The following is a 56,073-nucleotide window of genomic DNA, read 5'->3' as shown; positions in this document are numbered from 1 at the left end:
GACCACGCGGAGTGTTCTCCGAACGTGCCGGTCCCCGTCGCCACCCGCGGTTCGCGCGAACAGCGCACGGCAGGAGAAGGCTCCGGGGCGGTCGGGCGAGTGCCACGACACCGGCCACCGCGACCACGGCGGCGAGTACCGGAACCGTGTCACCCCAGCGGACGTAGGGCGGCAGGCCCGTGTGGCGGGGGACGGTGACGACGAACGCGCCCCGCTCGCCGGGGCCGTGCCACGCCAGCGGCCTGCCCAGCGCGTCGAACGCGGCGGAGGTGCCACTGGAGTTGACCAGTACGGCGGCACGGCCCGACTCGGCGGCCCGCACCGCTTCGGCGGCGGCCTGCTGCCGTTGGGCCCAGCTGCCGTGAAACGTCGTCAGGGAACCCTGCACCACGGTCACGTCCGCGCCCCGCGCGGCGAGCGCGCGCCGCAGATCCGGGAACGTGGACTCGTAGGAGATCAGCGGACCCAGCCGGACTCCGTCGACGGCCAGCAGCGTCAGCCCGGCACCGGACGCCCGGTCCACCTCGGGCGCGTCGGTGTGGCCCAGCAGCGGGCCCAGCAACGGGCGCAGCGGGACGTACTCGCCGAACGGGGCCAGCCGTTGCTTGCGGTAGGTCCCGGCGAGGCCGTCCGGCCGGTAGTGGTGGGTGGCCTTCGTGATCCGGCCGTCCTGCCCACGGGCGTCGACGTTGACCAGCAGGTGACCACCGGCCCACCCGGCCGCGCGGCGCAACTCGGCCGCCAGCCTCGGATGCCGGGCCGGGTCGAGTGGCACACTGCTCTGCCCCCACACCACCACGTCGGCACCGCTGCCCGCCAGTTGCCGGGTGAGACGCAGGTGCTCGGCGACACTGTCGGACACGATGCCGGGCTGCACCCCGGCGATGTGGACCACGCCGGCCGACGGTGGCTCCGGACGCGACGCCCCGTAGCCCAGCGACGCGACGGCCACCAGAAGCGCGCCGCCGACACCCAGCACCCGGGGACCCGGGCGCGCGCCCGAGGACACGGCGCAGGCGAGACCGACGTTGACCGCCACGAGCACCCCGCTGAGCAGCCAGACCCCACCGAGCGAGGCGACGCCGAGCGCGGGCCGCACCTGCCACTGGCTCAGTCCCAGCAGCGCCCACGTGCCTCCGAGGTGGTGCCACGAGCGCACCACCTCGAGCACGACCCACACGCACGGCAGCCACACCAGCGCGAGTGCGGCTCTCGGCGTGGTCAGCGGAGCCCGCAGCACCGCATGGGCGGCGATACCGAACGGCAGCCAGAACAAGCCGGCCACCGCCAGCGCGGGCACCGTGAACACGCCCAGGTGCGGCACCAGCCAGTGGTGCGCCACCAGGGTGAATCCGACCGCCGCCGCCCAGCCCCGCCATGCGGCGTCGCGGGCCGATTCGGCACGCGCGAGCAGCAGCAGCATCGGCACGAGCCCACACCACGCCAGCCAGCCCAACCCGGCGCCGGGCAGTGCCAGTGCCACGAGCGCGCCCGCGAGCAGGGCCGCGGCTCGCCCCGCCCAGCGATGCCCTCGCGTGCGGCGCACACCACCACGCTACCGCCGCGGGTGTGTCACCAGCGTTGTCGGCGGGCGCGGAAAGCCGCGTTCCACCCTTCTTCCGGCCGGTGTCACGGGCGCGCCGCCTCCGTACACTCCGGGCTTCACGACGACGCACGGGAGGCGACGTGGCTGCAACGGAACGGGGCGCGGCGGGCCGGATCTCGCGGCGCACACTGCTCGCGGGCACCGGAGTGGGGCTCGGACTGCTGTTCACCGCCGCGCCGTCCGCGCACGCGGCGACGCTGCGGGACGGTTCGTGGACCAATCCCGCACTCGGCTACTTCCCGAACGGCGGCCACTTCGGCGCGCCACGGGGCGACGCCTCCCACGCGGGACAGGACATCACCAACTCCGTCGGCACGGCCGTGTACGCGGCGGCGGCGGGCACGGTCATCCGCAGGCAGTGGGGTGGCGGCCTGCCGGGCCGCACCGGCAACGCGCTGGTGATCTCGCACGGCGGCGGGCGCTACACCTACTACGGTCACCTCGACGCCTACCGCGTGTCGCTGAACCAGGCCGTGTCGGCCGGTCAGCGCATCGGCGACATGGGCGCCACGGGCAACGTCACCGGCCCGCACCTGCACTTCGAGATCCACAGCGGCGGCCTCGGCTCGGTGGTGAACCCCGTGCCCTACACCGGCGCGCGCGGCGTCGATCTCGGCGGTGGCTGGTCCGCGCTCGACCCCGACGCGCGCGGGCAGCGGGTGCGGGCCGTGCAACACCTGCTCAACCAGCGCGGCCACGGGCTCCAGGCCGACGGGTGGCTGGGCCCCACGTCCACGGAGGCCGTCAAGGCGTTCCAGCGCGGCAGCGGCCTGGTCGCCGATGGTCAGGTGGGGCCGCTGACCTGGCCGGAGATCGTCTACTCGCTGTCACAGGGCGCGAACGGCCACCACGTCCGCGCGGTGCAGACGGTGCTGAACAAGCACAGCGCCGGGCTCGTCGTCGACGGCGATTTCGGTTCGGTCACCAACTCGGCCGTGCGCGGGTTCCAGAGCGGGAACCGGCTCGTCGTCGACGGGCTGGCCGGCGCGATCACCTGGCGTGCGCTCGTGGGCTGAGGTTCCGGGGCCCCCTTCGTCCAGCACGCGCTCCTGGCTCCGGAAGCCGTCGAGAAACACCGTCACTCGTCCTCCACCGCACGGACATCGTCCGTGGTGATGACCTTGCCGAGTTCGACCACCGGGAGTTCGGTCCGGGCGCTTCGGGTGGGAGCGGCACCGGCGCTCTCGCCGAGTCCGCGGCGCATCAGTTCGGCGACGATGTCGCTGAGTGAGCGCGAGGTGTCCCGCGCGAGCGACTGCGCCAGCCGATGCAGGTCGTCGGGAAGGTCGATGGTCGTGCGCACTTCCACATCGTAGCGGCGGCGTGATCCACGCTGAGCTGCGGTTTCATCGCGATGTCAGCCACGGTCTCTACGGTCTGCGGCACCACTACCTGGGGAGGAACACCGATGGAATCCGTGCGCACACCCGTGCTGGGCGCCGCCCTGGCTCTGCTGGCCACCACCGTGGCGGCCGTCCCGGCCTCGGCCGACACCGCGACGGCCGCCGACGTCCTGCAGGCCGGTGCCGAGCTGGGAGTCAGTGACGGCTATCCCGGCGTGATCGGCCTTGTCCGCGACGGCGACGACGCCGAGTACGTCCACGCCGGGCAGAACGACTGGTTCACCGGCGCACCGGCCGATCCGCAGTCGCCGTTCCGCATCGGCAGCAACACCAAGGCGTTCGTCGCGACCGTGCTGCTGCAACTGGAAGCCGAGGGACTGCTCTCGCTCGACGACACGGTGGCCGAGTGGCTGCCGGGTGTGGTCGACACCGAGAACTACGACGGTGCCGACATCACGCTGCGGCAGTTGCTCAACCACACCTCCGGCCTGCCGGACCACTTCCAGGATCTCGCCGTGCAGGCGAGGTACTCGGCCAACCTGGACCCGTGGGGATACTGGGACCGGCAGGGGCTCGTCGACGCGGCCCTGGCCTTCGCCGCACCCGGAGCGCCGGGGGAGACGTACAGCTACTCCAACACCAACTACGTGCTGGCCGGCATGGTGGTGGAGAGTGTCACCGGCAACGCGGTGTCCGACGAGGTCCGGCAGCGGATCATCGAACCGCTGGGGCTCACGCGCACCAGTTTCCCCACCGAACCCACGATGCCCGAGGACGCGATGAGCGGGCACTTCTGGATCGGTGGCCTGGTCATCCGCGACGTGACGGTGTCCAATGTCGAGTTCATGGGCGCCGCGGGCGCGATGGTGTCCACTCTGGACGACCTCGCCACCTTCCACCGGGCCCTGCTCACGGGCGGCCTGCTGCCCGAGGCGCAGTTGGCCCAGTTGAAGGACGTCTTCCCGATCAACGACGAGGGCCGGGGTTCCGGGCTGGGCGTGATCCGTATGCAGACGGAGTGCGGCCCGGCTTGGCAGCACACGGGTGGCGTCCTCGGCTACTACACCCTGTGGCTGGCCAGCGACGACGGTGAGCGGCAGGTCGTGGCCGCCGCCAACGAGATGCACCTGCTGAGCGGCACGCAGGGGCAGCAGGACGTGGCCACGGCCGCGCTGGACGCCTACTGCGCCCTGTGAGCGCTGTGACAGCGCGTCAGGGTGCCGCCGGGGCCGTGGTCGCGAGGTAGAGGGTGCTGGTGGCCTCGCGGTGCTGCAGCGGGTTGGGGAACGTGACGACCTCGGCCCGTACGCCCTCGAAGTGCCGGGTCAGCAGCGCGGTGAACTCCTCGTCCGGCGGGTCGTTCGACCAGAGGGCGAACACCCCGCCGGGGTGCAACCGGTCGCGAAGCCGGTCCAGCCCCGCCGGGGTGTAGAGGTCGGCGTGACCGGGGTGCAGCAGGTGCCGGGGCGAGTGGTCGATGTCGACGAGGATGGCGTGGACCCTCGGTCGTGCGGCGTCGAACGGCTCCCCGGTGCGCACCAGCTCGAAGAAGTCCCCGTGCCGGAGGCGGCACCGCGGGTCCGCCCGCAGTGCCGTCCCGGCGGGGATGAGGCCCCGCTCGTGCCACTCGATCACCTCGGGCAGGGCGTCGACGACGACCAGCGAGGCCACCCGGGCATTGCTGAGCACCGCCTTCGCCGTGTAGCCAAGGCCGAGCCCGCCGACGACCACGTCGATCTCGTCGTGGTCGATGCCGGCCAGCCCGCGCACCCCGAGCTCGGTCTCGGAGACGGTGAACAGGCTCGACATGAGGTACTCGTCGTCCAGTTTGATCTCGTAAACCTCGGCGTCGACGGCAGGGTCCCAGCGTCGACGCAGCACGAGTTCCCCCAGCGGGGTCGCTCGCCAGTCGAGCTCTTCGAAACGCATCGTGACCTGACTTCGTTGTCGGGGACCGGGGGCGGCCAGCGTACGCCCGCGGCGCGGGGACCTCGGTGACCGGTTCAGTGGCCGCCCGTGAGCGTGCCGGCCAGTGCGGTGTGGCGCTGGTGGCTGTCGGTGTTCATGCCGGTGATCGTCACCTCGGTACCGCGCGCCTCGTAACGCGTGGTGATCGCATCGAGGGCGGCGACCGTGGAGGCGTCCCAGATGTGGGCGTCGGAGAGGTCGATGACCACGGTGGCGGGATCGTGGGCGTAGTCGAACTGGAAGACGAGGTCGTTGCTGGAGGCGAAGAACAGCTGGCCCGTGACGCGGTAGATCTTGGTGGTGCCGTCGGGGTCGAGCACGCCGTCGACCGTGACGAGGTGGGCGACCCTGCGGGCGAACGCGACCATCGCCACGAGCACGCCCACGCCGACGCCGATGGCGAGGTTGTGGGTGGCGACCGTGACGCCTACGGTCGCGAGCATCACCACGGTCTCGCTGACCGGCATCCGGCGCAGGGTCGCGGGGTGGACGCTGTGCCAGTCGAACGTGGCGACCGCGACCATGACCATGACCGCGACCAGCGCCGCCATCGGGATCAGCGCCACGATGTTGCCGAGCGCGACCACCAGCACCAGCAGGAAGACACCGGCGAGGAAGGTCGAGGCACGGGTGCGGGCCCCGGACTTCACGTTGATCATCGTCTGGCCGATCATGGCGCAGCCACCCATGCCGCCGAAGAACCCGGTGACGATGTTGGCGACGCCCTGGCCCCACGACTCGCGGGTCTTGTCGGAGTGGGTGTCGGTGAGGTCGTCGACGAGCTTGGCCGTCATCAGCGACTCCATGAGGCCCACCAGTGCGAGAGCCAGCGCGTAGGGCGCGATGATGACGAGCGTCTCCAGGCTCAGCGGCACGGCCGGGATACCCAGCACGGGCAGGCTGTCGGGCATCCTGCCCTCGTCGCCGACGGTGGGCACCGCCATCCCGGCGGCCACCGTGAGGGTGGTCAGCGTGACGATGGCCACCAGTGGTGCGGGCACGGCCTTGGTCAGCCGGGGCAGCAGCACGAGCACGGCGAGCCCGCCCGCGAACAACGGGTACACCGCCCACGGAACGTCGGTCAGGTACGGCAGTTGGGCGAGGAAGATGAGAATCGCCAGCGCGTTGACGAAGCCGACCATCACGCTGCGGGGCAGGAACCGCATCAGCCTCGCCACGCCCAGCGCGCCGAGCAGGATCTGCAGCAGCCCGCCGAGGACCACGGCGGCGAACAGGTACTCCACGCCGTGTTCCCGCGCCAGCGGGGCGACCACGAGTGCGATGGCGCCGGTGGCTGCCGAGATCATCGCCGGGCGACCGCCGGTGAGGGCGATGGTGACCGCCATCGTGAACGAGGCGAACAGCCCCACCCTGGGGTCGACCCCCGCGATGATCGAGAACGACACGGCCTCGGGAATGAGGGCCAGTGCGACGACGAGCCCGGCCAGCGCCTCGGTGCGCAACACTCGAGGGGAAAGCCAGGCGGGGCGCCGCCTCCGTGCGGCCGACGACGTGGGCAGGGCGGGAGAAGGCGACATCAGCTTCTTTCACGAGAGGGTGGTGATTCGATCGACAAGCGGGAGCCGCAGCGCTGGGGCTCGTACCGCCGGGGGAACCATACCCCGACGTGAGAGTCCGGTCCCGCGACGGTGATCTGATCGACGAGGGTGCCGCCAACCTCCCGGGCGGTGTTCGCCCGGCTTCGGAGTGCTGAGAACATCGTCACCGCGCGGGACGATGTGGTTCGTCGCCCGACGCGCCGTCAGCGTCAGGCGCTCCCGCCCCAGCCAGCTCGATTCCTCAGGAGGACCAGTGACGACCACGCCGCACGGCACGAAACCCCCACGCTCGCGGTCGCGGGCGCTCGTGGACGTTCTTCGCGGTGCGTTGATCGGTACGGCGGAGACTGTGCCCGGCGTCAGTGGCGGCACCGTCGCGCTTGTGGTGGGGGTGTACGACACGGCGATCACCTCGGCCGGCCACCTGATCAGCGGCGTCCGCCGCACGGTCACCGACGGCCTGCGCGGTCGCGGCATGGAGCGGGCCGCCCTGGAGTTCCGGGCCGTGCACTGGCGCGTCATCGTGCCGATGCTGATCGGGATGGTCGCCGCACTCCTGCTGATGGCGCGGCTCATGGGCGGCTGGGTCGAGGACCATCCCGTGCAGACGAGCGCGCTGTTCTTCGGGCTGGTGCTGGCCTCGCTGTGGGTGCCGTTCTCGCTGAGTGTGCGGGGCTCGGCAGAGCAGGGCGCAGAGCACGGCGCAGAGCAGGGCGCGGACGGCAAGGGGCGCTGGGGGCTGCCCGAAATCGCCGCCGCGGTGGTGACCGCCGCGCTGGCCTTCATCGTGGTGAGCCTGCCGCCCGGCGACGTCGACGCCACCCCACCGGTGCTCCTCGTCGCCGCCGCCCTCGCGGTGTCGGGGCTGGTGCTCCCGGGCCTGTCCGGTTCGTTCCTCCTGCTGACCTTCGGGCTCTACCAGTCGACGCTGACGGCGGTCAACGATCGCGATCTCGGCTACCTCGGGCTGTTCGCGCTGGGCGCTCTCGTCGGGCTCGCCTCGATCGTCAAGCTGCTGCAGTGGCTGCTGACGCGCTGGCACCGCATGACGCTGGTCGTGCTCACGGGGCTGATGGCGGGCAGCCTTCGTGCGCTGTGGCCGTGGCAGGACGACGACCGCAACCTGCTGGCACCCGGTGAGCACGTCGGCACGGCGGCGGCACTGGCGGGGCTGGGCGTGGTCGTCGTGGTGGTGGCGCTGGTGAGCGAACACCGGATGCGCACCCGCGCCTCTTCGGCCGTCGAGTCCGGCACCGAACTGCGGGACGCGGGCCGCCGCTAGCGAACCGGTCGCGGTGGCGGGAACGAGACGAGCGCGATCACGCTGGGTCAGACGGGATCGCGCTCGTGCTCACGCCGGGTCAGGCGGAGGCGGCTGCGCAGCATGCCCGCGAGTTCCTCGGTGTGACGCAGCTGGGAGCGGAGTTCGTCGCAGCGGCGTTCGGCGATGCCGGTGAGTTCGGCCAGCCGCCCCGTCGCGTCGTCCGGTTCCGGTTCGTCCGGCGTGGGGTCGAGCACCGCGAGCAGGTCGCGCATGTTCTCCAGCGCCAGCCCGAGCGGCTTCATGCGCTTGACGAGGTTCAGGCGGTCGACGTCGAGCTGCGTGTAGAGGCGGAAGCCTCCCTGGGTCCGGCTCTGGGGCACGACGAGGCCGACTTCCTCGTAGTGCCGGATCGTGCGCAGCGAGAGCCCCGTGCGTTCCGCGACCTCGCCGATCTGCATCAGCTTGTCCACCCTGCGTCCCTTTCGCCGCCGAACACCACGGTAACGAACCGTCGTCGGCGGGCGGCGGGCGCCGACGAACGGCCCCCAGGCGCTCTTGACCGATTGAGTACCGCTGTGGCAGAAACCTTCTACCGACTCGGCGCCGGCCGGGTCCCTGGCGACATGGGGGTGCGGTGGTGCGGGACACGAGCCGGAGACGGCGCCGGGGCGCGATGGACACGGCGGCGCTGCGCGCGGACCTGCGGGGCGCGATCCCCGACGCGACCGCGGCGCTGGTGATCACCGGGGCGATCGTCGTGTGGTTGTACGCGCGGATCGACAACGGCGAGTCGGCGACGCTGGACGTGATGCCGTACCTCGCCGACGCCGACGCCTACCTGCTGTACTGGCTGTGCCAGGCGTTCGGCTGGTCGGCGTTGCTCTGGGCCTGGCTGACGACCATGTTCGGCCTGCTGCGCTCGGGCCGTCCACCGGGGTGGCTGCCGGTGTCCCCGGCGCGGCTCGAACGGCTGCACCGCACGACCAGTCTCACCACGGTCGCCCTCATGTTCCTGCATGCGGCGCTGTTCTTCGCGGAGATGGTCCGCACCAGTGACTCCGACACGCTGCTGGGCCGGGTGTGGCGCGCGTTCGTCGAGAGCTTCGTGCCGGGCGGCTACGACTCGGGCACGGGCAGGGTGGCGATCCTGTTGGGGCTGCTGGCGTTCTATCTCGCGATCCCGCTCGGGCTGGCCTACTACCTGCGCACCCGGCTCGGGGCCGGGCCGTGGCGGGCGTTGCACCGGTTCGTGCTCGTGGTCTACGTGCTCAGCGTGTGGCACACCCTGCTCTACGGAACCAACGTCTGGTTCGACGGCTGGCCCCGCACCACGCTGTGGCTGCTCCAGCTCCCGCCCGCCCTGCTGCTGCTGGCGCGGCTTCTGGTGCCCGCGCGCCCCGCTGAACGCGGCGGGGCACTGCGGGGCAGGCCGGTCGCTCTCGCGTTACGGATCGGCGGGATCGTCGCCACGGTGGGCGTCATCGCCACCGCGGTCACTGTGGTGATCACGGGGCGCGACGGCGGCCGGACCCCGGGTGCCGAGGGCGCCGGTCTCACGATGACCCAGGGCCTGATCTGGGCGGGCACCGTGGTGTTCCTGGCCGTGCTGGTGGCCGCCGTGACCTTCGCGCGCAGACGTGCCGTCCCGCGCGAAGGGGAGCCCGCGCGACGCTGACCCGCCCGTTGCCGGAACAGCAACGAAACTGGCCTCGCGCCGCGCGTCCGGCGCACCATGCGGACGTGAACACACCGAACCGGCCCGCGCAGCACGGGCATGATCAGCACGAACCCGACAAGGCAGCGACCGCGGACGAGTACTGGGAGGATTTCTACCGCGACCGGGTGTGGAGCGGGCGCGTCAATCCGCTGCTGGAGCGTGAGGTGCGCGACGGCGTGGCTCTGCCGCCCGGCACCGTCCTCGATCTCGGCTGCGGGGAGGGCGCCGACGCGCTCTGGCTGGCCCGGAACGGCTGGCGCGTGCGGGCCGTGGACGTCTCGGCGACGGCGTTGCGCCGGGGCGCCGAACACGCCGCCGAGCAGGGCGTGGCCGAGGCCATCGAGTGGGAACGCCACGACCTCGCCCGGTCCTTTCCCGAGGGCACCTTCGACCTGGTGTCGGCGCAGTTCCTGCACTCGCCGGTCGCCGCCGACGGGGAACGCGAGGCCATCCTGGCCAGGGCGGCCGAGGCGGTGGCGCCCGGCGGGGTGCTGCTGATCATCGGGCACGCCGGGTGGCCGACGTGGATGGAGGAGCCGCCCGCCGACATCGAGTTCCCGACCGCCGCCGACGTGCTCGCCGCCTTGGGTCTTCCGGCGCCGGGGTGGGACGTCGAGCGGGCCGGCCTCGTGTCGAGCGAGGTGACGGGGCCCGAGGGGCAGCCCGGCCGGCGTGAGGACTGCGTCGTCCGCGTCCGCCGCACGGGGTGAGCGACGGTTCAGGGGCCCGCGAGTGAGTGCGAGGACGCGGCGGCGTGCAGGTTGCCGTCCTCGCCCTCCAGGCAGGCGGCCTCGCGGTCGTCGGTGGCGAGGAACTCGCTCAGGCACCGCGCGAACTGCTCGTGGCCCGCGGCGTTGGGGTGGAACGACTCCTGCAGGGCATGCGACGCGCGGTCGACGTCCTTGAGGTTGTCCCACTCCACGGTGAAGCGGGTGAACCACTCGTCGCTCGCGTCCTCGCCACCGCTGCACGCCTCGTGCCCGGTGCCCGCACGGGAGAGGTCGAGGAACCGCGCGTCGGCCTCCCGTGCCACCGCGCGCAATGTCTCGGACAGTGACACGGTGCCGGTTTCGGCGACCCAGGCCAGGTCCTCGGCGCGGAACGGGCAGCCGTTGAGGTTGCGCCACTGCTCGGGGATGCCGGGGCCGATGGGGGAGGCGTAGGACTGCAGTACCAGCTCGTAGTCCTGGCGCTCGTAACCCGCGTCGGTGAGGACCTGCCGGACGTCGCCCACGGCGTCGCGGACCTTGGGCGCCATCGCGTCGAGCCGGCGCTGCCAGTCGGCCTTGATTTTCTCGCTGCACGGGGCCCGCTGGTCGAGGAACCAGGACGTGAAGCACTCCGAGATGAGCCGCGAGAAGTGGGGGTCGTCGTTGGCGCCCAGTGCAATGACGACGGCCGCGACCCGGTGCTCGTCAAGTAGTGCGCGGAGCTGACCGGCCTGCGAGGGCTCCGTCCACTGCTCGACGTCGCCGAGTGAGACGTGGCCCGACGGGGCGCCGGAGCAGGCGAGGTTGACCGAGTCCACGATCCCGGTGAGCGAGACTTGGTGTACCAGGGCGTTCGGGGAGCGGTGGCACCAGTTGCCGTCGCGGCCGTCCGTCTCGGCCGTGTAGTCGCCCGCTCCCTCGCCGGAGAGAGTGCTGTCACCCAGCGACACGACGGTGAGCGGGCCGGTGCCGGGCGGCCCGGGCGGGTCGACGGGGGCGTCGGGGTCACCACCGATGACCACCAGCACGGCCACCAGGACGGTGACCGCGAACAGCGCGAATCCGCCGAGCACCCACCGAGACCTGCGCACGGTCGATCATTCTACGCATTCCCGCCAGGGGCCGGTCTCAGCCCGGAACCAGCACACCGGAGTCGAGCCGCAGCCGCCGGTCGGCGACCTCCCGCACCGCGGGATCGTGGGTGACGGCCACGACGGCTGTGCCCTCGTCGGCCTGCCGCCGCAGCAGTGCCAGCACCGTGCCCGTGGCGGCGGCGTCGAGATGTGCGGTCGGTTCGTCGACGAGCAGCACCGACGGCCCGTCGACGACGGCACGCGCCAGCGCCACGCGCTGTTGCTGCCCGAAGGACAGCTCGGCGGGATAGCGGTCGGCGAGGTCGGCCAGGCCGAGATCGGCCAGCACCTCCGCAACACCGCGCGACTCGGGTGGCTCCGCCGACCCTGCCGTCGCGGGGCGCAGGCGCCGTGGCAGGGCGACGTTCTCGGCGCAGGTGAGCTCGGCCGCGAGCCCGAGCGCCTGCGGCAGCACCGCGCACACCCACCACGGCACCGCGTCGGCGGGTTCGCCGCCGAAGGTCACCGTGCCCTCGTCGGGGGCGTCGAACCCGGACAGCAATGCGAGCAACGTGGTCTTGCCCGACCCGGAGCGGCCGGTGATCGTCACCAGCTCTCCTGCCTCGACGGTGAGTTCGGCGCCGCTCAGTACCTCGGTGTGCTGCCCGGCCTGGGCGAAGCGGCGCCGCAGTCCGGTCGCGTGCAGGGCGGGGTGCTCGCCCCGCTGCCGTGGCGGGGTGGCGGCGTCGGTGCGGCCGAGTGTCACGGATGTTCCTCCTGGTCGGTGAGCCGCCCGGCGCGGAGCCGGACCACGCGGTCCCCGCGTTCGACGACCCGGTCGTCGTGCGAGGTCGTCACGACCGGGACACCCTGGTCCACGAGCCGGGTGATCGCGTCGAGCACGTGTCCCGCCGAGGTGTCGTCGAGCTGGGAGGTCGGTTCGTCGGCAAGCACGACCGGGCAGCCGCGCGCGAGCGCGCACGCGAACGCCAGCCGTTGCTGCTGCCCGCCCGACAGCGCGGGAATCCGCCATCGACCCGTCCCGGCGAGCCCCATCCGCGTCAGCAGGTCCTCGGAGTCGGCCCGCCGCCGCGCCGACTGGGCGGCGGCGTGCAGGTTGTCCGCCACCGACAGCGTCGGCAGCAGGTTGTCGGTCGGGGTCTGGAAGACGAGGCCGATCCCGTGGCGCCGGACAGCGCGGCGTTCGCGCGGGGACGGCCCGACCGCCGCGCCCGCGAAGGCGACACGTCCCCGCGTGGGCGGCTGGAACAGGGCCAGCACCCGCAGCAATGTCGACTTTCCCGAGCCGGACGGCCCGGCGAGCACGGTCAGCCCGGTCGCCGGGACGTCGAGGGTGACGTCGTCGAGTCCCGTGACCCGACCGTCGCGGGCTGTGGGAAGCGGGTAGTCGACACCCACCCGCCGCAGGCGGTAGATCGGCTCGTCACTCACGCAGCAGCTCCGCGACTCGGGCGGTGCGCACGGAACGCACCGCGATCCAGCAGGCCAGTCCCACCACCACGAGGCCACAGGCCGTGACCGTGAGCACCAGCGGCGCCAGGCCGGGCAGGCCCGACCCCGGAGGGAGCCAGCGGGCCGGGTCGAACCGCCGCACCGACAGCGCTGCCACGGTGACCCCGCAGGTGAGGCCGACGGCGAGCGCCAGCCCGGCCACCGTGCCCAGCTCGACCGCCTGGCCGCCCCACAGTGCGCGGCGGCGCAGACCCATGCGCCGTGCCAGTGCCGCCGTCAACGTGTTCTGCCGTCGCCGGGTCTCCATCGCCACCAGCATCGCCAGCGCCGCGGCCACTCCGAGGACGACTCCCAGCAGCGCCACGAACCCGAACGTCCACTCGACGACGTAGAAGGGCAGGGCATCGAAGGCGCCCGCCCTGCCCACCGCGTTCATGTGCACGATGGCCTCCTGCCGCAGCGCGGCGCCCACCTCCGCCACGGTGGCCGTCGACAGCACCGCCCAGCGTGGGACCGCGTCGAGCTGGTCCGCGTCCAGCGCGGTGCGGGGCACGAGGTAGCCCGGTTGCCCGCCGAGCACCGGAACCACGTCAAGGCGGCCGACGGCCCGGATCTCGCCGAACGGGGTGGTCTCCGTCGCCGGGGCGTCGCCGACCGCGATGACGGGCACCGCCCCGCCGGGACCCGCGCCGTCCAGCCGGGCGAGCAGGTCGGTCAGCGTGGCGTCCGGCAAATGCTCGGTGTAGGCGGCGCGGGTGAACGTGTCCGGATCGAACACCATCGCGGTGCCCTCACCCGCGCCGACGGTGCCGATCACCGTGCTGCGCTCGCGCAACGATCCGGGCAGTGCGATCTCACCCCGGCCCACGGCGTTCTCCACGTCCGTGCGCGATTCGGAGCCCACGAAGACTCCGGACTTCTCGGCCAGCGCGCTCTGCTGGCCCGACGAGATCGCCGAACCGACGGTGAGCGTGCCGACCGCGAGCACGGCGACGATCAGCACGCCGGTGACGGGCCCCCGGGCGTGCGCCAGGCGCCGCACCGCCCACTGCGCCGTCGGCCGCGACCACCAGCGCAGCCGGTGCGAGGCCCGCAGCGCCCACCAGGCCAGGCGGGCGGTCACCAGGCCGACGGTCAGCACCACCGCGACCGGGTAGATCAGGGCCAGCGGATCGGTCTCGGGCACGGGGCCGGTGGAACCGGTGCCGCCGCCGTGCGGCAGCCGGGACCAGCCCCACAGTGCCACCGCCGCGGTCAGCAGCTCCCACGGCACGAGCGGCAACACCCCGCGTCGTCGCCGGGGCGCGGTGAGGCCGAGGCCGAACTCGCGGTGCGTACGCACCGCCACCACCAGCACGAGCAGGGACATCGCCGCCAGCAGCACCAGCATCGCCGCTCCGGCGGCGAACCACTGTGCGCCGGTGGTGACCTGGCCCGGTGGTGCGAACAGCGGGGCGCTCACCCGGGCCAGCACCGCACCGGCGATGCCCCCGGCCAGCACGAACCCGCCCAGTTCGGCCGCGGCCAGGCTGCCGACGGCCACCGGACCGTGGCCGCGTGCGGAGTGCAGGCGCACCTGGGCGTGGCGGCGGTGGTACCACTGCAAACCCACGGTGGCGGCGCCGAGCAGGCCCACGCCGACGCTCAGCGCGGCCAGCGGCAGGATCGAGAACGTGACCGTCGACTGCGCCTGCCGGGCCAGCTCCAGCGAGCGCGCGAACGGCGTCGACAGCAGGGGGGCGGCGATGCCCTGGTCGCGCAGCTCGTCGCGGACACCGGCGAGCAGTGCCTCGGCCCGGTCCTGGGAATCCTCGGCCTGGGCCAGGGTGCGCGGCGCTGGGGCAGGGAAGGTGACCGTGAGCCGCTCCAGCGACTCCTGGTCCCGCGTGGCGTCGTCGAACGCCGCCCGGTCGGTGGCGAACACGACGGCGCCGCCCGGGGGATCCATCAGCCGGTCCTGCACCGCGAGGTCCTGGACGGAGCACCACCAGCGCGGCGCGGGGTTGTAGAGGTCGGTGTAGACGCCCGAGATCGCGGGCCATTCGGTGTTGACGGCGCGGTCGCCCGGCCCGATCCCGGCGAAACCCGCCAGGTCGCGTCCCACCCACAGCCCGGTGGTGTCGTCACCGCGCAGCTGGGTGAGCTGCTCGGTCCCGCCGTCGCGGTAGCCGAGGCGCACGATGAAGCCCTCGCCGGTCCCGAACTCGACGCCCTGCGTTTCGTGGCTGAACAGGCTCACCGTGGGGGTGCCGAAGCCGTGGACGGCGGCGTGCCGCTCCACGGTCTCGATGATCGCGGGAACCTTCTCCGGCGCCACTCCTGCCTGGGTGATGACCGGGCCGTACGAGTCCGGGCACACGGTGGCGGCCTGGTGGTCCAGCGTCGCGCCGCCCGCGGCGGAGCTGTGCAGCACCGCGCCGACCGCGAGGAAGCAGGAGAGCAACGTGGTAATGGCGGCGGCGACGAGCGTCAGGGGACTCGACAGGGCCGCTTTCGGCGCGGCCCGCCACGGCAGAGCCGGGGCGGGGCCGCGAGATGATCTTCGCCAGGCGGGCATGCCGCATGTTAGCCGTGGCGTCGACCACCCGAAAGGGTGGTTCAGCCGTTCTCCCGCCACCACTGCTGCCCGGCCGCGGGCAGCGTCGACACCGGGTCGTAGTACGGGTACCGGCGGCGCAGCGCCTCGGGATCGTCGTGCTCGATGCCGGTGCGGTAGTTCTTCGTCCAGTACGAGATGCCGCGCTCGCGGTCGTACTCGGCGAGCTGGTGTACCCACCGCTTGCCGACGTACGGCACGTCGCAGATGATGCGCGGCGTGGCGTAGCCGGGGAGGTAGCCCATGATGGCGTGCTGGAGTTCCTGCGCCTCGGCCACCGACAGCCGCCAGTGCTCCGCGTTGGGGATCATGTCGCACATGTAGAAGTAGTAGGGCAGGATGCTCGCCTCGCCCTGGAGCGCGAAGCACAGGTCCAAGAGCTGCGCCGGAGTGTCGTTGACCCCGCGCATGAGCACGCCCTGGTTGCGGACGTCGCGCACCCCGGCGTCCAGTGCGGCGCGGGTGGCCTCCGCCACCAGCGGCGTGACCGACTGCGCGTGGTTGACGTGGGTGTGGATGGCGAGGTTCACGCCACGGCGGCGCGCGGTGCCGCCCACGCGGGCCAGCCCCTCGACGACCTTGGGCTGCAGCCAGTGCTGCGGAAGCCCCGCGAGTGCCTTGGTGGCCAGCCGGATGTCGCGCACGGTCTCGATGTCGAGCAGTCGCATGAGGAACGCTTCGAGCTGGTGCCACGGCACGTTGGCCACGTCGCCGCCGGAGACGACCACGTCGCGCACGCCCGGGGTGCGCTTCAAGTAGTCGATCATGGCGTCCTGGCGGTCCACCGGCTTGAGGGCGAGCTTGTGCTTGTCGATCTGGGGGGTCGAGTTGCCGACCAGGTCCATGCGGGTGCAGTGCCCGCAGTACTGGGGGCACGTCGAGAGGAGCTCGGCCAGGACCTTGGTGGGGTAGCGGTGGGTGAGGCCCTCCACGACCCACATCTCCGCCTCGTGCAGCGAGTCGCGCTGCGAATGCGGGTGGCTCGGCCAGTCGGGGTCGCGGTCGCTGCGCACGGGCAGCATGTAGCGGCGGATCGGGTCGGCGTAGAACGCCTCGGTGACCTTGGCCGGATCGGTGCCCGCGTGCGGCGCCATCGTGTTGAGCATCTGCGGGGGCAGCAGCATCGACATCGTCGCGAGCTCCTGCTGGTCGGCCACGAGGTCGTCGTAGAACCGGTCCTCAAGCAGGTCTCCCATCAGCGCGCGGAGTTGCTTGACGTTGCGTACGCAGTGGACTCGCTGCCACTGCGCGTCCCGCCACTGCGCCTCGGTCACGTCGCGCCAGCCCGGAAAGCGCCGCCAGTCGGGTTCCGCCAACTCGACGCGCCGGTAGGTGTAGGGCTGTTCCGCGAGCTCGGCAGCGGGTTCAGCAGGTTCCTGGGTCACAGTCACTTCTGCTCCTCAATGTCGACTGCTCGTGAAAATATCCTTTCATATCGACGTTCAGACGCAAAACTTCTCGTCCGGGAGCGGGTGGCACACTCTGGAGCGTGAGTAGCAGTGACACGACGCTCCTGGTGGGCGGACGCATCCACACCCCCAGCTCGCCCGATGCCACCGCGCTGGCCGTGACCGACGGCACGGTGGTCTGGGTGGGACAGGACACACCCGGCCGTGCGCTGCACCCCGACGCCGAGGTGGTGGACCTCGCCGGCGCGTTCGTCGCCCCCGCCTTCGTCGACGCCCACGTCCACGCCACCAACACCGGCCTGCATCTCACCGGGCTCGACCTCACCGGCGTCCGCGACGCCGCCGAGTTGCTCGCCGCCGTGCGCACGGCGGCGCTGCCCGGCGAGATCCTGCTCGCGCACGGCTGGGACGAGTCGACCTGGACCGGCGCCCGGCTGCCCAGCCGCGCGGAACTCGACGAGGCCGCGGGGGAGGTGCCCGTCTATCTGAGCCGGGTCGACGTCCACTCCGCGCTCGTGTCCAGCGCGCTGCTCGAACTGGCGCCGGACGCCCTCCACGCCGACGGCTACTCGCCGGACGGGCCGCTGACGCGCGAGTCCCACCACCTCGCCCGCGCCGCGGCGCACGCCGCCCTCACCCCCGACCAGCGGGCCCGCGCCCAGCGTGCGTTCCTGCGCGCCGCCGCCCGCGCCGGGATCGTCAGCGTCCACGAGTGCGCCGGTCCCGACATCTGCGGTGAGGACGACCTGCGCACACTGCTGCGTACCGCCGCCGAACCGGGCCTGCCCGACGTGGTGCCGTACTGGGGCGCGCTCGCCGACGACCACACACTCGGTCTCGCGCGCGAACTCGGCCTGCGTGGGCTGGCCGGCGATCTGTTCGTCGACGGCGCACTGGGCTCGCGCACCGCCGCGCTGCACGAGCCCTACGCCGACCGCCCGCACTCCCGCGGCACCCGCTACCTGAGCGCCGAGGCCATCGCCGACCATGTTGTCGCCTGCACCGAGGCGGGGTTGCAGGCCGGGTTCCACGTCATCGGCGACGCCGCCGTGAGCGAACTCGTCGACGCGCTGGCGCTGGCCGAACAGCGTGTCGGGCAGCGTGCGCTCGCCCGCGTGTCCCACCGGCTCGAACACGTCGAGATGGTGACGGGGGAGCAGGCCGCGGCGCTGGCACGCTGGAACGTGACCGCGTCCATGCAACCCGCGTTCGACGCGCTGTGGGGCGGCCCGAGCGGGATGTACGCGAGCCGTCTCGGCGCCGAGCGCGCCGCCGGGCTCAACCCGTTCGCCGCGCTGGCCGCCGAGGGCGTGTCCCTGGCGTTCGGCTCCGACGCCCCGGTCACCCCGCTCGACCCGTGGGGCAGCGTGCGGGCGGCCGTGCAGCACCACACGGCCGGCTCGGGGATCTCCGCACGTGCGGCGTTCAACGCCCACACCCGGGGCGGGCACCGCGCGGCGGGCGGCCACGACGGCGTCACCGGCAGCCTCGTGCCTGGCGCGCCCGCCCACTATGCGGTGTGGGAGGCCGACGACCTCGTGGTGGCCGCCTCCGACAGCAGGGTGCAGCGATGGTCCACCGACCCGCGCTCCCGGGTGCCCGGACTGCCGCCGCTCGATCCCGGAGTCTCGCTGCCGCGCTGCCTGCGCACCGTGCGCGGCGGTGCGGTGCTCTACGACCACGCGGACGACCACACCGCGCCGGGTACGGGGGCGTCGCGCGGATGAGGGCCGGGCCTGCCCGCGCCGCAACGGGCTACACAAGCTGCGGACACGGCTACGCAAGCTGCGGACACGGCTACGGGAGCTGCGGACACGGCTACGGGAGCTGCGGACACGGCGGTCGGCTCCGGGGTTCGGGACCTAGGCTGGCGGCGTGACCGCCACGGCCTCACCGTCGTTCCCGCACCACGCTCCGGCGCGCGTCGCTCGTACCCGTGACCGGCTCGGCCGTGTCGCGGCCCGGGCGGCGCTGGCCGCCGCGTCCGGGCTCGTGTTGTTCGCGGGCTTCTCCCCGCGCCCGCTGTGGTGGCTGGTGCCGCTGGCGTTCGCCGGGCTCGGCCTCGTCCTGCACGGGCGCCGGGCGTGGGGTGCCGCCGGATACGGCCTCGTGTTCGGGCTCGCGTTCAACCTCACCCACCTGCTCTGGATCCAGGACTTCCTCGGGCAGGAGTTCGGTCCAGCGCCGTGGCTGGCGCTGTCGGCGGTGATGGCGCTGTTCGTGGCCTCGGCCTGCGCGCTGATGCCGGTCGTCGCCCGCCTTCCCGCGGCGCCGGTGTGGCTGGCGCTGGTGTTCCTGTTACAGGAGTGGGCGCGGCAGCGGTTCCCGTTCAACGGGTTCCCGTGGGGGCGGGTCGCGTTCAGCCAGCCCGAGGGCGCCTATCTCTCGCTGGCCTCGATCGGGGGCGCCCCACTGGTCGGGTTCGCCGTGCTGGTCACCGGTTTCGGCCTGGCGCACCTGCTGGTGCGGGCACGGGCCACGGGGTGGCGTCCGGCTCGCTCGTGGCGAACGCCCGTCGTCGCCGTCGTCCTGCCGCCGCTGGTGGGCCTGGCGGTCTGGCCGACGATCGGGACCGCGGCCGAGACCGGCAGCCGCACCGTCGCCGTCGTGCAGGGAAACGCCCCCGACGCCGGTATCGGTCTGCTCGGCGAGCGTGCCACCATCCGCGAGAACCACTTCCGGCAGAGCGCCGAACTGCTCGACGCCATCCGCGCCGGTGAGGTGCCCCGGCCCGATCTCGTCGTCTGGCCCGAGACCGCCACCGACGTGCGCGGCGAGGACCCCGAACTGGCCGCGCTCGTCGACGACTTCGGTGTCCCCGCGCTGATCGGTGCGCTGTACCGCCCGCCGGGCAGCGACCTCACCGAGAACGCCACGCTCGCGTGGCGACCCGGGCAGGGCGTCGTCGACCACTACGTCAAGCGCGAGCTGGTGCCGTTCGCCGAGTACGTCCCCATGCGCGAGGTCGCGCGCTGGTTCACCCCGTTCGTCGGCAACAGCCAGGACATGCGCTGGGGAACCGAGCCCACGACGCTCGACCTCGCGGGAACCCGGCTGGGCTCGGTGATCTGCTACGAGATCGCCTACGACTACGTGGCCCGCGACACCGTCAACCTCGGTGCCAACCTCCTGGTGACCCCCACGAACAACGCGTGGTTCGGGCGGGGCGAGATGAGCCACCAGCAGCTCGCCATGTCACGCGTGCGGGCCGTCGAACACGGCCGTGCCGTGGTGGTCGCCGCCACCAGTGGGGTCAGCGCCATCGTGGCGCCCGACGGCGGCGTGACTCGCTCCACCAGCCTCTACACCGACACGTCCCTGGTCTCCGAAGTCCCCCTGCGCGAGCAAGCTACGCTGTCGGATCGACTCGGTGCGTGGACCGAGTACGCGCTGGTCGGGGCCGCGCTCGCCGCGGTGGTCGCCGGGTTCGTGCTCCGGTCGCGCAGCCGGGGAACCGCAGGGCGGACCGACGCGACAGAAGGGGAGCAGCATGGCGGAGGGGACACAGCACACGGGTGAGACCGAACCGGTGCTGGTGGTGATCCCGACCTACAACGAGCGGGACAACCTTCCGCCGCTGGTGCAGCGGCTCCACACGGTGCTACCCCAGGTACACGTCCTGGTCGTCGACGACGGCAGCCCCGACGGCACCGGCGAGGTCGCCGACAAGCTCGCCGGGGACGACGACCGCGTTCACGTCCTGCACCGCACCGAGAAGGCCGGGCTCGGCGCCGCCTACATCGCCGGGTTCCGCTGGGCGCTCGCTCGCGACTACGGCACCGTCGTCGAGATGGACGCCGACGGGTCGCACGCGCCCGAGGACCTGCCGAGGCTGCTCGACGCGCTGCGCGACGCCGACCTCGTGATCGGCTCGCGCTACGTGCCCGGCGGCGCGCTCGTCAACTGGCCCCAGCACCGGCAGCTGTTGTCGAAGGGCGCGAACCTGTACTCGCGGCTGGCGCTCGGTGTCGCCGTCTCCGACATCACCGCCGGTTTCCGTGCCTACCGGCGTGCGGTGCTGCGGGCGCTGCCGCTGGAGTCCATCGCCTCGCAGGGCTACTGCTTCCAGATCGATCTCACCTGGCGCACCGACGAGGCTGGCTTCCGCATTCTGGAGGTGCCGATCACCTTCACCGAACGCGAAGTCGGCCAGTCGAAGATGAGCGGCACCATCATCGGTGAGGCCGTCGTGAAGGTGGCCCGCTGGGGCCTGGGCCGCCGCGCGCAGCAGTTGCGCGCGCTGCGCGAGCGCCTGCGCCGCTGAGGCGGACCCGGCCGGCTTCACGCACACCCGGTGGTGCCCGCGATGTCCTGGAGAGCGGTCAGGCAGCGGGCCACCGCCGGGCGGGTCTCGGAGCCTCGTCGCACGAGGGCCAGGGCGGGGCGGCGCAGGGGGTCGCCGTCGGCGGGAACGATCGTCACGCCGCGGGGAATGGGCGCTGCCGTGACCCGGGGCACCGCCGCGATCCCGAGCCCTGCCGCGACCATCGCGAGCGTGGCCGTGCGGTCGTTGACGCGGTGCCGGACGCGGGGGCGGAAGCCCGCGTCGGCGCAGGCTCGCTGCACCAGCGTGTCGCAGGCGTCGCCCGCGAGGGTGCCGACCCAGTCCTCGTGCGCGAGCGAGGCGAGCTCCACCGCAACGCCGCTCGCGTGCGGGTGATCGGCTGGCAGTGCCAGGTCGAGATGGTCGGTTCCCAGCGTGATGCTGCTGTGGCGAGGGTCCTCCGGTGCCGAGCCGTTTGCGTCGACCGTGACCACGATGTCCAGTTCGCCGTTCGACAGCGCGTCGAGCGCACCGGGGCCCGTGATCTCGCGGACGTCGGTGCTCAGGCCGGGGTGGCGGTCCCGGAGCCGTGCCACCGCGGGCAGCAGCAGCGACGAGATCGTGGAGGCGTACGCGCCGACGGTGAGCCTGCCGAGGTCACCCGCGGACGCCGCCTGCACGTCGCCCGCTGCCCGCTCGGCGAGCGCGAGCAGGGCGTAGGCGTGCTCGACGAGAACACGCCCGGCGTCGGTCAGCCGCAGCGTGCGGCCGTCGGCCTCGGTCAGTGCCGTGCCCGCGTCCCGGGTGAGTGTGGCGAGCTGCTGCGAGGCGGCGGACGGCGAGACGTGCAGCCGGGTCGCGGCGGCATGCACCGTGCCGAGCTCGTGCAGCGCGACGAGGATCTTCAGCCGTGACAGCTCAATCATGAAGCAGAACTTCCCGTTACCGGCCACATCTTCGGCCTTGTCCTGATGGGTTGACCCCGGGAGCGTAGAACGCGGCAACGACGTCGTCACGGCAACACGAACAGGTGGCAGCTCATGAAGGTTCTCGCGCTCAGCTCCAGTCCCCGCAGGGACGGCAACTCCCGGCTGCTCGCACAGGCGATGCTCGACGGCGCGGCGGGCCACGGCCACGAGACCGAACTCGTCGATCTCGCCGACGTGGTCACCGCACCGCTGCGGGACTGCCGGACCTGCCGCCTCGCGGACGGCTCCTGCTCGATCGACGACGGCTTCGCCGACCTGCTGTTGACGCGGGTGCTTGCGGCCGACGCCCTGGTGCTGGCCACCCCGCTCTACTGGTACGGCATGTCGGGGCAGTTGAAGATCTTTCTCGACCGGATCTTCTGCTATGCCAAGGCCGACTATCCGGGCCATGCCGACGTGAAGCGGGGTGTCATGCACAAGCGGCTGGCCGTCGCGCTCACCGCCGAGGAGACCTATCCCGGCGCGGCCCTCGGAGTGAACGCGCATGTGCAGGAGCTGGCGCGCTATCTGCGCCACGAGCTGGTCGGCATCGTGCGGGGTGTGGCGAACTCCCGTGGTGAGGTCGCGCGTGATCCGGCCGATCCGCTGCGGCAGGCGCGTGAACTCGGGGCTCGGCTGTTCGACCAGCCCGTCACCGACTACCGCATGGACACCGTCCGGGGTGGGCTCGTCTGGCCTGCCGAACTCGACGAGGCTCGGACCGGATGATCGGCGAGCGGCGACCTGAATCATGTAACGATAATCGTTGTCGTTAACGTGGTCGCCGGCAGTTCGTCCGAGCACGACCGGAACCCGAGGAGTGGTGCCCGTGGTGTCCCCGTCCGCGCCCGACGAGTCGACTGGGGCCACCGGGTCCGCGGGGGCCGCCCCGGTGCCGCCGGGCCGCCCGATTCTGCGGGACGTCCCGTTCCTGCGGTTGTGGTCGGGCACCACGGCGTCCGGGCTGGCCACCTGGGCGCTGCCGTTCATTCTCGGGCTCGCGGTGCTCGACCGAAGCCTGACGGCGGCGGGGCTCGGCATCGTGCTGGCCGCGCGCACGGCCGGATTCGTCGGTGCCGTCCCGCTCGGCGGCGTACTGGCGGATCGCTACTCCCGCCGCGCGGTCGTGCTGTGGGCGGGCCTGGCCGCCGCCGTGGCCACTCCGCTGATCGCGGTCGGGCTGGGTGGCTCGATGCCGCTGATGGCTCTCGCGTCCGCCGTGGTCGGAGCAGGGCAGGGTGCGTGCCGTCCCGCCTTTCAGGCGTTGACCGCCGAGGTGGTCGACGAGCCGAGACGCCAGCAGGCCAACGCCGCGATGACCCTCGCCGTGCGGGTCACGACGTTGCTCGGTCCCGGGCTGGCCGCGCTGCTCGCGACGGTGATCGACGTCGCCGGGCTGGTGCTCGCGACGGCGTTGCTGTGGCTGGTGGCCGCTCTGGTGCCGCCGCGCGGCGGCACGGTGGGCGGCGGCACACGCGACCGTGCCCGGTTCGTGGCCGAGTTCGCCGACGGGGTGCGCGAGGCCCGCAGGCATCCGTGGTTCTTGGCCGGGCTCGGCGCGCTGACCGCCGTCATCGCCACCGGATACTCCGCGACGGCGGTGGTGCTGCCGCTGGTCAGCCGGGACCGCTACGGCACCGAGGCCGTGCTGGCGGGCGCGCTCACCGCCTACACGGCGGGCGCGCTGGCCGGGGCGCTGCTGGTGGCACGCTGGCGGCCCAGGGCGCGGGGCTGGGCCGCGCTGGCGGGTCTGGGGTGTTACGGCGTCGCTCCGCTGAGCCTGCTGCTGCCCGTGCATCCCGCCGTGGTGTTCGCCGCCTACCTGGTCGCGGGTGTGGGCATCGAACTGTTCAACGTGCCGTGGTTCACCGCCATTCAGCGGGAGGTCGAGCCCGCGAAACTGGCACGGGTGTCCTCGCTGGACTTCCTGCTCTCCTATGGCCTCGCCCCGGTCGGGCTCGCGCTCATCGCCCCGGCCGTCGACGCCTTCGGTGTCACCGCCGTGCTGGGTGGGTGCGCGGTGGTCTGCTTCCTCGCCCCCGCCGCGGCGGCGCTGGTGCCCGGTTCCCGACGGTTCCACTAGACGAAAATGATTGTCATTTGTATTGTGGTGGCGCGGCGCGTCACCCGGACGGGTGGCCTCCGCTGACCGTGTGACGTCGACTGTGGAGGCTGCGCGTGACCGTGCCGGAAGCGGCGGCCCGGCCGTCCCCCCGTGTTTCCTCGCGTTCCGGGTTGTCGCCGGTCGTGCTGGGGCTGTCGGCGGTGCTGGTGGTGTCGGTCGTGGTCGGGGTGTCGCTGGGGCCCGCGGTCGTCCCGCTGCCGGACACCGTGCGCTACCTCTGGGCCGCGCTCACCGGTGGCGCGATCGGGCCGGAGGACATCACCGATTACTCGATCATCTGGCAGGTGCGCACGCCACGGGTGCTGCTGGCGGTGGTGGTCGGTGCCGGGTTGAGTGTGCTCGGAGTCGCCGTGCAGGCGATGGTGCGCAACGCGCTGGCCGACCCGTTCATCCTCGGCGTGTCCTCGGGTGCCTCGGTGGGGGCGAGCGCGGTCGTCTCGTTCGGACTGTTCGCGGGCCTCGGTGTCTACGCGCTGTCGGCTGCCGCGTTCCTCGGCGCACTGGCCGCGTCGGTGCTCGTCTACGCCGCCGCGCACAGCCGTGCCGGGATCACCCCGCTGCGGCTGGTGCTCACCGGAGTGGCCCTGGCCTACGGGTTCCAGGCGGCCATGAGCGTCATCGTGTTCTTCGCCCCCTTCGGCGAGGCGGCACGCTCGGTCCTGTTCTGGCTGCTGGGCAGTCTCGGAGGCGCGACGTGGGGCTCGCTGCCGATCGCGGCCGCGGCCGTGGCACTGGCCGTGGTGGTGCTGCTGCGCGGAAGCCGTTCGCTGGACGTGCTCGCGATGGGCGACGAGTCCGCCGCCAGCCTCGGTGTCGACGCCACCGCCCTGCGGCGGCGGCTGTTCCTGCTCACCGCCGTCGTCACCGGGGCGCTGGTCGCGGTCAGCGGCGCGGTCGGGTTCGTCGGCCTGGTGATGCCGCACCTGGTGCGCATCCTCGTCGGCGCCGACCACCGGCGGGTGCTCACCGTCGCCCCGCTGGCCGGTGCGATCTTTCTCGTGTGGGTCGATCTGGCCTCGCGCACGCTGTTCGCGCCCCGCGAGCTGCCGCTCGGAGTCATCACGGCGCTGCTGGGGGTTCCGGTGTTCGTGATCCTGCTGCGCCGCCGGGGCTACCTGTTCGGAGGCCGTTGACGATGCACGTGGCTTGGAACGGCGTCTCCGTGGAGATCGCCGGTGCGACCCTGGTCCGCGAACTGGACCTCACAGCGGCGGCGGGCGAGGTCGTGGGCCTGGTGGGCCCGAACGGCAGCGGCAAGTCGACCGCTCTGCGCTGCGTCTACCGCGCGCTGCTGCCCAGTGTGGGCACCGTGCTGCTCGACGGAACGGACCTGACCACACTGTCTCTTCGCGACAGTGCTCGCTCGGTGGCCGCCGTGACGCAGGACAGCCACACCGACCTCGACTTCACCGTCGCCGAAGTGGTCCGGCTGGGCCGGTTTCCCCACCGGCGCGGCACCGCCCCGCTGAGCGAGCGGGAGGACGAACTCTGCGTGAACGCGATGCGCCGTACCGACGTGGCGCACCTGGCCGACCGCGGCATCCTGTCGCTGTCGGGAGGGGAGCGACAGCGTGTGCTCGTCGCGAGGGCGCTGGCGCAGGAGCCGAAGGTGCTCGTACTCGACGAGCCGACCAACCACCTCGACGTGCGGCACCAGGTGGAGCTGCTGTCGTTCCTGCGCGGCTGTGGGCTCACGGTGCTGGTGGCGCTGCACGATCTCAACCTCGCCGCCGCCACCTGCGACCGGCTGGCCGTGTTGCGGCACGGTTCCGTCGTCGAGACCGGCAAGCCCGGCGACGTGCTGACTCCCGAACTCGTCTACCGGGTGTTCGGCGTCCTGCCCACGGTCGTGACCCATCCCCACACGGGCACACCCCAACTGCTCTACACCCTGAATCCCGACACCCCAGGAGGAACCCCACCGTGACGCGGCGTCCGCTCGTCCTTCCCGTCCTGCTGACCGGCTGCCTGCTCGGCACCGCGTGCGGCGCCGAGGTCCCGGCGCGAACCCAGCACGGACCCCCGCCGGTGACCGTCGAGAACTGCGGTGAGCGGATCACGTATCCGCTGCCGGAGCGCGCCGTCGCCTACGACATGAGCGCGACCGAGAAGATGTTCGCGCTCGGGCTCGCGGACCGCATGCGGGGCATCGTCATGCCCAGCACCGCCGATCCCGCTGTCGAGCGCTCGCCCTACCTGGAGGACTACCGTTCGGTGGAGACGCTGTCCACCGACGTGCTCGGCTTCGAGACGGTGGTCGACGCCGAGGCCGACTTCGTCCTCGCGGGCTGGAACTCCGGCTTCAGCGAGGACCGCGGCATCACGCCGGAACGGCTGTCCGAGGTGGGAATCCGCAGCTATCAGTTCACCGAGAGCTGCTTCGACTACGGCGACGACCCGGTCCGCGTCCCGCCGCTGGAAGCCCTCTACACCGATCTCCGGCAACTCGGGCGGATCTTCCACGTGGAGCAGCGTGCCGACCGGCTGATCGCCGACCTGAAGGATCGCGCCGCGGCGCTGCGGCAGCAGCGGCCCGAGGGGGAGCCCGCCCGGGTGTTCCTGTACGACTCCGGCACCGACCAGCCGTTCACCTCGGGAGGGCAGGCCGCACCCGAGGCGATCATCTCGCTGGCGGGTGGCAGGAACATCATGGGTGATCTGGACCAACGCTGGACCACCGTGGGATGGGAACCGGTCGTGGAAGCGCGGCCCGAGGTGATCACCGTCGTCGACTACGGCGACCAGCCGGTCGAGGACAAGATCGAGTTCCTGAAGTCGTTCCCGCCGTTGACCGACACACCCGCGGTGCGACAGGACCGGTTCCACGTGCTCGACTACGGCCAGGCGGTCAGCGCGCCCGGCAACATCGACGCGGCCGAGGAACTCGCGGACTATCTCCGCTCGATCGGCCGCTGACCCGCGGTCGACGTGCCGCCGCCTGCGCAGCGCACGGCGGCGGCACGTCGACCGGTCAGGACCGTTCGGGCACCCGTTCCGGCTCGGTGTCCCAGCACTGCACGCCCCGGACGTCCGGCAACCGGTCGCGGGTGAACACCGGGTCGAGCCCGTCCCTGCGTTGCTGCTGGTAGTCCTTGAGCAACCGGACGGCGAGCATTCCGAGTGGTGCCACGGCGACCAGGTTGACGACGGCCATGAGTCCCATGGTGACGTCGGCGATGCTCCACACGAGGTCCAGCGAGGCGACCGAGCCCAGGAACAGCATGCCGAGCACGACCACCCGGAACACCGGGATCACCCGCGCGTCGTCGGTGAGGAATCGCAGGTTGGCCTCACCGTAGTAGAAGTTGCCCAGCACCGAGGTGAAGGCCAGCAGGAACACGATGAAGGTCAGCAGGTGCAGCGACCACGCGCCGAGGTTGGCCTCCAGCGAGTTCTGCGTGAGCGACGCACCGGCCTCCTCGCCGTAGGTGGGGTCGGAGACCAGGATGATGAACGCCGTGACCGAGCAGACGACGAGCGTGTCGAAGTAGACGCCGAACGACTGGGCCAGGCCCTGCTTGGCGGGGTGGCTCACGGCCGCCGTCGCGCCCGCGTTGGGCGCCGAACCCATGCCCGCCTCGTTGGAGAACAGCCCACGCCGGATTCCCTGCATGATCGCCGTGCCGACGGCGGCGCCGCCGACCTGTTCGAACCCGAGCGCGGAGCCGACGATGTCGCCGAACACGGCGGGCACCTGCTCCAGGTTCATGCCGACCACGACCAGGCCCAGCAGGAGGTAGATCAGGGCCATGAAGGGCACCGTCATCTGCGCGACGTGTGCGATGCGCCGCACACCGCCGAAGACCACGATGGCCACGAGCGCCACCAACGCGATGCCGATCGCCGGTGCCAGCCAGCCCGCGGCCTCCTCGCTGCCCGAGGCGGTGGTGACCGAGGTCGAGATGACGTCGGCGATGCTGTTGGCCTGCACCATGTTGAAGGTGAAGCCGAAGGTGAAGATGATGACGACGGCGAAGATCACGCCAAGCCAGCGGGCGTTGAGCCCGTACTGCATGTAGTAGGCGGGGCCGCCTCGGTAACCGGCGCGGTCCCTGACCTTGTAGAGCTGCGCCAGTGCGGACTCGGCGAACGCCAGCGCGCTGACGATCAGAGCCATCACCCACATCCAGAACACCGCACCGGGGCCGCCGATGGCGATGGCGAGCGCGACGCCCGCGATGTTGCCGGTCCCGATGCGGGCCGCCGCCGAGATGGCGAACGCCTGGAACGAGGAGATCGCGCGCTTGCCGTCGTCGGCACGTTCCGGTGTGTCCTTCAGATTCCGGATCATCTCGGGGATCATGCGGAACTGCACGCCACCCGTTCGCACGGTGAAGTACAGGCCGAGCAACACCAGCAGCGGGATCACGAGGTAGGTCCAGAAGACGTCGTTCACCTCGCCGATGGCGTCCATCAGCGTGTCCATGCGGCTCCTTACCGGGACTCGGGTGCGGGGTCAGCGCGACAGTGTACGCAGCGGGAACGACGCGGACGCCGCGCGCCCGTTGCGATCGCGTTACCACATCATCACGCCGCGTGCGAACCCGAGGTAGGACGCCGTGTCCGCAGATTAGGTAGCCGTGTTTGCCTCGCACGGTGCGGACACGACTACGCAGACTGCGGACACGACTACGCAGGCTGCGGACACGGTGTCAGGTGCGCAGGTCGCGTTTCAGCACCTTGCCCATGTCGTTGCGGGGCAGTGCGTCGAGGTAGCGCACCACGCGGGGGCGCTTGTGGGGGGTGAGCAGCCGGGCGACGTGGTCGGCGAGTTCGCGCTCACCGGGTGCGGCCGGCCCGCGCGGCACCACCCACGCCACGATGCGCTCGCCGAGATCGTCGTCGGGTTCTCCGGTGACCGCGACCTCGGCGACGCCGGGGTGTTCGAGCAGCACGTTCTCGATCTCGCCTGCCCCGATCCGGTAGCCGCCGCTCTTGATGAGGTCGGTGGCCCTGCGGCCCACGAGCCGGACGGAGCCGTCGCTGTCGCGGGTGGCCATGTCGCCGGTGCGGAACCAGCCGTCGTGCGCCGCCGCCGCCGTGGCGTCCGGGCGGTTGAGGTACTCGGTGAACAGGTTCGGTCCCCGGACCTCGACCTCGCCGACGGTGCTGCCGTCCCAGTCCTCGACCGGCTTCCCGGCGTCGTCGACCAGCCGCAGCTCCACGCCCGGCAGCGGGGGCCCGACCGTGCCTGGTCGCGGTGTCCCGCCGACGCGGACGCTGGTGTTCATCAGCGTCTCCGTCATCCCGTAGCGCTCGATGACGTGCTGCCCCGTGGCGGCGGTGATGCGCTGGTGGTCGGGCAGCGGCAGCGGTGCCGACCCCGACACCAGCAGCCTGGCGCCCCGCAGCGCCTCGGCGAGCGCGCGGTCGGCCCCGAGTTCGTCCGCGAGCCGGTGGTACATGGTCGGCACGGCGAACAGCATCGTCGCGCCGGAGGTCAGTTCGGCCGCCACGGCGGCGGGGGAGAAGCGGCCGACGTGCCGCACGCTCCCGCCGCGCCGCAGCGGCCCCAGGATGCCGAGGACGAGGCCGTGGACGTGGAACAGCGGCAGTCCGTGGACCAGCACGTCGCGCTCGCTCCACTCCCAGGCGTCGCGCAGCGCGTCGAGGGTGCTCGCTATCGCGCGCCGGGGCAGGACGACGCCCTTGGGTGCCCCCGTGGTGCCGGAGGTGTAGACGATCAGCGCGGGGCACCGCTCGTCCGGTTCGGGGGGAAGCGAATCCGCTGCGCGGTCCAGGCGGACGTCGTGCCGGGGCACGCCGTCGAATCCCGTGGGCAGAGCGGCACCCGGCTCGGCGAGCACGAGTGCGGGTTCGCTGTCGGTCACGATGTGTGCCAGTTCTCGCTGCCCGATCTTCGGGTTGACCGGGACGGCGGGAACTCCGGCCAGCAGGGCGGCGACCGTGGCCACGGCGGTCTCCGGACTCGGTGTGGCCCACACGGCCACGCGGGGGTGCGGGCCGGGAAGCTCGAGGAGTTCCCGGGCGAGCGCGCCGGCCGCACCGGCCAGTTCACGGTAGGTCACCGTGCGGTCGGGGAAGCGCAACGCGACGTCGTCGTTCGCCGTGGTCAGGGCGGGAAACAGTGCGGACACCGGGTCTCCTTGTCGTGGTCGGCTCGGCACGGCTCGGGTCTCGACCGGAGCCGAGGCCCGAGCCTGTCAGTGAGCGCTGTCCAGCACGGTCCGGCAGCGGCTCAGCAGGTCGCGCAGCCGGTCGCGGTCGTGCGGGGTGAACGCGTCGAGAAGATGCCGTTCGAGTCGGCCGGCCGCGTGGTCGGCCCGCTCGAGCACGGCCGTGCCTTCCGGCGTGAGCCGGGCGGGCCGCACGTTGTGGTTCCAGGCGTCGGCGAAGCGTTCGACGAGGCCCTTGGCTTCCAGCGTCTTGAGGACGGCGGCGGCGGCCTGCGGGGTGACCAGGCATGCCCGGGCCAGACCGGCCCCGGAGATCCCCGGATTGGCCGACAGCGCCAGTAGCGCGGAGTACTGGGCGACAGTGAGCCCGGTGGGGCGCAGGGCCGTGGCCTTGGCGTTCATCAGCACGTGGTGAGCCTGCGCGATGTCGAAACCCAGGCGCTCCTCGGGGGGCACGCTCATGGCGGCAAGACTATCCTGCCTGACCGATATCAAAGCTTTGCTAGTCTTCAAGGCATGAAGACAGTGTTTCTCACCGGCTGTACCTCGGGTCTGGGGCTGGCGCTCGCGACCCGGTTCACGGCGCGCGGTGACCGCGTGCTGCTGCACGGCCGCGACGAGAGCAGGCTGAGGCTTGTCGCCGCCACGCTGCGCGCCTCCGGTGGCCGGGTGACGGAGGTCGTCGCCGACATCACCGAGCCGGACTCGGTGGCGGCGCTGTGTGAGTCGGTGGGCGAACTCGCCGACTCGCTCGACCTCGTCGTGAACAACGCGGCCGTGGGCGGTGGCCGGGACCCAGGGCGGCGCGAGATCAACTCGCGCGGCACCGAGCTGAGGATGGCGGGCAACTACCTCGCGCCGTACCAGATCAATCGCAGGCTGGCCTCACTGCTGGCTCGGGACGGCCGCATCGTCAACGTCGCCTCTGTCGGCCAGGCGCCGCTGGACCTCGACGATCTGGACTTCACCCGCGCCTACGAGGGAGTCACGGCCTACTGCCGGAGCAAGCTCGCGTTGATCATGGACACGATCGAGCTGGCGGCGCGGGGCGTCCATGTCAACGCCGTCCACCCCGCCCATCTGATGCCGACCACCATGGTGCGCGACAGCGGTTTCGTTCCCCAGGCCACGATGGACGACGGTGTGCTGCCGGTGTTGCGGGTGGCGCTGGACACCGCGTTGAGCACGGTCACCGGGCGGTACTTCGACCGGTTCGATCTGGCCGAGCCGCATCGCCAAGCCCACGATCCCGCTGTGCGGCGGGCGCTCTCGAGCTGGGCGGAGAGCCGCGTCGGCTGGTGAGTCGCGGTGACGGTGGCTATGTGTATAACGACCTATACCCCACCGCTCCGCTCACCATCGCTGGCTCAGTCCCGCCAGCAGGGCGTGTATCGCGTCCGCCGGATCGACGTCGGCTTCGCCGAGCGTGGACTGGTGGAGCAGCAGCCCGTCCAGGAGTGCCCGCAGGGCGGCGAAGTCCTGTTCCGGGTGCGGGGAGCCGAGTCGCGCCAGCCAGGGCGCGCCCCAGGTGATCAGTCGCCGCCTGCGTTCGTCCACCTGGCGGCGCAGCTCGTCCCGGTGGGCGGCTTCGAGGAAGATCGCGTGCCGGGCGAGAGTGGCGACGCGGGCGGTGCCGGCCAGTTCGGTGGTGAACTGCGCGACGGCGTCGGCGAAGTCCTCCAGCGTCGGGGTGGTGGTGCCCAGGTCGGCCGAGAACAGTCCCCACGCCTGCTCGTCGAGTGTGACGAGCCGGTCGAGCACGCCGGCCACGAGGGCGTCACGGTTGCGGAAGTAGTTCGAGGTCGACCCTTCGGGAAGCCGCGCCTCGGCGTCGACGGCCCGGTGGGTGAGCTGGCGGGTTCCCCTGCTGCCGAGGACCCGGATCGCGGCGTCGAGAACCTGCTGCCTGCGCGTGGTCACGTCGGCCACACTACACCCGTAGTAACGTCTACTACAGGTGTAGTACGGTGGGGTGCATGGAAGCCGACATCCTGGGCGGGGGCATCGGAGGGCTGGCCACCGCGGCGGGGCTGACCCGGGCGGGCTGGCGCGTGCGCGTTCACGAGCGCGCCGCGGGGCTGTCACGGGACGGCACGGGGCTCGGCATCTGGCCGAAAGCGATGGCCGCGCTCGACCGGCTCGGTCTCGGTGACCGACTGCGGGAACTCGGCTCACCCCAGCGGCCGGGAACGATCCGGAGGTGGGATGGACGGCGGCTCGCCACCGTTGACACCGACCGTCTGCGCCGTCGCACCGGCGAGGGTGTCTCCGTGGTGGCACGCCCGGACCTGCTCGGGCTGCTGTTCGCGGCACTGCCTGACGGAACCGTCCGGTTCGGGACTCCCGCGCCCCGGCCGGGCGAGTGTGACGCGCAGGTGGTGATCGGGGCCGACGGGGCCCACAGCGCCACGCGGCGGGAGCTGTTCGGGCGGGCTGCCACGCTGCGCACGACCGGGCTCACGGTCTGGCGCGGGGTGGTCGATCTCGACGTGAGCGAGGCGGGCGAGGTGTGGGGGCCGGGCGCCAAGTTCGGCTTCACGCCGCTCGCACCCGGGCGCACCAACCTCTACGCCGTGCTGCCCACCCCGGCGTGGTCATGGGATCCCGGCGCGGACGCCGCACTGCTGGAAGAGCGGTTCGGTGACTGGCCCGAACCCGTGCCCGGCGTGCTGCGGCAGGCGGACGTGGCCAACCTTCTGCGCCACGAGTTGCACTACCTCGGACCCGCGCTGCCCAGCTACGTGCGCGGCACGACGGCGTCGCTGGGCGATGCCGCGCACGCCATGACACCCGACCTCGGGCAGGGCGCCTGCCAGGCCCTGCTCGACGGCCTGGTGCTGTCGCGGTGTCTCGCACCGGCCACGAACGACACCGAGGTGCGTGCCGCGATGCGTGAGTACGACCGGCTGCGCCGACGGCCGACGCAGCGCATCGCGCTGGCGGCCCGCTGGCTCGGCCGGGTCAGTGTGGCCCGGCGGGGCACGCCGCTGCGGGACGCCGTGATCCGCGCGGCCTCCGCGGTGGCGTGACGGCGTGACGGCGTGACGGCGTGACGTTGTGACCGTGCCGCGAGGTCACCGCCCGCCGAGACCGGCCGTGGCGTCGGCGAGGTCGGCGATCAGCGAGGACGACAGAGCCGCGTCGCGCTGGACGCTGTGGCGGCGTTCCCAGTAGCCGCGAGTAGTGGAGGCGTGGGCGTGCCCGGCCCACTCCTGCACCTCCTGCAGCGGTTTGCCGCGATCGAGCAGGGTGGTGATGGCCGTGGCCCGCAGCACGTGCGGGGTCACCTTCTGCGGCTGCGGCAGCCCTCCGCGGCGCGCGAGGCGACGGGTGATGCTGATGATCTGGTGGCGGTCGCGGCGCAGGCCCGTTCGCGGGTGGACGAGTACCGGGCCGCTGCCGCGCTCGCCCAGATAGGTGTCGAGGTGCCGCACGGCGGCGTCGCTGAGCCTGCGCCGCACCCACCGGCCTCCCTTGCGCTGCACCGACAGCAGAGGCGGCACCGTGGTCCGATCGAGGTTGTCGATGTCGAGTGAGACCACTTCGGACTCGCGCAACCCCTGGGTGAACAGCAGCTCGAACACCAGGTGGTCCTCGGCGCCGGAACACGCCTGCGTGAGTGCGGCGACGTCGGACAGTTCCAGCACCCGGGTCGCGCCGGGAGGGCGGCCGTCGGTGGAGGTGCCGAGCGGCGGGGCGTGCGTGGGCAGGTGCACCGGGTTCTCGACCGCGAGCCGGTGTGCGCGCCGGGCGTACTCGAACAGCGACGACAGCGCCGAGAGGCAGCGGCGCTGGGTGCGCGCCGCGTCGCCACGGCTTCGTGCGTAGAGCGACCAGGCGGTGACGGTGTCGAAGTGCAGGCCCGTGAGCAGGTCGGCGTGGCGACGGCCGGTGGCCGCCACGAACCATTCGGCCACGCGCACCACGTCGTCGGCGTAGCCGCGTTTGGTGTCGCGTGAGCGGCGCTGGTAGCTCGACAACCAGTGCAGGACGACCCCGAACGTCGCCCGGTCGAGTGTCGTCGCGAGGGCTTCCAGCCGTGCCGTCCCGATATCGGCGACGAGCTGGTCGCGGACCGCGGCCTCGACCTCGTGTGCGCTGCCGGCGCGGACCGGTGGTGCGGACGCCACCGGGGCGAGCTGCGTGCCCGGCCGGTGATCGGGTGACGCCGTCATGGTCCTCCTCGCCTCGGCCCCGTGGACGGTTCCGATCTTGTCATGATTCCGGGTCCGGCGAGGAGGCCCCGGCACGCCACTCGGCCGGGTTCACCTGCCCCGCGCGGCGGTTGACGGCGGTGTCGTGGGGTATGCCGCCGTCGGGTGTCCGGATCGGTCGCCGGGGACGCCTGTCCCCGGGCCGCTGACAAGCGATGTGTGCGAGGTGCTGCGATGTCCCAGACTCAGGGCTCGACGGGTGAGCAGACGGTGAGGAGCCGGGCGGGGGAGCGCTCCGCGCGGGATCCGCTGTCCACCGACGAGGGCAGGATCAGCGTGTCCCAGAGCGTGGTGACCAAGATCGCTGGGGTGGCGTGCCGCGAGGTCGGCGGCGTACACGACATGGGCACGTCCGGAGGCCGCGCGGTCGGAGCGCTGCGGGAGCGTATCCCGGGCAGCTCCGGTCCCAGCGTGTCGCAGGGCGTCGCCGTGGAGGTCGGCGAGACGCAGGCGGCCATCGATCTGGACATCGTCGTCGAGTACGGCATCTCCATCGCCGACCTCGGCAAGAGCGTCCAGCGCAACGTGAAGCAGACGGTCGAGCGGATGACCGGGCTCGAGGTCACGGAGATCAACATCAACGTCGACGACGTGTACCTGCCGGACGAGGGACAGGAAACGGCGCCGAGGGTGTCATGACGACGGCACCGGGCGGCGCCGTGCTGGTGGACGGCGTCGACGTCGGCCGGGTCGTGGCCGCCGTTCGAAACTGCCCGGGTGTCGCGGGACTGACGGGCGGCGTGGCCGGACCGGCCCGCCCGCCCGTGGTGTCGTACGTGCCCGGCGGCACGGTCGAGGGTGTGCGCGTGGACCGCGACCGGGTGACGGTCCAGATCGTCGCCGAGTGGGGAGTGCCCCTGCCCGCGCTCGGCGGGCACGTGCGCGAAGCGGTCGTGCCTCACGTCCGGGGGCGGCGGGTCGACGTGGCCGTGGCCGACCTCGTCGCGCCGGAGGAGGGGTAGTTCGAGTGGAGGTAGGGACCATGACTCGCGCGTACATGGGAACGCTGGTCGGGGTGGCGTTCGGCCTCGCATGGGCGTTCGGCGGCTTCGGGCAGATGTTGATCGTCGTGTTCGTGGCGTTGATCGGCTATGTGGTCGGCAAGGTGCTCGACGGCGACATCGATGTCTACCGGTTCGTGCCGGAACGGCGCCAGAGCCGATGACGGCGGCTCCGGCGGAGGGCCGAGCGCGGCCGGGCCGCACCGAGTTCGGCCGGATCGACATCAGCGACCGCGTGGTGGCCACGCTCGCCGCGGTGGCGGCGGCCGAGGTCCCGGACGCGGGCTCGGCGGCATCCGGGATGCTGGGGCGCTCGCTGGGGGAGGCCCGGGCGCCCGGGGTGCGGCGCACGAGCCTGGCCGGGCGGCCGAAGACCTCCGCCAGGGTGGACGGCGCGCGGGCCCGGGTTCACGTCGTCCTCAGCGTGCGGTGGCCCGCGTCGGTTGCCGAGGTCTGCGCCGAGGTGCGGCACCGGGTGACCGAGCGGATCGAGTGGTTGACCGGTCTCACGGTCACCGATCTCGACATCGAGGTCACCGACCTGGTCACGCGCTCGGAGCCGCAGCCGAGGGCGCGGTGACGGTGAGGGGACCCGGGGAGGAGTCACGATGAGGGTGGTCAACCGGCTGCTGGCGACCGTGCTGGCGCTGGCGCTCGCCGCCGGGGGTGTGCTGGTCATCGTCGAGGTGGTCGCGGCGGCACTCGACCGCGGGCCGGTGTGGTGGGACTGGCAGGCGGCGGTGCGCTGGACGCAGCGCACGGCGTGGGAGGACACCGTGGTGCGGGTCGTGTGCGCGATCCTGCTGGCAGCCGGGCTGCTGTTGCTGGCGGCCGAGCTGACCCGGCCTAGACTGCGGCGTCTGCGCGTCGCGCCGCGAACCGACGACGCGCGGGGCGAGCCGATCGACACGGCCTACACGCGCCGGGGGGTGGCGGAGGCGGTGCGGGCCGCGGTCACGCGGGTCGACGGGGTGCGGTCGGCGCGCGTCACGGTGAAGCGCCGCGCCGTGAAGGTGATGGCGACGGCGGCCAGCCGCGACCGCACGACCCTGGGCAGGGTCGCCGACGACACGTCCGAGGCGGCGAAGGAGGCCGTCGACCGGTTGCGGCTGCGCTCGGCCCCGTCGGTCTCGGTCCGGACCAGGAGCGCGTGATGCATGCCGATCGGACGAATCGCACGACACTGACCGTGCTCGCACTGCTTCTGGTGGCCGCGGGCGGGCTCGGCGGCGCGCTCTCGCTCGGTGCCTTCGGTGACGGTGCGGCGGGGCGGTCGCTGGGCGACAACGCGGTGGGGGACTTCGTGCGCCGCGAGAGCTCGTGGTTCTGGCCGGTGGTGGCCGTGGCGGCGCTCGTGCTCGTGTTGTTGTGTGTGCGCTGGCTGCTGGCGATCCTGTTCTCCACGCAGCGCACCGGCGATCTCCCGGTCGACGCGGGCGGGCCGGGACGCACGACGTTGCGCCCCGACGCGGTGACGCGGGCGGTGGCCGGGGAGATCGACGGCTACAGCGGTGTGGTGGGCAGTGACGTCAGGCTGGTCGGGGACGCCGAACGGCCCGTGCTCGGTGTGGCCGTCACGGTCGAGGACAGCGCCGATCTGGCGGAGTTGCGGGACCGGATCGAGACTGAGGCGCTCGCGCATGCGCGGTCGGCACTGGCCGACCCCGGCCTGCCGATCCGGCTCGACCTCACCGTCACGCCCGCCCGCGGGCCGCGGGTCAGCTGATGTCCCGTCACGAGCCGGCGAGCAGAGCGCGCGTGCGCGCGGGCGCGTCGGGCGGGATGTCGGCCACGACGTCGGCGAGCGACACGGCGGCGAGGCTGCGGCGCCACGCGTCGTGAGCCTCGGCCATCCGCACGGCGAGCACACAGGTGCGGCGGCACTCCTCCGGCGCCAGAGCGCCGCGCCCGCGTTGGCGGATCTCGTGGCACTCGTACGGCGCGGCGGAGCCGTCGACCGCCTCCACGATCTCCAGCAGCGTGATGGCCTCGGGCGCTCTGGCCAGCCGGAAACCACCACGGGGTCCCGGGGCGGCGCTCAGCACACCGGCCTTCACGAGTGCCTTCAACTGCTTGGCGAGGTACGGAGCCGGGATGTCGTAGTGCTCCGCGAACTGGGCCGTGGACACGGCGGTGTGCGGCTCGAGCTGCGCCAGCGCCGTCGCGCAGTGCAACACCCATTCCGTGCTCAGTGGCAGTTTCACACCACCCAGTCTAACAACGATATTGCGGACCTATTTTATCCTCGATAGTGTGCCGGTGTCCCGTCCAGCACAGAAGGAGACAGTCATGCGAGTCGCCGTCGCGGGAGCGACAGGGAACATCGGATCCCACACGGCCGCCGTACTCGAACGCCACGGCCACGAGGTCGTACGGATCAGCCGCTCGCTCGGCGTGGATCTCGTGAGCGGGGAGGGGCTGGACGCCGCGCTGAACGGCGTCGACGCCGTCGTCGACGCGACCAACGCACCCGTGGGCGACGCCGCCGCGACGGCGGAGTACTTCGGTGCCACCACGCGGAACCTGCTCGCGGCCGAGGCCAGGGCCGGCGTGCGGCACCACGTGCTGCTGTCGATCGTCGGCATCCACGACGTCGACGGCAACGCGCACTACGCCGGAAAGCGGGCGCAGGAACGACTGGTCGGTGAGGGCCCGGTGCCGTGGACCATCGTGCCCGTCACGCAGTTCCACGACTTCGCCGCCATGGTGGCGGGATGGACCGAACAGGACGGGGTCGCCGCGATCGCGCCGCTGCTCGTGCAGCCCATCGCTCCGGCCGACGTGGGCGAGATCCTGGCCGAACTGGTCGTCGGCGAGCCACAGGGCCGCTACACCGACGTCGCGGGTCCGGAGACCCAGGATCTGGTGGACATGGCGCGGCGTACGCACCAGGCGCTCGGCCGTGACGTGCGGCTGGTGCCCACCTGGTCGGGTGTGTTCGACGCGACGATGGCGGGCGAGGTGCTGCTGCCCGGCGAGGGAGCCCGCCTCGCGCCGACCACGTTCGACGAGTGGCTGCGCACGCTGGTCTGATCCAGCCGGGCACGGAATGTCGGTGTGTCGGGCGTTCGCCCGACGCGGGGTGTCCGCTCGCGGGTGCAGGGTTGGGTGGTCAGGGGATCGACTCGATCCGTGTCAGCGAGGGGGAGCGGATGAAGACGAAGCTGCGGGCGAGGGCGGCCACGGTGCTGTCGGGGGCGCTGTTACTGCTCGCGACGGGTGCGGGGAGCGCGGCGGCGGTGCCGTCGGCGTCGGGGGAATCGGGGGAGGTGACAGCGGCGGCGACCTGCTACGGCGGGGCGGTGCAGTGGACGCAGACATCGCCAGAACTGCGGGTTCCGTCATCCGGGACCTATACGGCGAGCAGTCGCTGCAACGACATCAACATCAGGACGACGCGGCGGTCGGGTCCAACTCGGACCCTCCATTACGCCGTCGTGTGCTTCCTTCCCACCTGGGGCGATCCGTATTGTGGATCCCCGAAGCGCGTGCCTGAGCTCGGGAGCGGGTGGACGGTGCTGGCCTCCGATGTGCTTGACGGCACCAAGTTCTATGTCGTGCTGCACCATTCAGACAGGAACGTCAAGATCGGTGGCCAACTGGCCTTCTAACAATCGGACGTCCGCCCGAAAGCCTGGTGTCCCGACTTTCGGCGGGTTGTTCGGACAATCACGCCTCGTCACTCTGAATGGATGGGAAACACACGGCGAATCGCGGCCGTCGTCGCGGGAATGGCGCTGATCGTGCCCCTTTCCGCGACGACGAGCGCGCAACCATCCGACGACAGGACGGTCTACGAGATCAGTGGAACCAGCGCGGAGGACAGAACGGCTCTCGCGCGTTCCGGTGCCGATGTACTCGGTGTGCGCGACGGAACGGTGACGCTGATCGCCGACCCCGCCGAGGCGAGTGCGGCGCGAGCGAAAGGACTGACCCTCACCGAACTCGGCGGGGTCGAGGAACTGCTGGCCGAGCGCAATCCCGATGTGCGGACCTCAGCGAACGACTTTCCGGCAGGCGACGAGGACTACCACACCTACGCCGAGGTGACCGAGGAACTGGAAAGGGTCGTGGCCGAGCACGGCGACATCGCGTCCCTGTCGAGTGTGGGCGACTCGCACGAGGGCCGCGCCCTGCACCTGCTGAAGATCAGCGACAACGTCGCGCAGGACGAGGACGAGCCCGAGGTTCTCTTCACCTGCAATCAGCATGCCCGCGAGCACCTCACGACCGAAATGTGCCTGCGAATCGTCGAACGGTTCACCGACGGCTACGGAAGCGATCCGGTGGTCACGGAATTGGTCGACACCCGGGAGATACTCGTCGTTCCGACGGTGAACCCCGACGGCGCGGAGTACGACATTTCCGGCGGCTACTACCACGGTTGGCGTAAGAATCGCGATGGCAGCGGAACGGATCTGAACCGGAACTGGGGTTATCAGTGGGGCTGCTGTGGCGGGTCCAGTAGCTGGCCCTCCAGCGATACCTACCGGGGCACGTCGGCGTTCTCCGCGCCGGAGACGGCCGCGCTCGCCGCGTTCGTCGACTCGCGGGTCGTCGGTGGTGAGCAGCAGATCACCGCGCACATCGACTTCCACACGTACTCGGAGCTGGTGCTGTGGCCCTTCGGCTACACCTACGCCGACACCGCCCCGGACATGACGCGCGAGCAGGCGCAGCGCTTCCAGGACGTCGGCACGGCCATGGCCGCCAGCAACGGCTACACGCCGCAACAGTCGAGCGACCTGTACATCACCGATGGTTCGGTCAACGACTGGATGTGGGGTGAGCACGGGATTCTGAGCCTGACGTTCGAGATGTATCCCGCGAGTGGGGGCGGTCTCGACGGCTTCTACCCGCCCGACGAGGTGATCGAACCGGAGACCCGCCGCAACGACGAGGCGGTGCAGATCCTCCTGGAGGAAGCGGGCAACCCTATGCCGTGATTCGTGTCCGCAGCCCACGTAGTCGTGTCCGCACGTGGCGTCGTCGTGTCCGCAGTTCCGGTAGGCGTGTCCGCGTCGCACGATGCGGACACGCCTACCGGGGTTGCTGGCGCAACTCATCAGGGTGTGAGCCGTGCCAGCAGGTCCGCGCTCAATTCGATGTCGAGCGCCTCGACGTTCTCCCTCACGTGGTCGCCGGATGTGGTACCCACCTCGCGTGCGACGTCCGCGAGAGCCGGAACGGCATCGGCGTCAAAAGACAGCGGGAAAAACGGGACGAAGGCTGTGTCGTGCTTTCCTGTGGCGTCCAGGACATCCTCGTGAGCTCGGTCGACGAGATTGTCATGGTTCTGCACGGCGGTCACCGGCATCACTTCGCGCGCGGCGTCCACCTGTTCGGCTGTCACCTCGGAGAGGCCGACAGCCCGCACCTTGCCCGCCTTCACCGCGTCCGCCAATGCGCCGACTTTGTTCCGGCACTGCCGATCGGGGCTGTCGCGGCAGCTACCGGTGTCAGCGCGCGACTGTTGCGCTATTGCGAAGAGCAGAATCTGCTCGCGCCCGCGCGGACTAGTTCCGGGCAGCGCCGCTACGACGAATCCGACATCGAGCCTGTCGGCCGCATCCGCAGACTGCTGGATGCGGGGCTGCCCACGCACGTGATCGCAGAGATTCTGGCGTGTGCTTGCAGGGGTAGTGGCGACGTGGAGCCGTGTCTCGATCCACTGTTGCGGGACCAGCTCGCGCGGCTCGACGCGCGACTTACCCAGTTGGCGTTCCATCACGAGCGCCTCACTGAGCTGACGAGCCGACCGGCAGCCTTTTCCACCAACCCTTCGGACCGGAACTACGATCCAGGGCTGCAGCTCAGTGGGCGACGGTCGCAGTAGTCATGTCCGCATCCTGCGATGCGGACACGGCTACGCAGGCTGCGGACACGGCTACGCAGGCTGCGGACACGGCTACGCAGGCTGCGGACACGGCTTACTTGGGGCGGGTCGTTTCTTCCAGTAGTTCGAGGACGTGCCGGTAGGGGCGGCCGGTGGCTCTGGTCATGCCCAGTTCGCAGGTTCGGTTGACGGATACGTGGGCCGTGGCGTCGTGCTCTCGCACGGCGCTTGCCTCGGCGGCGGTGGCCGACGCCGTGAGTTCGGGGTGCAGCAACCCCCGGTCACCCGCGAAGGCGCAGCAACTCCAGTCGTCGGGCACGATGACCTTGTGCGCCGCGGCCGACGCGACGCGCTCCAGCGCCGGGTTGAGCCCTAGCTGGGTCGACGAGCAGGTCGGGTGGAGTACGACGGACGGGACGCGCCGCGCGTCCGGCAGCAGCGGCAGCAGTTGCGCGTCGGTGAACGCCACGGCGTCGATCACCTCGATGCCCTCGTCGGCGAGCATCAGTGTGAAGCCCTCGGTGCAGGAGGTCGCGTCGACCACCACGGGCAGCGCCCCGCCGTCGGTCGCGTCGCGCACGGCGGGCAGGACCCGGTCGCGCATGGTGTCGTAGCCGCTGTTCAGGCCCTTGGACTTCCACGGTGTGCCGCAGCACAGCGATGCGATCTGGCCGGGCACCCTGACCTCGATCCCTGCGCGGTCGCAGAGCGCCAGGAACGCGTCGCGGACTCCCGGGCCGTCGTCGGCGGAGGCGAACATCGTCGACAGGCATGCTGGCAGGTACACCGCGCGCGGGTGGGCCGACGGCCGGGGCTGTCGCCGTGTTCCTCCGCCCGGCAGGTCCGGTGTCCAGGCTGGCACCGTTTCGTCGCCCAGCAGTGCCCGGCCCGCCCGGGTGGCGGTGGCCGGTAGGGCGTCGGGCACGGCGTGCGCGAGGTCGAGCGCACCGGCCGCCGCGCGGGTGACCCCGTCCCAGTGCCGGGCCGCCGAGGTCCAGACCGCCTGCTCGGCTCGGCCCCGTTGCTCGGCGCGTAACCGGCGGGTGAGGTCGCCGGTGTCGATGAGCACGGGGCACGCGGTGCGGCAGAGTCCGTCGACCGCGCAGGTGTCGAGGGCGTCGTACTGGTAATCCCGCTCGAGCCGGTCGGCGAGGTCGGTGTCGCCCTCGGTCCTGGCGCGGGCGATCTCGCGCCGGAGCACGATGCGCCTGCGGGGAGAGGTGGTGAGGTCCTGGCTGGGGCAGACGGGTTCGCAGTACCCGCACTCGACGCAGCGGTCGACCTCGCTCTCGACCGTGGGTGTGGACTTGAGGTGGCTGATGTGGACGGTGTCGTCGTCGGTGAGCATGATGCCCGGGTTGAGCAGACCGTGTGGGTCGAGCAGCCGCTTGGTCTCCCGCATCACGTCGTACAGTTCGTCGCCGTACTGGCGGCGCACGTACGGCGCCATCATGCGCCCGGTGCCGTGTTCGGCCTTCAGCGTCCCGCCCTCGCCGAGGACGAGGTCGACCAGTTCGTCGGTGAAGGCGAGGTAGCGGCGTAGTTGCTCGGGCCGGTCGAAGTTCTCGTTGAGCAGGAAGTGGATGTTGCCGTCCCTGGCGTGGCCGAAGATCACGCCGTCGGTGTAGCCGTGGCTGTCGAACAACCCGGTCAGCGTCCGGCAGGTCGGCAGGAGCCGGTCGACGGGGACGGCGATGTCCTCCAGCAGCGCAGTGGTGCCGGACGGCCGGGCACCGGCCACGGCGGCGTAGAGGCCCTTGCGGATGTGCCAGAGCGCCGCGCGGGTGTCGCTGTCGCTGCTGAGGCTGCCGTCGGTGGCCAGTGGCAGTGACGTGAGCAGGGGCTTCGCGTCGGCGACGCGCTGGTCGCGTTGCTCGACGGTCGGTTCCTGGTACTCGACGAGTAGCGCCGCGTGCTCCTGCACCCGCAGGTCCCGCAGCTGGGCGGTGACCTGCGGCGAGCGCTGGGCGACCCGCAGGCTCGTGGCGTCGAGCAGTTCGACCGTGGTGAAGCCTGCGGCGACGAGTTCGGGAAGCGCGCCGGTCGCCGCGGCGAGGTCGGGAAAGGTCAGCAGCCCGGTGGCCGCGTGCGGGTGGGACGCGACGGTGCGGAAGGTGGCCTCGGCGACGAAGGCGAGCGTGCCCTCGCTGCCGATCACGAGGTGGGTCAGGATGTCGACGGGGCGGGTGTGGTCGACGAAGGAGTTGACGCCGTAGCCCATGGTGTTCTTCAGCGAATACAGGCGCCGGATGGCCTCGACGGAGGCGGGGTCGCCGCGCACGCGGTCGCGCAGCCGGAGCAACCCGGCGTGGATCTCCGGTTCCAGTGCCTTCAACCGGTCGTCGGCGTCGGGGGCTCCGGTGTCCAGCACGGTGCCGGAAGGCAGCACGAGCACGGCGGATTCGAGCGTGCGGTAGGTGTTGTGCTCGGTGCCGCAGGCCATGCCGCTGGAGTTGTTCGCGACGACGCCGCCGATGGTGCAGGCGGTCTCGCTGGCGGGATCGGGCCCCAGTTTGCGCCCGTGGCGGGCGAGCCGGGCGTTGACGGCGCGGACGGTGGCGCCGGGCTGAACCCGTACGCGGGCGCCGTCGTCGAGGACGTCGATGTCGCGGAAGTGCCTGCGGGTGTCGACCAGCAGCCCGTCGCCGGTGGCCTGCCCGGACAGGCTGGTGCCGCCCGAGCGGAACGTCAGGGGCAGGCCGTGTGCCGCGCTGGTGCGCAGAAGCCCTGCCAGTTGGCTGGCGTCGCGCGGTGTGACGACGGCGCGTGGCACCAGCAGGTAGTGCGAGGCGTCGTGGGCGAACGCGAGCCGGTCGGTGTCGCGGGCCGCGACGGCGCCGGGCACGGCGGCCTCCAACGTCGCCACGAGCCCGGGGTCGGCGCCGGGGAGCGAGCCGGGCTGGCCGGAACGGCTGTCAGTGCGATTCACGGGTCACCTCCGAACCGCTGGATCCCAGCAGGAAGTCCAGATCGGCTCCGGTGTCGGCCTGGCGGACATGGTCGACGTAGAGGCGTTGCCAGCCCCGGTGCGGGGCGGCGAAGCCGGCCGTGGTGGCCGTACTGGGGGTTCGCCGCGCGAGCTCGTCGGCGTCGACGTCGAGGTCGAGGCGCCGCGCGGGAACGTCGAGGCTGACGACGTCGCCGGTTCGGACCAGCGCGAGTGGGCCACCCGCCGCGGCCTCGGGGGCGACGTGCAGGACGACGGTGCCGTACGCGGTGCCGCTCATTCGCCCGTCGCAGATCCGCACCATGTCGCGCACACCCTGTTCGAGCAGTGTGGAGGGCAGCGGCATGTTCGCGACCTCGGGCATACCCGGATAGCCCTTCGGGCCGCAGCCGCGCAGCACGAGCACGGAGTCGGCGTCGACGTCCAGAGCGGGGTCGTCGATGCGGGCGTGGAAGTCCTCGATGCTGTCGAACACCACCGCTCTGCCACGGTGGCGCAGCAGGTGCGGGGAGGCCGCGGCGGGTTTGACGACGGCGCCGTCCGGGGCGAGGCTGCCCCGCAGCACGGCGATGCCGCCTTCCTCGACCAGGGGCCGGGAGCGGGGCCGGATGACCTCCTCGTCCCAGATCTCGCGGTCGTCGAGGTAGTCGACGAGTGGGTGTCCGGTGACGGTGAGAGCTTCGGGGTCGAGCAGGTCGCGGACCTGCCGCAGGACGGCGAGCAGTCCACCGGCGCGGTGGAGGTCGTCCATGAGGAAGCGGCCCGCGGGCAGCAGGTCCACCAGCACGGGGACGCGGGAGCCGAGGCGGTCGATGTCGTCGAGGGTGAGGTCGATCCCGAGCCGCCCGGCGACGGCCAGCAGGTGCATGACCGCGTTGGTCGAGCCGCCGACAGCGGACAGCGCCACGATGGCGTTGCGGAAGGACGCCCTGGTCAGCAGGGTGCTCGGCCGCCGGTCCGCGTGGACCAGGTCGACGGCCAGCCTGCCGGTGCCGTGGGCGGCCTCGAGCAGCCTGCTGTCCGGTGCCGGTGTTCCGGCGACTCCGGGCAGGACCGTGCCCAGTGCCTCCGACACCAGTGCCATCGTGGAGGCGGTGCCCATCGTGTTGCAGTGTCCCCTGCTGCGGATCATGGCCGATTCGGAGCGCGTGAACTCCTCCTGCGACAGGGTGCCCGCCCTGACCTCCTCGGACAGGCGCCACACGTCGGTGCCGCAGCCGAGCGGCGTGCCGCGGAAGGTGCCGGTGAGCATCGGGCCGCCGGGAAGGACCACCGCGGGCAGGTCCACCGAGGCCGCTGCCATCAGCAGCGAGGGAATGGTCTTGTCGCAGCCGCCGAGCAGGACGACGCCGTCGACGGGGTTGGCGCGCAGCATCTCCTCGGTGGCCATCGCCGCCAGATTGCGCCACAACATGGCGGTGGGGCGCACCTGTGTCTCGCCGAGTGACATCACGGGCAGTTCGAGCGGAACCCCACCGGCCTCGTACACGCCGTCGCGGACCGAGGCGGCGACCTCGCGCAGGTGGGCGTTGCAGGGGGTGAGGTCGGACGCGGTGTTGGCGATGGCGATCTGCGGTCGGCCGGTGAAGGCGTCGGAGGGCGCGCCGCGGCGCATCCAGGCGCGGTGGATGTAGGCGTTGCGGTGCTCGCCGCCGTACCACTGCGCGCTTCGAAGCGGGCGGAGCGCACCCATCGCAGCACCTTCTTCCGATAACCGGCACGCTGGTCTACTATGCGAAACATCATGGAGCATACGCATCGGAGCGGCGGGGCGACAGCCCCCGTCCCGGATTCCGTGGATGTGATTCCGCGACGCGACGACGGCAGACTGGTGGGGTCGGACCGCGTTCTCGCCGTGCTCAAGATACTCGCGCGCTTCCCCGACGGTGCCGGGCTCGACGAGCTGACCCGCGCGATCGGCAGCCCGAAGCCGACCGTCCACAGGGCACTGTCGTCGTTGTGCCGCGCTGGGCTGGCCGACCGCGACGCGCGGGGTCACTACCTGCTCGGGGACGAGTTCCTGCGCATGGCCTTCTTCCATCACGAGGCGCGGCCCGAGCACCTGCGCGTGCGGCCGGTGCTCGAATCGCTGGCGGCGCGGTTCGGCGAGGCGGCCCACTACGCCGTGCTCGACGTCGCGGGCTCCGGTATGCCGGGCAGGGAGGTCGTGTACCGGGCGAAGGTGGAACCGCCCCGGGGTGCCGTGCGGCTGACGTCGACGGTCGGCGGGCGCAACCCCGCTCACAGCACGGCGGTCGGCAAGCTGCTGCTGGCGTACCGGCTCGACAGTGAGGACGCGGTCCGGGCCTGGGTACGATCCGCGCCGCTGGAGGCGAGGACCGCGCGGACGGTGACGGCGGCCGACGAGCTGCACCGCGAACTGGAACGGACACGGTGGCGGGGGTACGCGCTCGACGATCAGGAGAACGAGTTCGGGGTGAACTGCCTCGCGGTGCCGGTCCACGTGACCTCGGCGACCGTGCCGTCGGGCGCGGTGAGCGTCAGCGCTCTGGCGTACCGCACACCGCTGAGCGCGCTGGTCGACGCGGTGGACGAGATCAGGGCGGGGCTGGGCGGTCTGGTCGGTCTGGGCGGCGGCCGGTGAGTATGCCGGGCGAGCGCGGGACCATGCGGGCGTTCGTGCTGACCGCGCCGGGTGCGGCCGAGGTGCGCGAGGTTCCCGTTCCCGTGGCGGGCCCGGGCGAGGTGGTGGTCGGGGTCGAGCGGGTCGGGGTGTGCGGCACGGACGTCGAGTTCTTCACCGGCGAGATGGCCTACCTGCACCAGGGGCACGCCGCGTATCCGATGCGCCTCGGGCACGAGTGGGCGGGCACCGTGCTCGCCGTGGGGGAGGGGGTGCCCGCGACGTGGCTGGGGCGCCGTGTCACGGGAGACACGATGCTGGGCGACGGGCGGTGCCGCCGTTGCCTGCGGGGGCGGCAGCACGTGTGCGAGAACCGGCAGGAGGTCGGAATCCGCGGTGGACGGCCGGGTGCGCTGGCCGAACGACTCGCGGTGCCGGTGAGTTCCCTGCACGTGCTGCCGGGGGAGGTCGATGCCACGCTGGGAGCCCTGGTCGAGCCGGGTGGCAACGCGCTGCGCGCGGTGCGCGCCGCGGCGGTGGAGCCGGGGGGCCGGGTGCTGGTCATGGGGCCGGGCACGATCGGGCTGCTCGTGGCGATGTTCGCCCGTGCGAAGGGTGCCGAGGTGCATCTGCTGGGCGTGACCGCCGGGTCGCTGGAGTTCGCGATGGCGCTGGGGTTCGAGCACGTCTGGACCGAGGAGGCGTTGCCGGAGCTGCCGTTCGACGCCGTGGTGGACGCCGCGAACGCGCCCCACCTTCCCGCGCTGGCGGTGGAGGTGGTGGAACCGGGCGGCAGGGTGGTTTACATCGGACTGGCCGGCTCGCCCAGTGTGGTCGACACGCGATCACTGGTGTTGAAGGACGTGGCCGCGGTCGGTGTCCTGTCGGCCTCGCCGGAGCTGGGGGACACCGTCGCCGCTTATGCGGGTGGTCTGGTCGACCCTCGACCGCTGGTCGCCGCCACGGTCGGGCTCGGGGAGATCGGTGCGGTGCTGGCGGGGCGGCGTCCCGAAGGGGCGGGCCGGGGCCCGAAGATCCACGTCGATCCGGCGCGATGACCACTCAGATGTATAACGCCCTATACGCTCGGGCTTGGAGAGGCCCACTCAGCAACCAGCCACATCCACCCACCACCAATAAACAAGCAAAAGAACCGGTCAGCCTCGCGCGGCGAGGAAGCGCTCGCGGCCCTCGGCGAGGTCGACGATCGGATCGGGGTAGTCGAGTTCCCGACGTTGGTGGTCGGGCAGCGTCCACGGCCGGTGGACCTCGGGTCCCGGGATGTCGCGGAGCTCGGGCAGGTAGCGGCGCACGTAGTCGCCGCGCGGATCGTAGCGATCGGCCTGCCGGAGGGGGTTGAGTACCCGGTTGGGTCGGGTGTCGGTGCCGGTGCCGGCGACCCACTGCCAGTTGAGCTGGTTGTTGGCGATGTCGCCGTCGGTGAGGTGCCGCAGGAAGTGCCGTGCGCCTTCGCGCCAGTCGAGGTAGAGGGTTTTGGTGAGGAAGCTGGCGGTGATGAGGCGGGCGCGGTTGTGCATCCAGCCTTCCCGCAGTAGCTGGCGCATCCCGGCGTCCACGACGGGGTAGCCGGTGCGGCCTTCCTGCCAGGCACGGAGTTCGTCGGGGGCGTGCCGCCAGCGGTCGCCGCGGGAGCGGTAGTCGTGGGTGGAGCAGGCCGGGCGGGCGGCGAGGACCTGGTGGTGGAAGTCGCGCCAGGCGAGCTGGCTCACGAACTCCCTTGCCCCGGCGGAACGTCCCGCGCGGTGGGCGGCCTCGGTGGCGGAGACGGTGCCGAAGTGCAGGTGCGGCGAGAGCCGCGAGGTGCGGTCACCCGCGAGGTCGTCGTGGCCGTCGGCGTAGCCGGTGACGTCGTCGCGTAGCCAGGTGCCGAGCAGGTCGCGTCCGGTGGTCTCTCCGCCGCCGGGCAGGTCCGGTGCGGTGCTGCCGCGGCTGATGGCTCCGGGGTCGGGCAGGGCGTGTGCGGTGACGCGCGGGGGTAGTCGCAGCCGGTGCGGGGGCGGGAGCGGGGTCCGCTTGGGGAGTTCGGTCCATCGCCGCAGGTACGGGGTGAAGACGGCGAAGTGGTCCCGGTTTCCGGTGGGGGTGACGGCGCCGGGGGCGACGGCGGTGATGACGTCGTCGTGGAGGTGTAGTCGTGCGCCGTGTTCGTCCAGCGCGTCGCCGAGGCGGCGTTGGCGTTGGCGGGCGTAGCGGCTGACGTCGCCGGAGAGGTGTACGTCGGTGATTGCGTGGTGGGTGACGAGGTCCAGTACTTCGGTGACGGGGTCGCCGCGGCGCACGATCAACCGGGCACCGAGTTCGCGCAGGGTGGCGTCGAGGTCGGTGAGGCAGTCGACGAGGAACGCCGCGCGGTTGGGGCTGGGGAATCCGGTGCGCAGGATGGCGTCGTCGAGCACGAACAGGGGGATGACATGGTCGGCGGCGTCGGCGGCGGTGTGCAGCATCGGGTTGTCGTGTACGCGCAGGTCGCGGGTGAACAGGGCGAGTGAGACGGACATGACCCGCTTTCGATGTGGTGGGTTTGCCATGTCGAACGCTACCGGTTGGTGGGCATATCGCATCTCGGACGGGTGGACGGCTCCGGGGCCGCCTGTTTGCGTGGAGGGTCGCCGGGTACGTCAGCGACCGGCAGGCTCTGTGGAGGGAAGTGGAGGGTGGACCCGGACAGCGGGCGAGGGCAGGGCGCGGGCACCGAGCAGGATCCGTCGACGTTACTGCGATCTCGTGAGTACGTGGCGATCCTGCTGTTCTGCGGGGCGCTCGGTGCGCCGATCGCGCTGGTCTGTTATGGGTTCCTCGAACTGTCGTTGTATGCCCAGCACTGGATGTTCGGCCCTCTGCCTGAGGCGCTGGGTATAGGCGAGGGGCCAGTGTGGTGGCCGCTCCCGGTGCTGGTGGTCGGCGGTGTACTGGTGGGGCTGGTGGTGCGGTATCTGCCTGGGAGTGGTGGGCAGTCGCCGGCGGACGGGTTCGCCCACGGTGCTCCGGCCGAGGCGCGGGAGTTGCCCGGGATCGTTGTGGCCGCGCTGGTGACGCTGGCCTTCGGTGCGGTCCTTGGGCCCGAGGCTCCGTTGATCGCGTTGGGAGCGGGTCTGGCTGCCTGGGCGTTGCGGCTGCTCCGACGCGGTGCCGATAAGCGGGCCGTGGCTGTTATCGGTGGTGCGGGCAGTTTCGCGGCTGTCAGCACCCTGCTGGGTTCTCCGCTGGTGGGTGCGTTCCTGCTTATGGAGATCGCGGGACTGGGTGCGGGTTTGACGTCGGTGGTCCTGTTGCCGGGGTTGCTGGCCGCCGGGATCGGCGCTTTGATTTTCCTCGGGCTGGACTCGGTGACCGGGCTGGCGAAACCGTCGTTGGTGGTGCCTGATCTGCCGAGCGTGGGCAGCCCGACTCTGGCGGGGTTCGGGTGGGCTCTGGTGATCGGCGTGATGGCTGCGGTGCTGGGGGCCGGTGTCCGGCGTGGCGCGGTGGTGTTGCGCGGCTGGTTGCAGCGCCGGATCGTGCTGGGCACGGCGTTGGCCGGGGGGCTGGTGGGTGCGTTGGCGGCCGGGTACGCGGTGCTCACGGGCAGGAACACCGGTGAGGTGCTGTTCTCCGGTGAGCAGTTGCTGGGGCCGTTGGTCACCGGCGCTCTTGAGCTTTCGCCCGGTCTGCTGGCGTTGTTGCTCGTGGCGAAGTGGCTGGCCTACGCGGTTTCGATGAGTTCGTTCCGAGGGGGCCCGATCTTCCCGGCGATGTTCCTGGGTGCGGTGCTGGGTCTGCTGTTGTCGGAGCTGCCGGGGTTGGAGCCGTTGCCGGCGGTCGCGATGGGCGTAGGTGGAATGACGGTGGCCGTGCTGCGATATCCGCTGGTGTCAGTCCTGCTAGCGACGTTGGTGGTGCTGTCCGACGGCACGGAGATGTTGCCGTTGGTGATCGTCGCGGTGGTGGTGTCGTACGTGGTCAGTGTGCGGCTGTTGCCGGTCCGGTGAGCTCCTCGGCCCACCGGACCGGTCGCTCAGCTGTTGAGGGTGTCCGGGTCAGGGCCGACGCGCGTGCCGTTGTCGAGGGCGGCGATGGCCTTGACGTCGTCGTCGGCGAGTTCGAAGTCGAAGACGTCGAGGTTCTCGCGGATGCGGGACGGTGTGACGGACTTCGGGATGGTGATGTTGCCCAGTTCGAGGTGCCAGCGGAGCACGATCTGGGCGGGGGTGCGGCCGTACTTCTCGGCGAGTGAGCCCAGGGTGGGGTCGTCGAGCAAGCCCTTGCCCTGGCCGAGGGGGCTCCACGCCTCGGTGGCGATGCCGTGTTCGGCGTGGAAGGCGCGCAGGTCGGCCTGGGGCAGGTTGGGGTGCAGTTCGATCTGGTTCACGGCGGGCACGACGCCGGTGTCGGCGAGCAGTCGCCGCAGGTGGGGAATGTGGAAGTTGGACACCCCGATGGCCTTGGCGCGGCCGTCGGCGTGCAGTTTCTCGAGGGCTTTCCAGGTGTCGACGTAGCGGTCCTTGGCCGGGACGGGCCAGTGGATGAGGTAGAGGTCGACGTGGTCGAGTCCGAGGCGTTGCAGGCTCTGGTCGAATGCGGCGAGGGTGTTGTCGTAGCCCTGGCTGTCGTTCCAGAGTTTGGTGGTGACGAACAGGTCCTCGCGGGGGATGTCGGACTGCGCGATGGCCCGGCCGACTCCTTCCTCGTTGCCGTACACGGCGGCGGTGTCGATGCTGCGGTATCCGGCTTCCAGTGCGGTCAGGACGGGTTCGACGACCTCGTCGGCCGGTACCTGGAAGACGCCGTAGCCGAGTTGCGGCATGGCCGCGCCGGTGTTCAGCGTGATGGTCGGAACCTGGGTCATGGGGTTGTTTCCTCCGCCGATGTCGGGTGCGGTTTGGGGCCGCGTGGCCCCCACCAGGGGTAACCGGGGCAGTGGGATGAGTGTTCCCGTTGCCGTTGTGTCTCACACCGCAGCGTCGCGGTGTGCCCGGCCGGTTCTGAGTCTCGCTCTTTTGGCCCTTCTGGGGTGTGGGGGAGGCCGGTAGGTTCTTGCGTGATGGCATGGATCACGCGGAAGCTGGTGGAGAACGCGCGGTGGTGTCCTGATCGTCCCGCGTTGGTCGCTGGTGATGGGACGCTGACCTACGCCATGCTTGTCCGGCGGGTCGCGGATGCCGCGGGCGAGATGCGGCGTCACGGGTTGCTCGACGGTGACGTGACGGCGATCGCGCTTGCTCGTGGTACTGGTCAGGTCGTCGCCGCGCTGGCGTGCCTGTGGCTGGGTTCACCGTTCGTGGTCATCGACCTGGACGAGCCGGTGTCCCGGCAGCGGGCGCAGCTTCGTGCGTCGCTGGCGACGCGGCTTGTGGCCGAGTCGGAGGCTGAGGTGATCGAGGGCGTGCCGGTCGTGCGGCTCGGGGCCGGCGGAGGGCCTGAGCCCCTGATGGCTTCGCCCGGTCGGGACGATGCCGCCTACGTGGTCTCGACGTCGGGGAGTACGGGGACACCCAAGCCGGTGGCGGTCCCGCACAGGGCGCTCGACAACTACACGAGGCGGCTGTCCGTGGTCCTGGACCGGGTCAGGGTTCAGGGCGCTGCGCTGTCGTGTGCCAGCGTGACGAGCTTGGCGACCGATCTTGGGCATACCGCGATTTTTCCGGCGCTTGTCTCCGGCGATGTGGTTCACCTCGTGGACAGGGCGACGATGCGGGACCCGCTCGCGCTCGGGGACTATGTGCGCGCGCATTCGATCGATGTGCTCAAGTCCACCCCGTCGCACGTCTCGGTGCATGTGGGCCTGGGTGCGGGCGACGTTCTGCCGCGCAAGCTGATGATCTTCGGTGGCGAACCGTTGACCTGGGAGCTTGTCGACCAGGTGAAAGCTGTTGGCGCCTGCGAGGTACTCAATCACTATGGTCCGACCGAGACCACGGTCGGGGTGCTGACCTACCTTGTCGACTCCCGTCGAACGGAGCACCGCGGCGCTGCGACTGTGCCGCTCGGCAGGCCGCTGGGCGGGGTGTCGGTCGAGGTGGTGGATGCCGATCTTCGGGCGGTGGCGCCGGGTGAGTCCGGCGAGTTGCTGGTGTGGGGTGAATGTGTGGCATTGGGCTACATCGGCGCGCCCGCGGCGACTCGGGCGCGTTTCGTGCCGCTGCCCGCCGGTTACCGCGCACCGGGCGAGCGTACCTGCGCGCGTGCCTTCCGTACCGGTGACAGGGTCCGGAAGCTGGCCAGTGGCGACGTGGAGTTTCTCGGGCGGGAGGACCGTCAGGTCAAGATTCACGGGCAGCGGGTTGAGCTGGGCGAGGTGGAAGCGGCGTTGCGGCGGTCTCCGGCGGTGCGCGACGCGGTTGTCAGCTACGACGCGGATGCCGGGCTCCGAGCGCACCTTGTCGCCGCCGATCCGGGCGCACCGCCGGAGCCGAGATCGTTGCGCGGCTTCCTCCGGGAGTCGTTGCCCGTGTCGGCGATTCCGCGTGAGTTCGTTGTGCTCGAGACCATCCCGTTGACGCTCAGCGGGAAGCTCGACAAGAGCAGGCTGTTGTTGTCGGACTGGTCTGGTCCGGCGATGTCGGTGGCGCGGGAACAGGGTTGAGGACGGCACTCACGTCGGCTGACGAGCGCAGCCGTCGGGCAGGGAGGGCAAGAGTTGGACGTACACGTCGTCGGAGCGTCGCTGTTTTTGCCGGGCGGTGTACGCAGTCGCGAGGACATCGGCGTGGTTCACTTCGACAGCGTTGGTGCCGGCGATCGGTCCACGGTGTTCGACGATGCCGAGTTCGCGATCGATCCGGTCCGGCTGCGGATCTCGCCGCGCCAGGCGCGGGTGATGGACCCGCAGCATCTTGTGATTCTGGATTGTGTGGAGCGTGCGCTGGGTGACGCCGGTGTTCGGCCGGAGGAGCTGGCGGGCAGCCAGACCGGTGTGTTCGTCGGGATGGGCGAGTCCGACTTCGTGCATACCATCGACGTCGATCAGGTCGCCGACAGCAATCGTTCCTACCTCGGGATCGGGAACAGTCGTGGCGCGGCCGCTGGTCGGGTCTCCTACGCGTTCGACTTGCATGGTCCCTGCTGGCAGGTGGACACGACCTGTTCGTCCGGGCTGGTCGCGCTCCGGCACGGCATCACCGCACTCGCGACCGGTGAGGTCGACCTTGCGCTCGTCGTCGGGAGTCACCTCGTGCGCAGCGAGTTCGGCACGATGATCCGGCAGGTCACCGGGGCGCTTTCTCCCACCGGCCAGTGTCGTGCGTTCGATGCGGCGGCCGACGGGTTCACCATCGGTGAAGGCGTGGTGGCCGTGGTCCTCGCCCCCGAGAGCTCGGAACTGCGTTCGCTCGGGCGGGTGCAGTGCGCCGTCAACCACGACGGCCGCACGGCCGGGTTGACCGTGCCCAATCCTGACGCGCAGCGCGATGTCGTGGAGCGGGCACTGCGTATGAGTGGGCTGGCCGGTGTCGACGTCGACTACGTCGAAGCGCACGGGACGGGGACCCCGCTCGGCGATCCCATCGAGATGGCCGCGCTCGCGGCGGCCTATCGGACGGCGGATCGTCCGGCACCGCTGCTCGTCGGGTCGAACAAGCCCCGTTTCGGACATCTCGAGGCGGCGTCGGGTCTGCTCTCACTGGTCGTGGCCATGGAAACGCTTCGGCTGCAGCGACCGCCCGGCGGCGCGGTCTCGGGGCAGCCCAGTGACAGGATCCCGTGGGCGGCGCACAACATCCGGCCGGCGATCGGTGATGTCGACTATCCCGAGTCGATTATCAATGTGGGAGTCAGTGCGCTCGGGCTTTCGGGGACGAACGCGCACGCGATCGTCTCCCGCAGCTCGGTGTGAACGTCGCCCAACCCAATTACAGGGATTGCTTGTCGGTGCGCTGCGCGCAATAGTTATATTGGTGGATTTGTATCTCCGCAAGGCGGTCGTGCCGAACGGTGGGCTATTCTGCTGGCTTGGCTTGGTCGCGTCTAGGTCCTAACGGTCTAATCTTTCCCCGCCGGTTCGGAGTAGTGGTCCGAGTCGTTCCGGGGAGTCGTCTCAATCCATTCCCCGAGTCGGTGTCCGATGCTATTGTGGGGCCGATTCGCAGGACGGATGAACCGGGCACACTGGGGTGTTCGAGCGTGGGCGGCCGCATTTCGCGACCTTGGCAGTTCACGCTGTGAGCGTCGCGACTGGAGGGGTTGGATTGCAGGTCGAGGATGTTGTGGCGGGTCTTGGCGAGCGGTTGCTGGAGCTGGACGCGGGGTCGATAAACCGTTCGGTTCCGTTGCTGGACCTGGGAGCGGACTCCCTCGTGCTGGTCGAGTTGTCGCGGGAGATCGAGTCCAAGTTCGGTGTCGATATCTCGGTCCAGCAACTCCTCGAAGACATCGTCACAGTCCGCGCGATCGCGCGATGGGTCACCGAGTCCCAACCGAAAAACAACACCCAACCCGTTCCCGCACACGCGAACGGCACACCCGCGAGAGGCGAACCCGCCGTCGAGGATGTTGTGGCGGGTCTTGGCGAGCGGTTGCTGGAGCTGGACGCGGGGTCGATAAACCGTTCGGTTCCGTTGCTGGACCTGGGAGCGGACTCCCTCGTGCTGGTCGAGTTGTCGCGGGAGATCGAGTCCAAGTTCGGTGTCGATATCTCGGTCCAGCAACTCCTCGAAGACATCGTCACAGTCCGCGCGATCGCGCGATGGGTCACCGAGTCCCAACCGAAAAACAACACCCAACCCGTTCCCGCACACGCGAACGGCACACCCGCGAGTGCGCAGCGTCGGGTCACGGACGAGCCGGCTCGGGACGCGGCGACCCGCGACCCGGTGTCGACTCCGGCGGCGCGGCCCGAGCCCCAGCAGCGCCCGCAGGGCGTGCCGTACGCGGCCGCGACGGCCGCTTCGCGCCGGCTCAGCGAGCGGAGTCAGGTCAGCCTGTGCAACAACCGCAAGATCGCCCAGCGCGAGCACGACGAGCGTGCGGCGTCGTATCCGATCTGGATCACCCGCTCCGACGGGGCTCATGTGTGGGACGTCGACGAGCGCAAGCTCATCGATCTCACGATGGGTTACGGTGCCCATCTGTTCGGGCACAATCCCGGCTTCGTCCGCGACGCCGTTCAGCAGCAGCTTGAGCGGGGACTGCACATCGGCGCGGAGGTCGAGCAGACCGCGGACGTGGCGCGGCTGTTGTGTGAGCTCACCCAGTTGGATCGCGTGAACTTCTGCGTCACCGGAACCGAGGCGGTGTTCACGGCCGTCCGTCTCGCCCGTGCCTACACCCGGCGCTCACTCGTCG

At 71.4% G+C, this 56,073-nt stretch carries 53 protein-coding genes (2 of these 53 only partly in view); 31 read left to right on the top strand and 22 right to left on the bottom strand.

Annotated elements, in window-relative coordinates; translation table 11 throughout:
• On the bottom strand, positions 1 to 1,546 hold the 5' portion of the coding sequence (lnt, locus tag FFT09_RS02125) for an apolipoprotein N-acyltransferase (RefSeq protein WP_138381656.1). The gene continues 11 nt to the left of window position 1, outside the view; 1,546 of the gene's 1,557 nt are visible here — the first part of the coding sequence; the start codon lies at positions 1,544 to 1,546; its stop codon lies beyond the left edge, outside the window.
• A 140-nt stretch (positions 1,547 to 1,686) separates the two neighbouring features.
• Here lnt (FFT09_RS02125) and FFT09_RS02120 point away from each other — a divergent pair, with 140 nt between their 5' ends.
• A complete protein-coding gene (locus FFT09_RS02120; RefSeq protein WP_138381655.1) occupies positions 1,687 to 2,622 on the top strand; it encodes a peptidoglycan DD-metalloendopeptidase family protein in 936 nt (311 codons plus the stop codon).
• A 62-nt stretch (positions 2,623 to 2,684) separates the two neighbouring features.
• On the opposite strand, the gene FFT09_RS02115 is transcribed toward FFT09_RS02120, so the two are convergent.
• A complete protein-coding gene (locus FFT09_RS02115) occupies positions 2,685 to 2,909 on the bottom strand; it encodes an antitoxin (RefSeq protein ID WP_138381654.1) in 225 nt (74 codons plus the stop codon).
• Positions 2,910 to 3,014: 105 nt separating this feature from the next.
• On the opposite strand from FFT09_RS02115, the gene FFT09_RS02110 reads away from it, so the two are divergent.
• Positions 3,015 to 4,145: a serine hydrolase domain-containing protein gene (locus FFT09_RS02110; protein WP_138381653.1), complete on the top strand. Its 1,131-nt coding sequence runs from the start codon at positions 3,015 to 3,017 to the stop codon at positions 4,143 to 4,145.
• A 16-nt stretch (positions 4,146 to 4,161) separates the two neighbouring features.
• Here FFT09_RS02110 and FFT09_RS02105 read toward each other — a convergent pair whose 3' ends face one another.
• Both FFT09_RS02105 and FFT09_RS02100 read right to left on the bottom strand, forming a co-directional pair.
• Positions 4,162 to 4,878 (bottom strand): polyamine aminopropyltransferase, encoded by a 717-nt coding sequence (locus FFT09_RS02105; RefSeq protein ID WP_138381652.1) that lies wholly within the window; start codon positions 4,876 to 4,878, stop codon positions 4,162 to 4,164.
• Positions 4,879 to 4,952: 74 nt separating this feature from the next.
• Positions 4,953 to 6,455, bottom strand: a complete 1,503-nt coding sequence (locus tag FFT09_RS02100; protein WP_138381651.1) for a SulP family inorganic anion transporter — start codon at positions 6,453 to 6,455, stop codon at positions 4,953 to 4,955.
• A 274-nt stretch (positions 6,456 to 6,729) separates the two neighbouring features.
• On the opposite strand from FFT09_RS02100, the gene FFT09_RS02095 reads away from it, so the two are divergent.
• Positions 6,730 to 7,758, top strand: coding sequence for a DUF368 domain-containing protein (locus FFT09_RS02095; RefSeq protein ID WP_244231164.1), 1,029 nt, complete (start codon positions 6,730 to 6,732; stop codon positions 7,756 to 7,758).
• Positions 7,759 to 7,805: 47 nt separating this feature from the next.
• On the opposite strand, the gene FFT09_RS02090 is transcribed toward FFT09_RS02095, so the two are convergent.
• Positions 7,806 to 8,198 carry a MerR family transcriptional regulator gene (locus FFT09_RS02090; RefSeq protein WP_081190500.1) on the bottom strand — a complete coding sequence of 131 codons (393 nt, stop codon included), beginning with the start codon at positions 8,196 to 8,198 and terminating at the stop codon, positions 7,806 to 7,808.
• Positions 8,199 to 8,377: 179 nt separating this feature from the next.
• Here FFT09_RS02090 and FFT09_RS02085 point away from each other — a divergent pair, with 179 nt between their 5' ends.
• Entirely contained in the window at positions 8,378 to 9,415 is a 1,038-nt protein-coding gene (locus tag FFT09_RS02085; protein ID WP_244231160.1) for a ferric reductase-like transmembrane domain-containing protein, read from the top strand.
• 65 nt (positions 9,416 to 9,480) lie between these two features.
• On the top strand, positions 9,481 to 10,167 hold the full coding sequence (locus FFT09_RS02080) for a class I SAM-dependent methyltransferase (RefSeq protein ID WP_081190054.1): 687 nt from the start codon (positions 9,481 to 9,483) through the stop codon (positions 10,165 to 10,167).
• Between the two features lie 8 nt (positions 10,168 to 10,175).
• On the opposite strand, the gene FFT09_RS02075 is transcribed toward FFT09_RS02080, so the two are convergent.
• From FFT09_RS02075 to FFT09_RS02055, 5 genes are read right to left on the bottom strand one after another with little or no spacing between them, the layout of a single operon-like run.
• Positions 10,176 to 11,240, bottom strand: coding sequence for a GDSL-type esterase/lipase family protein (locus tag FFT09_RS02075; protein WP_138382016.1), 1,065 nt, complete (start codon positions 11,238 to 11,240; stop codon positions 10,176 to 10,178).
• Positions 11,241 to 11,295: 55 nt separating this feature from the next.
• A complete protein-coding gene (locus FFT09_RS02070) occupies positions 11,296 to 12,006 on the bottom strand; it encodes an ABC transporter ATP-binding protein (protein ID WP_138381649.1) in 711 nt (236 codons plus the stop codon).
• Positions 12,003 to 12,692 carry an ABC transporter ATP-binding protein gene (locus FFT09_RS23190; RefSeq protein ID WP_138381648.1) on the bottom strand — a complete coding sequence of 230 codons (690 nt, stop codon included), beginning with the start codon at positions 12,690 to 12,692 and terminating at the stop codon, positions 12,003 to 12,005. The genes FFT09_RS02070 and FFT09_RS23190 overlap by 4 nt, the downstream gene beginning before the upstream one ends.
• Positions 12,685 to 15,270 (bottom strand): ABC transporter permease, encoded by a 2,586-nt coding sequence (locus tag FFT09_RS02060; protein WP_138381647.1) that lies wholly within the window; start codon positions 15,268 to 15,270, stop codon positions 12,685 to 12,687. Before FFT09_RS02060 ends, FFT09_RS23190 begins: the two co-directional genes overlap by 8 nt.
• Before the next feature lie 41 nt (positions 15,271 to 15,311).
• Positions 15,312 to 16,700: a KamA family radical SAM protein gene (locus FFT09_RS02055; protein ID WP_081190059.1), complete on the bottom strand. Its 1,389-nt coding sequence runs from the start codon at positions 16,698 to 16,700 to the stop codon at positions 15,312 to 15,314.
• A 98-nt stretch (positions 16,701 to 16,798) separates the two neighbouring features.
• On the opposite strand from FFT09_RS02055, the gene FFT09_RS02050 reads away from it, so the two are divergent.
• From FFT09_RS02050 to FFT09_RS02040, 3 genes are all read left to right on the top strand, one after another.
• Positions 16,799 to 18,445: an amidohydrolase gene (locus FFT09_RS02050; protein ID WP_138381646.1), complete on the top strand. Its 1,647-nt coding sequence runs from the start codon at positions 16,799 to 16,801 to the stop codon at positions 18,443 to 18,445.
• A 148-nt stretch (positions 18,446 to 18,593) separates the two neighbouring features.
• Positions 18,594 to 20,237 carry an apolipoprotein N-acyltransferase gene (lnt, locus tag FFT09_RS02045; protein ID WP_138381645.1) on the top strand — a complete coding sequence of 548 codons (1,644 nt, stop codon included), beginning with the start codon at positions 18,594 to 18,596 and terminating at the stop codon, positions 20,235 to 20,237.
• Positions 20,209 to 20,982, top strand: a complete 774-nt coding sequence (locus tag FFT09_RS02040) for a polyprenol monophosphomannose synthase (RefSeq protein ID WP_024874012.1) — start codon at positions 20,209 to 20,211, stop codon at positions 20,980 to 20,982. Before lnt (FFT09_RS02045) ends, FFT09_RS02040 begins: the two co-directional genes overlap by 29 nt.
• A gap of 17 nt (positions 20,983 to 20,999) precedes the next feature.
• Here FFT09_RS02040 and FFT09_RS02035 read toward each other — a convergent pair whose 3' ends face one another.
• A complete protein-coding gene (locus FFT09_RS02035; RefSeq protein ID WP_138381644.1) occupies positions 21,000 to 21,908 on the bottom strand; it encodes a LysR family transcriptional regulator in 909 nt (302 codons plus the stop codon).
• A gap of 114 nt (positions 21,909 to 22,022) precedes the next feature.
• Between FFT09_RS02035 and FFT09_RS02030 the strand changes: the two genes are divergently transcribed.
• From FFT09_RS02030 to FFT09_RS02010, 5 genes are all read left to right on the top strand, one after another.
• Positions 22,023 to 22,679 carry a flavodoxin family protein gene (locus FFT09_RS02030; RefSeq protein WP_081190064.1) on the top strand — a complete coding sequence of 219 codons (657 nt, stop codon included), beginning with the start codon at positions 22,023 to 22,025 and terminating at the stop codon, positions 22,677 to 22,679.
• 181 nt (positions 22,680 to 22,860) lie between these two features.
• A complete protein-coding gene (locus FFT09_RS02025; RefSeq protein WP_138382015.1) occupies positions 22,861 to 24,033 on the top strand; it encodes an MFS transporter in 1,173 nt (390 codons plus the stop codon).
• A 152-nt stretch (positions 24,034 to 24,185) separates the two neighbouring features.
• Entirely contained in the window at positions 24,186 to 25,208 is a 1,023-nt protein-coding gene (locus FFT09_RS02020) for a FecCD family ABC transporter permease (RefSeq protein ID WP_138382014.1), read from the top strand.
• Positions 25,209 to 25,210: 2 nt separating this feature from the next.
• On the top strand, positions 25,211 to 26,002 hold the full coding sequence (locus FFT09_RS02015; RefSeq protein WP_081190066.1) for an ABC transporter ATP-binding protein: 792 nt from the start codon (positions 25,211 to 25,213) through the stop codon (positions 26,000 to 26,002).
• Entirely contained in the window at positions 25,999 to 26,991 is a 993-nt protein-coding gene (locus FFT09_RS02010) for an ABC transporter substrate-binding protein (protein ID WP_138381643.1), read from the top strand. The genes FFT09_RS02015 and FFT09_RS02010 overlap by 4 nt, the downstream gene beginning before the upstream one ends.
• Positions 26,992 to 27,046: 55 nt before the next feature.
• Here the strand turns inward: FFT09_RS02010 and FFT09_RS02005 are convergent, their stop codons facing one another.
• The 3 genes from FFT09_RS02005 to FFT09_RS01995 form a co-directional block, all read right to left on the bottom strand.
• Entirely contained in the window at positions 27,047 to 28,501 is a 1,455-nt protein-coding gene (locus FFT09_RS02005) for an alanine/glycine:cation symporter family protein (protein WP_138381642.1), read from the bottom strand.
• 226 nt (positions 28,502 to 28,727) lie between these two features.
• The gene (locus FFT09_RS02000) at positions 28,728 to 30,173 is read right to left on the bottom strand and encodes an acyl-CoA synthetase (protein WP_138381641.1); all 1,446 of its coding nucleotides are present in this window, start codon (positions 30,171 to 30,173) and stop codon (positions 28,728 to 28,730) included.
• A gap of 66 nt (positions 30,174 to 30,239) precedes the next feature.
• Positions 30,240 to 30,674 (bottom strand): MarR family winged helix-turn-helix transcriptional regulator, encoded by a 435-nt coding sequence (locus tag FFT09_RS01995; RefSeq protein WP_208544334.1) that lies wholly within the window; start codon positions 30,672 to 30,674, stop codon positions 30,240 to 30,242.
• A 54-nt stretch (positions 30,675 to 30,728) separates the two neighbouring features.
• Between FFT09_RS01995 and FFT09_RS01990 the strand changes: the two genes are divergently transcribed.
• Entirely contained in the window at positions 30,729 to 31,514 is a 786-nt protein-coding gene (locus FFT09_RS01990; protein ID WP_138381640.1) for an SDR family NAD(P)-dependent oxidoreductase, read from the top strand.
• Positions 31,515 to 31,565: 51 nt separating this feature from the next.
• Here FFT09_RS01990 and FFT09_RS01985 read toward each other — a convergent pair whose 3' ends face one another.
• Positions 31,566 to 32,132, bottom strand: coding sequence for a TetR/AcrR family transcriptional regulator (locus FFT09_RS01985; protein WP_081190072.1), 567 nt, complete (start codon positions 32,130 to 32,132; stop codon positions 31,566 to 31,568).
• 56 nt (positions 32,133 to 32,188) lie between these two features.
• Between FFT09_RS01985 and FFT09_RS01980 the strand changes: the two genes are divergently transcribed.
• Entirely contained in the window at positions 32,189 to 33,241 is a 1,053-nt protein-coding gene (locus FFT09_RS01980) for an FAD-dependent monooxygenase (protein ID WP_138381639.1), read from the top strand.
• A gap of 45 nt (positions 33,242 to 33,286) precedes the next feature.
• Here FFT09_RS01980 and FFT09_RS01975 read toward each other — a convergent pair whose 3' ends face one another.
• Positions 33,287 to 34,387: a tyrosine-type recombinase/integrase gene (locus tag FFT09_RS01975; protein WP_081190074.1), complete on the bottom strand. Its 1,101-nt coding sequence runs from the start codon at positions 34,385 to 34,387 to the stop codon at positions 33,287 to 33,289.
• Positions 34,388 to 34,600: 213 nt separating this feature from the next.
• Between FFT09_RS01975 and FFT09_RS01970 the strand changes: the two genes are divergently transcribed.
• From FFT09_RS01970 to amaP, 6 genes are read left to right on the top strand one after another with little or no spacing between them, the layout of a single operon-like run.
• Positions 34,601 to 35,065: an Asp23/Gls24 family envelope stress response protein gene (locus FFT09_RS01970; protein WP_081190075.1), complete on the top strand. Its 465-nt coding sequence runs from the start codon at positions 34,601 to 34,603 to the stop codon at positions 35,063 to 35,065.
• Complete coding sequence (locus FFT09_RS01965; RefSeq protein WP_138381638.1) at positions 35,062 to 35,388, top strand: Asp23/Gls24 family envelope stress response protein; 327 nt, start codon at positions 35,062 to 35,064, stop codon at positions 35,386 to 35,388. Before FFT09_RS01970 ends, FFT09_RS01965 begins: the two co-directional genes overlap by 4 nt.
• Positions 35,389 to 35,408: 20 nt before the next feature.
• On the top strand, positions 35,409 to 35,591 hold the full coding sequence (locus FFT09_RS01960; RefSeq protein ID WP_024873996.1) for a DUF2273 domain-containing protein: 183 nt from the start codon (positions 35,409 to 35,411) through the stop codon (positions 35,589 to 35,591).
• Positions 35,588 to 36,007, top strand: a complete 420-nt coding sequence (locus tag FFT09_RS01955; protein WP_081190077.1) for an Asp23/Gls24 family envelope stress response protein — start codon at positions 35,588 to 35,590, stop codon at positions 36,005 to 36,007. The genes FFT09_RS01960 and FFT09_RS01955 overlap by 4 nt, the downstream gene beginning before the upstream one ends.
• Before the next feature lie 28 nt (positions 36,008 to 36,035).
• Complete coding sequence (locus tag FFT09_RS01950; protein WP_081190078.1) at positions 36,036 to 36,581, top strand: DUF6286 domain-containing protein; 546 nt, start codon at positions 36,036 to 36,038, stop codon at positions 36,579 to 36,581.
• The gene (amaP, locus tag FFT09_RS01945) at positions 36,581 to 37,153 is read left to right on the top strand and encodes an alkaline shock response membrane anchor protein AmaP (protein ID WP_081190079.1); all 573 of its coding nucleotides are present in this window, start codon (positions 36,581 to 36,583) and stop codon (positions 37,151 to 37,153) included. Before FFT09_RS01950 ends, amaP begins: the two co-directional genes overlap by 1 nt.
• A gap of 7 nt (positions 37,154 to 37,160) precedes the next feature.
• Here the strand turns inward: amaP and FFT09_RS01940 are convergent, their stop codons facing one another.
• Complete coding sequence (locus FFT09_RS01940; RefSeq protein ID WP_024873992.1) at positions 37,161 to 37,631, bottom strand: RrF2 family transcriptional regulator; 471 nt, start codon at positions 37,629 to 37,631, stop codon at positions 37,161 to 37,163.
• An 85-nt stretch (positions 37,632 to 37,716) separates the two neighbouring features.
• Between FFT09_RS01940 and FFT09_RS01935 the strand changes: the two genes are divergently transcribed.
• The 3 genes from FFT09_RS01935 (at position 37,717) to FFT09_RS01925 (ending at position 40,373) form a co-directional block, all read left to right on the top strand.
• Entirely contained in the window at positions 37,717 to 38,460 is a 744-nt protein-coding gene (locus tag FFT09_RS01935) for an SDR family oxidoreductase (RefSeq protein WP_138381637.1), read from the top strand.
• A 119-nt stretch (positions 38,461 to 38,579) separates the two neighbouring features.
• Complete coding sequence (locus FFT09_RS01930) at positions 38,580 to 39,038, top strand: hypothetical protein (RefSeq protein ID WP_138381636.1); 459 nt, start codon at positions 38,580 to 38,582, stop codon at positions 39,036 to 39,038.
• 81 nt (positions 39,039 to 39,119) lie between these two features.
• On the top strand, positions 39,120 to 40,373 hold the full coding sequence (locus FFT09_RS01925; protein WP_138381635.1) for a M14 family metallopeptidase: 1,254 nt from the start codon (positions 39,120 to 39,122) through the stop codon (positions 40,371 to 40,373).
• Positions 40,374 to 40,492: 119 nt separating this feature from the next.
• On the opposite strand, the gene FFT09_RS01920 is transcribed toward FFT09_RS01925, so the two are convergent.
• A complete protein-coding gene (locus FFT09_RS01920; RefSeq protein ID WP_279631011.1) occupies positions 40,493 to 40,909 on the bottom strand; it encodes an aldo/keto reductase in 417 nt (138 codons plus the stop codon).
• Between FFT09_RS01920 and FFT09_RS01915 the strand changes: the two genes are divergently transcribed.
• Complete coding sequence (locus tag FFT09_RS01915; RefSeq protein WP_279631006.1) at positions 40,901 to 41,263, top strand: MerR family transcriptional regulator; 363 nt, start codon at positions 40,901 to 40,903, stop codon at positions 41,261 to 41,263. The two genes, FFT09_RS01920 and FFT09_RS01915, sit on opposite strands and share 9 nt — an antisense overlap.
• Before the next feature lie 94 nt (positions 41,264 to 41,357).
• On the opposite strand, the gene FFT09_RS01910 is transcribed toward FFT09_RS01915, so the two are convergent.
• Together FFT09_RS01910 and FFT09_RS01905 are read right to left on the bottom strand one after the other, a co-directional pair.
• On the bottom strand, positions 41,358 to 44,192 hold the full coding sequence (locus tag FFT09_RS01910; protein WP_138381634.1) for an FAD-binding and (Fe-S)-binding domain-containing protein: 2,835 nt from the start codon (positions 44,190 to 44,192) through the stop codon (positions 41,358 to 41,360).
• Positions 44,179 to 45,903, bottom strand: coding sequence for an IlvD/Edd family dehydratase (locus FFT09_RS01905; protein ID WP_138381633.1), 1,725 nt, complete (start codon positions 45,901 to 45,903; stop codon positions 44,179 to 44,181). The genes FFT09_RS01910 and FFT09_RS01905 overlap by 14 nt, the downstream gene beginning before the upstream one ends.
• A gap of 102 nt (positions 45,904 to 46,005) precedes the next feature.
• Between FFT09_RS01905 and FFT09_RS01900 the strand changes: the two genes are divergently transcribed.
• Both FFT09_RS01900 and FFT09_RS01895 read left to right on the top strand, forming a co-directional pair.
• Positions 46,006 to 46,815 (top strand): IclR family transcriptional regulator, encoded by an 810-nt coding sequence (locus FFT09_RS01900; RefSeq protein WP_244231155.1) that lies wholly within the window; start codon positions 46,006 to 46,008, stop codon positions 46,813 to 46,815.
• Between the two features lie 2 nt (positions 46,816 to 46,817).
• Positions 46,818 to 47,852 (top strand): zinc-dependent alcohol dehydrogenase, encoded by a 1,035-nt coding sequence (locus tag FFT09_RS01895; RefSeq protein WP_244231152.1) that lies wholly within the window; start codon positions 46,818 to 46,820, stop codon positions 47,850 to 47,852.
• Between the two features lie 99 nt (positions 47,853 to 47,951).
• Here FFT09_RS01895 and FFT09_RS01890 read toward each other — a convergent pair whose 3' ends face one another.
• A complete protein-coding gene (locus FFT09_RS01890; RefSeq protein ID WP_081190086.1) occupies positions 47,952 to 49,313 on the bottom strand; it encodes a cryptochrome/photolyase family protein in 1,362 nt (453 codons plus the stop codon).
• Positions 49,314 to 49,469: 156 nt separating this feature from the next.
• On the opposite strand from FFT09_RS01890, the gene FFT09_RS01885 reads away from it, so the two are divergent.
• Complete coding sequence (locus tag FFT09_RS01885; protein ID WP_244231150.1) at positions 49,470 to 50,783, top strand: chloride channel protein; 1,314 nt, start codon at positions 49,470 to 49,472, stop codon at positions 50,781 to 50,783.
• A 26-nt stretch (positions 50,784 to 50,809) separates the two neighbouring features.
• Here the strand turns inward: FFT09_RS01885 and FFT09_RS01880 are convergent, their stop codons facing one another.
• Positions 50,810 to 51,640, bottom strand: coding sequence for an aldo/keto reductase (locus FFT09_RS01880; RefSeq protein ID WP_081190088.1), 831 nt, complete (start codon positions 51,638 to 51,640; stop codon positions 50,810 to 50,812).
• Positions 51,641 to 51,760: 120 nt separating this feature from the next.
• Here FFT09_RS01880 and FFT09_RS01875 point away from each other — a divergent pair, with 120 nt between their 5' ends.
• The 3 genes from FFT09_RS01875 to FFT09_RS01860 all read left to right on the top strand — a co-directional run.
• Positions 51,761 to 53,377, top strand: coding sequence for an amino acid adenylation domain-containing protein (locus FFT09_RS01875; protein ID WP_138381631.1), 1,617 nt, complete (start codon positions 51,761 to 51,763; stop codon positions 53,375 to 53,377).
• A gap of 54 nt (positions 53,378 to 53,431) precedes the next feature.
• On the top strand, positions 53,432 to 54,625 hold the full coding sequence (locus tag FFT09_RS22815; protein WP_167305317.1) for a beta-ketoacyl [acyl carrier protein] synthase domain-containing protein: 1,194 nt from the start codon (positions 53,432 to 53,434) through the stop codon (positions 54,623 to 54,625).
• Positions 54,626 to 54,995: 370 nt separating this feature from the next.
• Positions 54,996 to 56,073 carry the 5' end (the start) of a MupA/Atu3671 family FMN-dependent luciferase-like monooxygenase gene (locus FFT09_RS01860; RefSeq protein ID WP_167305316.1) on the top strand. 4,082 nt of this gene lie beyond the right edge of the window, so the window shows 1,078 of its 5,160 coding nt (coding positions 1-1,078); its start codon is at positions 54,996 to 54,998; the stop codon falls past the right edge of the window.

The sequence above is a fragment of the Saccharomonospora piscinae genome (assembly GCF_005862235.1).
Taxonomy (GTDB): domain Bacteria; phylum Actinomycetota; class Actinomycetes; order Mycobacteriales; family Pseudonocardiaceae; genus Saccharomonospora; species Saccharomonospora piscinae.
Note: the sequence above shows the minus strand (reverse complement) of the source record. Positions and strands in the feature narration are given on the sequence as shown.

Bases quoted from the DNA above. Each gene is read 5' to 3' on its own strand.
- FFT09_RS02110 (WP_138381653.1), top strand. From the start codon at position 3,015: ATGGAATCCGTGCGCACACCCGTGCTGGGCGCCGCCCTGGCTCTGCTG.
- FFT09_RS02105 (WP_138381652.1), bottom strand. From the start codon at position 4,878: ATGCGTTTCGAAGAGCTCGACTGGCGAGCGACCCCGCTGGGGGAACTC.
- FFT09_RS02100 (WP_138381651.1), bottom strand. From the start codon at position 6,455: ATGTCGCCTTCTCCCGCCCTGCCCACGTCGTCGGCCGCACGGAGGCGG.
- FFT09_RS02090 (WP_081190500.1), bottom strand. From the start codon at position 8,198: ATGCAGATCGGCGAGGTCGCGGAACGCACGGGGCTCTCGCTGCGCACG.
- FFT09_RS02060 (WP_138381647.1), bottom strand. From the start codon at position 15,270: ATGCCCGCCTGGCGAAGATCATCTCGCGGCCCCGCCCCGGCTCTGCCG.
- FFT09_RS02040 (WP_024874012.1), top strand. From the start codon at position 20,209: ATGGCGGAGGGGACACAGCACACGGGTGAGACCGAACCGGTGCTGGTG.
- FFT09_RS02035 (WP_138381644.1), bottom strand. From the start codon at position 21,908: ATGATTGAGCTGTCACGGCTGAAGATCCTCGTCGCGCTGCACGAGCTC.
- FFT09_RS02030 (WP_081190064.1), top strand. From the start codon at position 22,023: ATGAAGGTTCTCGCGCTCAGCTCCAGTCCCCGCAGGGACGGCAACTCC.
- FFT09_RS02015 (WP_081190066.1), top strand. From the start codon at position 25,211: ATGCACGTGGCTTGGAACGGCGTCTCCGTGGAGATCGCCGGTGCGACC.
- FFT09_RS02005 (WP_138381642.1), bottom strand. From the start codon at position 28,501: ATGGACACGCTGATGGACGCCATCGGCGAGGTGAACGACGTCTTCTGG.
- FFT09_RS01995 (WP_208544334.1), bottom strand. From the start codon at position 30,674: ATGAGCGTGCCCCCCGAGGAGCGCCTGGGTTTCGACATCGCGCAGGCT.
- FFT09_RS01990 (WP_138381640.1), top strand. From the start codon at position 30,729: ATGAAGACAGTGTTTCTCACCGGCTGTACCTCGGGTCTGGGGCTGGCG.
- FFT09_RS01980 (WP_138381639.1), top strand. From the start codon at position 32,189: ATGGAAGCCGACATCCTGGGCGGGGGCATCGGAGGGCTGGCCACCGCG.
- FFT09_RS01975 (WP_081190074.1), bottom strand. From the start codon at position 34,387: ATGACGGCGTCACCCGATCACCGGCCGGGCACGCAGCTCGCCCCGGTG.
- FFT09_RS01970 (WP_081190075.1), top strand. From the start codon at position 34,601: ATGTCCCAGACTCAGGGCTCGACGGGTGAGCAGACGGTGAGGAGCCGG.
- FFT09_RS01965 (WP_138381638.1), top strand. From the start codon at position 35,062: ATGACGACGGCACCGGGCGGCGCCGTGCTGGTGGACGGCGTCGACGTC.
- FFT09_RS01960 (WP_024873996.1), top strand. From the start codon at position 35,409: ATGACTCGCGCGTACATGGGAACGCTGGTCGGGGTGGCGTTCGGCCTC.
- FFT09_RS01955 (WP_081190077.1), top strand. From the start codon at position 35,588: ATGACGGCGGCTCCGGCGGAGGGCCGAGCGCGGCCGGGCCGCACCGAG.
- FFT09_RS01950 (WP_081190078.1), top strand. From the start codon at position 36,036: ATGAGGGTGGTCAACCGGCTGCTGGCGACCGTGCTGGCGCTGGCGCTC.
- amaP (WP_081190079.1), top strand. From the start codon at position 36,581: ATGCATGCCGATCGGACGAATCGCACGACACTGACCGTGCTCGCACTG.
- FFT09_RS01935 (WP_138381637.1), top strand. From the start codon at position 37,717: ATGCGAGTCGCCGTCGCGGGAGCGACAGGGAACATCGGATCCCACACG.
- FFT09_RS01930 (WP_138381636.1), top strand. From the start codon at position 38,580: ATGAAGACGAAGCTGCGGGCGAGGGCGGCCACGGTGCTGTCGGGGGCG.
- FFT09_RS01925 (WP_138381635.1), top strand. From the start codon at position 39,120: ATGGGAAACACACGGCGAATCGCGGCCGTCGTCGCGGGAATGGCGCTG.
- FFT09_RS01905 (WP_138381633.1), bottom strand. From the start codon at position 45,903: ATGGGTGCGCTCCGCCCGCTTCGAAGCGCGCAGTGGTACGGCGGCGAG.
- FFT09_RS01895 (WP_244231152.1), top strand. From the start codon at position 46,818: ATGCCGGGCGAGCGCGGGACCATGCGGGCGTTCGTGCTGACCGCGCCG.
- FFT09_RS01890 (WP_081190086.1), bottom strand. From the start codon at position 49,313: ATGTCCGTCTCACTCGCCCTGTTCACCCGCGACCTGCGCGTACACGAC.
- FFT09_RS01880 (WP_081190088.1), bottom strand. From the start codon at position 51,640: ATGACCCAGGTTCCGACCATCACGCTGAACACCGGCGCGGCCATGCCG.